At 69.3% G+C, this 54,628-nt stretch carries 53 protein-coding genes; 31 read left to right on the top strand and 22 right to left on the bottom strand.

Going from position 1 to position 54,628, the window contains the following annotated elements; genetic code table 11:
• Positions 1-92: 92 nt before the first annotated feature.
• From ABD240_RS01180 to ABD240_RS01190, 3 genes are all read right to left on the bottom strand, one after another.
• Positions 93-1,967 carry a flavin-containing monooxygenase gene (locus tag ABD240_RS01180; RefSeq protein ID WP_291792567.1) on the bottom strand — a complete coding sequence of 625 codons (1,875 nt, stop codon included), beginning with the start codon at positions 1,965-1,967 and terminating at the stop codon, positions 93-95.
• Positions 1,964-3,460 (bottom strand): carboxylesterase/lipase family protein, encoded by a 1,497-nt coding sequence (locus ABD240_RS01185; protein WP_291792570.1) that lies wholly within the window; start codon positions 3,458-3,460, stop codon positions 1,964-1,966. The genes ABD240_RS01180 and ABD240_RS01185 overlap by 4 nt, the downstream gene beginning before the upstream one ends.
• A gap of 198 nt (positions 3,461-3,658) precedes the next feature.
• A complete protein-coding gene (locus ABD240_RS01190) occupies positions 3,659-4,720 on the bottom strand; it encodes a 2,3-butanediol dehydrogenase (protein ID WP_344334500.1) in 1,062 nt (353 codons plus the stop codon).
• A 271-nt stretch (positions 4,721-4,991) separates the two neighbouring features.
• Between ABD240_RS01190 and ABD240_RS01195 the strand changes: the two genes are divergently transcribed.
• Entirely contained in the window at positions 4,992-6,080 is a 1,089-nt protein-coding gene (locus ABD240_RS01195; RefSeq protein WP_291792573.1) for an LCP family protein, read from the top strand.
• A gap of 50 nt (positions 6,081-6,130) precedes the next feature.
• Positions 6,131-7,006, top strand: a complete 876-nt coding sequence (ppk2, locus tag ABD240_RS01200) for a polyphosphate kinase 2 (protein ID WP_344334502.1) — start codon at positions 6,131-6,133, stop codon at positions 7,004-7,006.
• 96 nt (positions 7,007-7,102) lie between these two features.
• On the opposite strand, the gene ABD240_RS01205 is transcribed toward ppk2, so the two are convergent.
• The 4 genes from ABD240_RS01205 to ABD240_RS01220 all read right to left on the bottom strand — a co-directional run bounded on the left by ABD240_RS01205 (position 7,103) and on the right by ABD240_RS01220 (position 10,817).
• Entirely contained in the window at positions 7,103-8,221 is a 1,119-nt protein-coding gene (locus ABD240_RS01205; protein ID WP_291792579.1) for a fatty acid desaturase family protein, read from the bottom strand.
• A gap of 325 nt (positions 8,222-8,546) precedes the next feature.
• Positions 8,547-8,750: a transcription antiterminator/RNA stability regulator CspE gene (gene cspE, locus ABD240_RS01210; RefSeq protein ID WP_029088933.1), complete on the bottom strand. Its 204-nt coding sequence runs from the start codon at positions 8,748-8,750 to the stop codon at positions 8,547-8,549.
• 529 nt (positions 8,751-9,279) lie between these two features.
• Positions 9,280-10,584, bottom strand: coding sequence for a YeiH family protein (locus tag ABD240_RS01215; protein WP_344334506.1), 1,305 nt, complete (start codon positions 10,582-10,584; stop codon positions 9,280-9,282).
• Entirely contained in the window at positions 10,581-10,817 is a 237-nt protein-coding gene (locus ABD240_RS01220; protein ID WP_291792589.1) for a hypothetical protein, read from the bottom strand. Before ABD240_RS01220 ends, ABD240_RS01215 begins: the two co-directional genes overlap by 4 nt.
• A 344-nt stretch (positions 10,818-11,161) precedes the next feature.
• Here ABD240_RS01220 and ABD240_RS01225 point away from each other — a divergent pair, with 344 nt between their 5' ends.
• Positions 11,162-11,674: a hypothetical protein gene (locus ABD240_RS01225; protein ID WP_291792591.1), complete on the top strand. Its 513-nt coding sequence runs from the start codon at positions 11,162-11,164 to the stop codon at positions 11,672-11,674.
• Between the two features lie 253 nt (positions 11,675-11,927).
• Here the strand turns inward: ABD240_RS01225 and ABD240_RS01230 are convergent, their stop codons facing one another.
• A complete protein-coding gene (locus ABD240_RS01230) occupies positions 11,928-12,488 on the bottom strand; it encodes an NUDIX hydrolase (protein ID WP_344334508.1) in 561 nt (186 codons plus the stop codon).
• 58 nt (positions 12,489-12,546) lie between these two features.
• Here ABD240_RS01230 and ABD240_RS01235 point away from each other — a divergent pair, with 58 nt between their 5' ends.
• The 3 genes from ABD240_RS01235 (at position 12,547) to ABD240_RS01245 (ending at position 14,061) form a co-directional block, all read left to right on the top strand.
• Positions 12,547-13,062 (top strand): YchJ family protein, encoded by a 516-nt coding sequence (locus ABD240_RS01235; RefSeq protein WP_344334510.1) that lies wholly within the window; start codon positions 12,547-12,549, stop codon positions 13,060-13,062.
• Positions 13,063-13,092: 30 nt separating this feature from the next.
• Entirely contained in the window at positions 13,093-13,539 is a 447-nt protein-coding gene (locus tag ABD240_RS01240) for a VOC family protein (RefSeq protein WP_291792600.1), read from the top strand.
• A gap of 63 nt (positions 13,540-13,602) precedes the next feature.
• Positions 13,603-14,061, top strand: a complete 459-nt coding sequence (locus tag ABD240_RS01245; protein ID WP_344334511.1) for an OsmC family protein — start codon at positions 13,603-13,605, stop codon at positions 14,059-14,061.
• A gap of 85 nt (positions 14,062-14,146) precedes the next feature.
• Here ABD240_RS01245 and ABD240_RS01250 read toward each other — a convergent pair whose 3' ends face one another.
• The 3 genes from ABD240_RS01250 to ABD240_RS01260 all read right to left on the bottom strand — a co-directional run bounded on the left by ABD240_RS01250 (position 14,147) and on the right by ABD240_RS01260 (position 15,344).
• Positions 14,147-14,743: an HhH-GPD-type base excision DNA repair protein gene (locus ABD240_RS01250; RefSeq protein WP_291792606.1), complete on the bottom strand. Its 597-nt coding sequence runs from the start codon at positions 14,741-14,743 to the stop codon at positions 14,147-14,149.
• Positions 14,744-14,823: 80 nt separating this feature from the next.
• Complete coding sequence (locus ABD240_RS01255) at positions 14,824-15,114, bottom strand: type II toxin-antitoxin system RelE/ParE family toxin (RefSeq protein ID WP_291792609.1); 291 nt, start codon at positions 15,112-15,114, stop codon at positions 14,824-14,826.
• Entirely contained in the window at positions 15,111-15,344 is a 234-nt protein-coding gene (locus ABD240_RS01260; RefSeq protein WP_291792611.1) for a type II toxin-antitoxin system ParD family antitoxin, read from the bottom strand. Before ABD240_RS01260 ends, ABD240_RS01255 begins: the two co-directional genes overlap by 4 nt.
• 266 nt (positions 15,345-15,610) lie before the next feature.
• On the opposite strand from ABD240_RS01260, the gene ABD240_RS01265 reads away from it, so the two are divergent.
• On the top strand, positions 15,611-16,717 hold the full coding sequence (locus ABD240_RS01265; RefSeq protein WP_344334513.1) for a lactonase family protein: 1,107 nt from the start codon (positions 15,611-15,613) through the stop codon (positions 16,715-16,717).
• Positions 16,718-16,791: 74 nt separating this feature from the next.
• Here the strand turns inward: ABD240_RS01265 and ABD240_RS01270 are convergent, their stop codons facing one another.
• Positions 16,792-18,201, bottom strand: a complete 1,410-nt coding sequence (locus ABD240_RS01270; protein ID WP_291792616.1) for a sugar porter family MFS transporter — start codon at positions 18,199-18,201, stop codon at positions 16,792-16,794.
• A gap of 129 nt (positions 18,202-18,330) precedes the next feature.
• On the opposite strand from ABD240_RS01270, the gene ABD240_RS01275 reads away from it, so the two are divergent.
• Positions 18,331-19,362: an LLM class flavin-dependent oxidoreductase gene (locus tag ABD240_RS01275; RefSeq protein ID WP_291792619.1), complete on the top strand. Its 1,032-nt coding sequence runs from the start codon at positions 18,331-18,333 to the stop codon at positions 19,360-19,362.
• A gap of 18 nt (positions 19,363-19,380) precedes the next feature.
• Complete coding sequence (locus ABD240_RS01280) at positions 19,381-20,223, top strand: metallophosphoesterase (protein ID WP_291792622.1); 843 nt, start codon at positions 19,381-19,383, stop codon at positions 20,221-20,223.
• A gap of 11 nt (positions 20,224-20,234) precedes the next feature.
• On the opposite strand, the gene ABD240_RS01285 is transcribed toward ABD240_RS01280, so the two are convergent.
• Positions 20,235-20,864 carry a hypothetical protein gene (locus ABD240_RS01285; protein WP_344334516.1) on the bottom strand — a complete coding sequence of 210 codons (630 nt, stop codon included), beginning with the start codon at positions 20,862-20,864 and terminating at the stop codon, positions 20,235-20,237.
• Positions 20,865-20,909: 45 nt separating this feature from the next.
• On the opposite strand from ABD240_RS01285, the gene ABD240_RS01290 reads away from it, so the two are divergent.
• The 4 genes from ABD240_RS01290 (at position 20,910) to ABD240_RS01305 (ending at position 26,536) form a co-directional block, all read left to right on the top strand.
• Positions 20,910-23,015 carry a 5'-nucleotidase C-terminal domain-containing protein gene (locus ABD240_RS01290; protein WP_344334518.1) on the top strand — a complete coding sequence of 702 codons (2,106 nt, stop codon included), beginning with the start codon at positions 20,910-20,912 and terminating at the stop codon, positions 23,013-23,015.
• A 126-nt stretch (positions 23,016-23,141) separates the two neighbouring features.
• A complete protein-coding gene (locus ABD240_RS01295; protein ID WP_291795204.1) occupies positions 23,142-23,774 on the top strand; it encodes an FMN-dependent NADH-azoreductase in 633 nt (210 codons plus the stop codon).
• A 4-nt stretch (positions 23,775-23,778) separates the two neighbouring features.
• Positions 23,779-24,864 carry a diacylglycerol/lipid kinase family protein gene (locus tag ABD240_RS01300; RefSeq protein WP_344334520.1) on the top strand — a complete coding sequence of 362 codons (1,086 nt, stop codon included), beginning with the start codon at positions 23,779-23,781 and terminating at the stop codon, positions 24,862-24,864.
• 28 nt (positions 24,865-24,892) lie between these two features.
• A complete protein-coding gene (locus ABD240_RS01305) occupies positions 24,893-26,536 on the top strand; it encodes an AAA family ATPase (RefSeq protein WP_344334522.1) in 1,644 nt (547 codons plus the stop codon).
• Between the two features lie 38 nt (positions 26,537-26,574).
• Here ABD240_RS01305 and ABD240_RS01310 read toward each other — a convergent pair whose 3' ends face one another.
• Entirely contained in the window at positions 26,575-27,648 is a 1,074-nt protein-coding gene (locus ABD240_RS01310) for a GmrSD restriction endonuclease domain-containing protein (RefSeq protein ID WP_344334523.1), read from the bottom strand.
• Positions 27,649-27,868: 220 nt separating this feature from the next.
• Here ABD240_RS01310 and ABD240_RS01315 point away from each other — a divergent pair, with 220 nt between their 5' ends.
• Positions 27,869-29,068 carry an NAD(P)-binding domain-containing protein gene (locus ABD240_RS01315; RefSeq protein WP_344334524.1) on the top strand — a complete coding sequence of 400 codons (1,200 nt, stop codon included), beginning with the start codon at positions 27,869-27,871 and terminating at the stop codon, positions 29,066-29,068.
• Here ABD240_RS01315 and ABD240_RS01320 read toward each other — a convergent pair.
• Entirely contained in the window at positions 29,052-29,939 is an 888-nt protein-coding gene (locus ABD240_RS01320; protein WP_344334526.1) for a N5-glutamine methyltransferase family protein, read from the bottom strand. The two genes, ABD240_RS01315 and ABD240_RS01320, sit on opposite strands and share 17 nt — an antisense overlap.
• 224 nt (positions 29,940-30,163) lie before the next feature.
• Between ABD240_RS01320 and ABD240_RS01325 the strand changes: the two genes are divergently transcribed.
• Genes ABD240_RS01325 through solA form a run of 8 tightly spaced genes read left to right on the top strand, consistent with a single transcriptional unit; the run spans position 30,164 to position 38,280 of the window.
• Positions 30,164-30,826, top strand: coding sequence for a helix-turn-helix domain-containing protein (locus tag ABD240_RS01325; protein ID WP_344334528.1), 663 nt, complete (start codon positions 30,164-30,166; stop codon positions 30,824-30,826).
• Positions 30,823-31,935 carry an ABC transporter substrate-binding protein gene (locus tag ABD240_RS01330; RefSeq protein WP_344334530.1) on the top strand — a complete coding sequence of 371 codons (1,113 nt, stop codon included), beginning with the start codon at positions 30,823-30,825 and terminating at the stop codon, positions 31,933-31,935. The genes ABD240_RS01325 and ABD240_RS01330 overlap by 4 nt, the downstream gene beginning before the upstream one ends.
• Positions 31,936-31,972: 37 nt before the next feature.
• Complete coding sequence (locus ABD240_RS01335; protein ID WP_344334532.1) at positions 31,973-32,818, top strand: ABC transporter permease; 846 nt, start codon at positions 31,973-31,975, stop codon at positions 32,816-32,818.
• Entirely contained in the window at positions 32,815-33,660 is an 846-nt protein-coding gene (locus ABD240_RS01340; protein WP_344334534.1) for an ABC transporter permease, read from the top strand. Before ABD240_RS01335 ends, ABD240_RS01340 begins: the two co-directional genes overlap by 4 nt.
• Complete coding sequence (locus tag ABD240_RS01345; protein ID WP_344334536.1) at positions 33,657-34,793, top strand: ABC transporter ATP-binding protein; 1,137 nt, start codon at positions 33,657-33,659, stop codon at positions 34,791-34,793. Before ABD240_RS01340 ends, ABD240_RS01345 begins: the two co-directional genes overlap by 4 nt.
• The gene (locus tag ABD240_RS01350) at positions 34,790-36,169 is read left to right on the top strand and encodes an NAD(P)/FAD-dependent oxidoreductase (RefSeq protein ID WP_344334537.1); all 1,380 of its coding nucleotides are present in this window, start codon (positions 34,790-34,792) and stop codon (positions 36,167-36,169) included. The genes ABD240_RS01345 and ABD240_RS01350 overlap by 4 nt, the downstream gene beginning before the upstream one ends.
• Positions 36,166-37,131 carry an NAD(P)-dependent oxidoreductase gene (locus tag ABD240_RS01355; protein ID WP_344334539.1) on the top strand — a complete coding sequence of 322 codons (966 nt, stop codon included), beginning with the start codon at positions 36,166-36,168 and terminating at the stop codon, positions 37,129-37,131. Before ABD240_RS01350 ends, ABD240_RS01355 begins: the two co-directional genes overlap by 4 nt.
• Before the next feature lie 24 nt (positions 37,132-37,155).
• Positions 37,156-38,280, top strand: a complete 1,125-nt coding sequence (gene solA / locus ABD240_RS01360) for an N-methyl-L-tryptophan oxidase (protein WP_344334541.1) — start codon at positions 37,156-37,158, stop codon at positions 38,278-38,280.
• A gap of 45 nt (positions 38,281-38,325) precedes the next feature.
• Here the strand turns inward: solA and zupT are convergent, their stop codons facing one another.
• Positions 38,326-39,192 carry a zinc transporter ZupT gene (gene zupT / locus ABD240_RS01365; protein WP_344334543.1) on the bottom strand — a complete coding sequence of 289 codons (867 nt, stop codon included), beginning with the start codon at positions 39,190-39,192 and terminating at the stop codon, positions 38,326-38,328.
• A gap of 77 nt (positions 39,193-39,269) precedes the next feature.
• Positions 39,270-40,001 (bottom strand): GntR family transcriptional regulator, encoded by a 732-nt coding sequence (locus ABD240_RS01370; RefSeq protein WP_291792072.1) that lies wholly within the window; start codon positions 39,999-40,001, stop codon positions 39,270-39,272.
• Positions 40,002-40,142: 141 nt separating this feature from the next.
• Between ABD240_RS01370 and ABD240_RS01375 the strand changes: the two genes are divergently transcribed.
• The 4 genes from ABD240_RS01375 (at position 40,143) to ABD240_RS01390 (ending at position 44,177) form a co-directional block, all read left to right on the top strand.
• A complete protein-coding gene (locus ABD240_RS01375; protein WP_344334547.1) occupies positions 40,143-41,252 on the top strand; it encodes a s-methyl-5-thioribose-1-phosphate isomerase in 1,110 nt (369 codons plus the stop codon).
• Positions 41,252-42,595, top strand: a complete 1,344-nt coding sequence (locus tag ABD240_RS01380) for a NupC/NupG family nucleoside CNT transporter (RefSeq protein WP_344334548.1) — start codon at positions 41,252-41,254, stop codon at positions 42,593-42,595. Before ABD240_RS01375 ends, ABD240_RS01380 begins: the two co-directional genes overlap by 1 nt.
• Positions 42,596-42,672: 77 nt before the next feature.
• On the top strand, positions 42,673-43,494 hold the full coding sequence (locus tag ABD240_RS01385) for a purine-nucleoside phosphorylase (RefSeq protein ID WP_344334549.1): 822 nt from the start codon (positions 42,673-42,675) through the stop codon (positions 43,492-43,494).
• Positions 43,491-44,177 carry a class II aldolase/adducin family protein gene (locus tag ABD240_RS01390; protein ID WP_344334551.1) on the top strand — a complete coding sequence of 229 codons (687 nt, stop codon included), beginning with the start codon at positions 43,491-43,493 and terminating at the stop codon, positions 44,175-44,177. The genes ABD240_RS01385 and ABD240_RS01390 overlap by 4 nt, the downstream gene beginning before the upstream one ends.
• Before the next feature lie 81 nt (positions 44,178-44,258).
• On the opposite strand, the gene ABD240_RS01395 is transcribed toward ABD240_RS01390, so the two are convergent.
• Complete coding sequence (locus ABD240_RS01395; protein ID WP_291792064.1) at positions 44,259-44,807, bottom strand: LapA family protein; 549 nt, start codon at positions 44,805-44,807, stop codon at positions 44,259-44,261.
• 272 nt (positions 44,808-45,079) lie between these two features.
• Positions 45,080-47,296, bottom strand: coding sequence for an NADP-dependent isocitrate dehydrogenase (locus ABD240_RS01400; protein WP_344334553.1), 2,217 nt, complete (start codon positions 47,294-47,296; stop codon positions 45,080-45,082).
• Positions 47,297-47,509: 213 nt separating this feature from the next.
• Between ABD240_RS01400 and ABD240_RS01405 the strand changes: the two genes are divergently transcribed.
• The 4 genes from ABD240_RS01405 (at position 47,510) to ABD240_RS01420 (ending at position 52,056) form a co-directional block, all read left to right on the top strand.
• A complete protein-coding gene (locus ABD240_RS01405) occupies positions 47,510-48,139 on the top strand; it encodes a thymidine kinase (protein WP_291792060.1) in 630 nt (209 codons plus the stop codon).
• 125 nt (positions 48,140-48,264) lie between these two features.
• Entirely contained in the window at positions 48,265-49,050 is a 786-nt protein-coding gene (locus ABD240_RS01410) for an alpha/beta fold hydrolase (protein WP_291792059.1), read from the top strand.
• Between the two features lie 139 nt (positions 49,051-49,189).
• Positions 49,190-50,827 (top strand): SLC13 family permease, encoded by a 1,638-nt coding sequence (locus ABD240_RS01415; protein ID WP_425546978.1) that lies wholly within the window; start codon positions 49,190-49,192, stop codon positions 50,825-50,827.
• Between the two features lie 140 nt (positions 50,828-50,967).
• Entirely contained in the window at positions 50,968-52,056 is a 1,089-nt protein-coding gene (locus ABD240_RS01420) for an NADH:flavin oxidoreductase/NADH oxidase (RefSeq protein ID WP_344334556.1), read from the top strand.
• Positions 52,057-52,128: 72 nt separating this feature from the next.
• Here ABD240_RS01420 and ABD240_RS01425 read toward each other — a convergent pair whose 3' ends face one another.
• A complete protein-coding gene (locus tag ABD240_RS01425) occupies positions 52,129-52,464 on the bottom strand; it encodes a DMT family transporter (protein WP_291792114.1) in 336 nt (111 codons plus the stop codon).
• Entirely contained in the window at positions 52,464-52,859 is a 396-nt protein-coding gene (locus tag ABD240_RS01430) for a DMT family transporter (RefSeq protein ID WP_344334558.1), read from the bottom strand. The genes ABD240_RS01425 and ABD240_RS01430 overlap by 1 nt, the downstream gene beginning before the upstream one ends.
• Before the next feature lie 249 nt (positions 52,860-53,108).
• Here ABD240_RS01430 and ABD240_RS01435 point away from each other — a divergent pair, with 249 nt between their 5' ends.
• Positions 53,109-53,756, top strand: coding sequence for an MBL fold metallo-hydrolase (locus tag ABD240_RS01435; RefSeq protein WP_344334560.1), 648 nt, complete (start codon positions 53,109-53,111; stop codon positions 53,754-53,756).
• A 66-nt stretch (positions 53,757-53,822) separates the two neighbouring features.
• Here the strand turns inward: ABD240_RS01435 and ABD240_RS01440 are convergent, their stop codons facing one another.
• Positions 53,823-54,425, bottom strand: coding sequence for a hypothetical protein (locus ABD240_RS01440; protein WP_344334562.1), 603 nt, complete (start codon positions 54,423-54,425; stop codon positions 53,823-53,825).
• Between the last annotated feature and the right edge of the window lie 203 nt (positions 54,426-54,628).

A 54,628-nucleotide genomic window follows, 5' to 3' on the forward strand; every position in this document is an offset into this window, starting at 1 on the left:
GGGTGTGCGGGCCGAGTGCTCCGTCGGGTGCGCGGTGACCGGGGCCGGCCCGCGCGCCTCTCAGCCGGGGCTGGTCACCGTTCGGAGCCTGCTCAGGAGAACTCGAGGCCGGCGAAGTCCCCGCTGCTCCGCCAGGTCTCCAGGTGGCGGAAGAATGCGAAGGCTCCCGCCGGATAGCCCACCGCGTACCGGCTGCGCTCGTCCGCGCCTCTGCCCTCGTTGTTGTAATAGCCGGGCGTGCAGTCACTCCTGTCCCGGGGCCGGCTCTCCTCCAGGAGCATGCGCACCCAGGCGGCCTCCGCCTCGGCGGTGGGCTCGATGCGGCGGGCTCCGGTCTCCTGCGCGCGGCGGAGGATCGCCCCGACGGCGCGTGCCGCATGGGTGTAGTTGTGCGGCACGTTGGAGCTCAGCGCGGCTCCCTGCGTCAGCTGCTGGATGAAGAGGTTGGGGAACCCGTGGACCTGCATCCCGTGGAGCGTGCGCATGCCGCCGGCCCAGTGTTCGGCGAGGGTGCGTCCGTCCGCGCCCACGATGTCGAAGCCGTTGACGGCGGTGGGATCGTTGGCGTACTCGAAGCCCGTCGCGTAGACGATCACGTCCACCGGGTGCTCCTCGCCGTTCACCACCACACCGTCGCGGGTGATGCGCTCCACGCCCTGCCCGTCGGTGTCGACGAGGTGCACGTGGGGGAGGTTGAAGGACTGCAGGTACTCGTCGTGGAAGCCCGGCCGCTTGCACAGCTGGGAGTACCAGGCCTTGAGCCCCTCCGCGGTCCGCGGATCCTCCACGAGTGTGTCCACGCGGGCTCGGATCTCGTCCATCTTCGCCAGGTCCGCGGCAGCCACGGCTGCGCCCACGGACTCCGGTGTGGCCTGCTCCGGCGGGACGCTGCGGACCGCCGCGCGCAGCCTGCGCCCGAGGTCCGTCCATCCGTCCTGGATGAGGTCCTCGACGTCTCCCTCCTCGCCCAGCATGTGGCCGTCCCAGTTGCGCGTGAAGTTGTCGAGGAAGGCCGCCTGCCAGCCCGGCTGCGCGGAGATCCGTGCGAACCACTCCGGATCCACCGGGCCGTTGTCGCGGACGTCCACGGACGTGGGGGTGCGCTGGAAGACGAACAGCTCCGCCCCGGCGCGGGCGACCTCGGGCACGGCCTGGATCGCCGTGGCACCCGTGCCGATGATCGCCGTCCGCCTGCCGCGCAGGCCCGTGAGCTCGCCGCCCTCGGGCGTGCCGCCGGTGACGGAGTAGTCCCAGCGGCTCGTGTGGAACCAGTCGCCGGCGAACTCCTCGATGCCCGGGATGGCCGGCAGCTTCGCCACGCTCAGCGGCCCCATGCCCATGCCCAGATAGCGGGTGCGGAAGGCGTCGCCGCGGTTCGTCTCCACGAGCCACTTCGACTCGTCCTCCAGCCACGTGGCCCGGGTGACTGCGGTGTGCAGGAGGGCGTTGTCGTAGAGGCCGTAGTGGCGGCCGATCCGCCGGCAGTGGGCGGAGATCTCCGGCCCGTGGGCGTAGCGCTCCGTGGGCCGGTGCCCGGTCTCCTCCAGCAGCGGCATGTAGATGAGCGAGCTGGTGTCGCACATGAGGCCGGGGTAGCGGTTCCAGTACCAGACGCCGCCCAGATCCCCGGCGGAGTCGACGATCCGCACGTCCGCGTTGCCGGTGAAGCCGGCCTCGCGCACCCGGGCGGCGGTGAGCAGTCCTGCGAAGCCGCCGCCCACGAACGTGAACTCGACCTCGTCGTGGACGGCGTCACGGGGTGCCACGGGCATGTACGGGTCCGTGGGCTGCTCGCTGAAGGCATCGCGGATGCGGACGTAGCTGCGCTGGCCCTCTGCGGCGAGGCGCTTGTCCCGCTCCTCCGCGTAGCGCCGGTAGACCTCCTCCGCGGTGGCCGGGGCGTGCTCTGCCGGCCGAGTGTGCTGTGCTGTCCGGGTGTGCTCTGCGGTGTCCGGCTGCGTGCTCACCGGAGTCCCTCCCATGCGGCGGTGCGCTCGCTGTGCGGATCCGTGAAGGTGCGGCGCTCCAGGTCGAAGACCTCCACCGCGCGGTGATCCGGACTGTACGGCTCCCAGCCCGGGTCTCCGTCGCGGATGAAGGAGACCCAGGCCGCGTGCACCTCGTCCGCCAGGGCCTGCGGGGCCTCCGGTCCGGTGAGTGCCGCCGAATGCTCCGCGTCCAGCGTGTCGAACGCGAACGGCAGTTCGAGGGCATGACAGGCGCGCAGGCGTCCGCCCTGCGTGCCGCTGGGCCAGGCGAACTCGTACATGAAGGAGGGGGAGGTGGCGGTGGCCGCGCGGGCCTCGGCGGCGCGGACGGCGGGAATGCGGAACATCCAGTCCGTCAGCACTGCGGTGAGGGCCGCTCCCGGGCGCGGGTCAGCGGTATCGTCGAAGAGCGCGGCCGCCTCCTCCGGATCTGCGAAGCCCAGCCCGCGCAGGGTTCCGTGGAGAGCCGCAGTGTCCGCCGCCTCGTAGGCGCCGGAGGGGACGGTGAAGAGCGTGTTCTCGTCCGTGTTCGTGCCGATGAGGACCGGTACGTCCGCCGAGGTGCCGGTCGTCATGGCGGTGATGGGGGCGGTGGGCAGGACCTCGCCGTCCACGGTGGGGGAGAAGAGCATGGAGTTCGCCGCAACCTCGCGGAAGCGTGCGACGTCCCTCTCGGTCTGGACCTGGACCGTCAGCGCCTTCACCGCGGTGAGGAGGTCTGCCTGCGGTACGGCGGCGAACGCGGTGCGCGTGGGCGCGATCCCGAGCTTCTCCGCGAGTGCCAGTGTCACCTGGTGCGCGGTCTCGGGCGGGAGGGAATGGTGCCCGGCACCGCTCTGGAGGATCGCGCCGCGGAACAGGCCCGAGGCCGCGGGCGAAGCGAGCAGTGCGCCCACGCTCATGGCCCCTGCGGATTCGCCGCCGATCGTCACCCTCTCCGGGTCGCCGCCGAAGGCCGCGATGTTCTCTCGCACCCATGTGAGCGCGGCGATCTGGTCGCGCAGACCGATGTTCGCGGGGCCGTCCGGAAGCTGCAGCCAGCCGTGTGCGCCGAGCCGGTAGTTGAGGGTCACGCAGACGATCCCGTCGCGGGCGAAGGCGGTGCCGTCATACTGCGGGACGGCACCGGAGCCGTGGACGAACGCACCGCCGTGGATGAAGACGTAGACGGGGAGCGACGCGGTGGGATCCGGGGTCCAGACGTTGACGTTGAGGTACTCCTCGCCCGGGATCAGCGGATTCGCCAGCAGCTCGGCGTGCACGGGCGGGTAGGGATACTGCGGCACTGTGGGACCGTGGCTGCGTGCAGGTCGGACCCCGTCCCAGGGAGCGGCGGGCTGCGGGGGATCGAACTCGCCCGTGGGGGATCCGGTGTGCGCGGGGGCCTGGGCATAGGGCACGCCCAGGAAGGCGTGGACACCCGCCTCCCGCGTTCCCTCGACGATGCCGGATCGTGTGTGCACCTGCGTCATTGCAGTACCTCCTGGTCAGTCGGCCTCCTCAGGCTCTGATCAAGTGTTCACTCAGTTGAGAGGAGCGTCAAGTGCGTGCGTCGCGCCGGCCCACGTGACGCTTCTCTTCCCCGAGTCCGCTCAGCTGCCGGCTGCGAACGCGGGAAGCCGGGAGCCGGCATACGGCACCCGACTTCCCGCTGTCCTTGCAGTTGGGCCTCATGCCCGCGGATTCACGATGATCTTCACGTGCTGCTCGTTGTTGTTGATGAGCTGCTCGATCCCTCCGGAGACGACCTCGTCGAGGCCGATCCGGCTGGTGATGAACGGCTTGAGATCGATCTTGCCGCTGCGCACCAGCTCGATCGTCGCGGGGTGGTCGTTGGAGTAGCCGATGGTGCCGCGCAGGTCGATCTCCTTGAGCACGATGCTGGGCAGGTCCACCTCCGGCTTGTGCCCCCAGATGGACACGTTCACGATCACGCCACCGGGCCGCACGGCGGCGATGAGGGTGTCGAGCACCACGGGCACGGATGAGCACTCGAAGGCGACATCCGTTCCCGTGTCGCCCGTGAGCTCCCGGACGCGCTCGGCCACGTCGCCGTCGCGGGGATCGAGGATCTCGTCTGCGACGCCGGTGCTCCGTGCCTTCTCCTTCCGCGCCTCCGAGAGCTCTGAGACGTAGACGGTGAGGCCCTCCGCCTTGAGGATCGCGGCGGTGAGCAGGCCGATGGGCCCGGCGCCGCCCACCAGCGCGGTCTGGCCGGCAGCGGCGCCCGAACGAACGAACGCATGGTGGGCCACGGAGAGCGGTTCGATGAGGGCCGCCTCGTCGAGCGGGATGTCGCCCACCGGATGCACCCAGCGGCGCTCCACCACGATCTTCTCGGAGAGGCCCCCGCCGCGGCCGCCCAGCCCGATGAAGTTCATGTCCTTGGACAGCTGGTAGCTCTGGCCCGGCCCGGTGTCCACGTCCCCGCCGATGATGTAGGGCTCGACGACGACGGACTGGCCCACCTCGAGGTCGTCCACGCCTTCGCCGAGGGCGGTGATGGTGCCGGAGAACTCATGCCCCATGACCACGGGCGCGGACTCGCCGGAGATGGGGTGCGGATGTCCGGCCGCCGGGATGAAGAGGGGGCCTTCGAGGTACTCGTGGAGGTCGGAGCCGCAGATGCCGCACCAGGCGACGTCTATCGCCACCGTGCCCGGCTTCAGCTCCGGCTCCGGGATGTCCTCGACCCGGATGTCCTTGCGATCGTAGAAGCGCGCTGCTCTCATCACTGCCTCCTGCAGAGCCGATGTCGTCTGTGCACGTCCACGCTAGACGTCGAGAGCACTGCACGGAAGGTGTCTCGGCGTGAGTGGACCTCCCTGTCTCAGCGTGAGTCACCCTGAACTTCGGAGACGGTGGGGTTCGGCTGAACATCGGTGGACAACGCCGGTACCCGCGGCCCGTCTATACTCGGAAGGTCTGTCTGCAGCAGGCCGTGCACTGTGACGAAATATGTTCCCCTCGGTCTTGCGTCGTATCACCACAAGAGGTCTGAGCGTGTCCCACACACCCGAGTACCAGGCACCATCCGGCGGCGTTTCGGCTGCGACTGCCTACGATCCCGAGGGCAACCCGGTCGAGCCCTCGCACCGGGACCGCCGTCCCAGGAAGAAGCGGACGGGGCGCAAGATCCTCGTGACCCTCCTGGTGCTGGTGCTCCTGGCGGTCGCCGCGGTGGCCGGATACGTCTTCTATCTTGGCAAGCTCTTCGACGACAACTCGAACCAGCTGGGGCAGGACGACCTCTACAGCGGCGAGCAGCCCGTGGCCGAGGCCGGTGACCCCATCAACATCCTCCTGCTGGGTTCGGACGCCCGGGACGAGGATGTGGACTACGCGGGAGGGGCACGCGGCTTTCGCTCCGACACGATCATGGTCATGCACCTGGACGGGGACCGGAAGGGTGCGCAGATCATGTCGATTCCGCGTGACATGTGGGTGCCCGTGGAAGGCCACGGCAACGCGAAGATCAACGCCGCCATGAGCTACGGCGGCCTTCCGCTGGCCAACCAGACGATCAGCGAGTTCATCGATGCGCCCATCCACCACGTGGCGATCATCGACTTCGAGGGCTTCAAGGCGCTCACGGACAGTGTGGGCGGCGTGACGGTGGACTCCGAGCAGGCGTTCGAGATCGACGGTCACTCATTCACGCAGGGCGAGAACGAGCTGGATGGTGAGCAGGCGCTCGCCTTCGTCCGTGAGCGCAAGGGGTTTGCGGACGGCGATCTCCAGCGCGCGCGCAACCAGCAGGCCTACCTCAAGGCGCTCACGTCCAAGATCATCTCCGCGGACACGCTGAGCAACCCCAACAAGGTCACCGGCATGGTGAGGGACTTCGCTCCCTACATGACGGTGGACGACAAGCTCACCGCATCCAAGATCGCCAGCATCGGCTACGAGATGCGCGAGGTGCGGCCGGGCGAGGTGACGTTCTTCTCCGCACCCATCTCCGGCGCCGGCCGTTCGGCGGACGGGCAGGCGATCCTCAACGTGGATGAGGCTGGGCGTGATGAGATCCGGAAGGCCTTCAACGACGACACGGTGGGCGACTACGCGGAGAACGCCTCGCCCCCGCATCTCTGATCGCTCCGACAACAGACCGGCGCAGGCACAGGTACATGAAAGGCTCGCACATGGCAGAAACGCATCCCTCGTCCGCAGCCGCGGCCGGCGCCGCGGAGATCGCCGAGCTTCCCGCCTGGCGCCAGGACTATCCGTACGCGCGCAAGCTCAAGCGCGTGGAGTACGAGGCGCAGAAGCGCGAGCTGCAGATCGAACTCCTCAAGCTCCAGCGCTGGGTGAGCACCTCCGGGGCGAAGATCGCGATCGTGTTCGAGGGCCGGGACGCGGCGGGCAAGGGCGGCTCCATCAAGCGCTTCACGGAACACCTCAACCCGCGCGGTGCCCGCACCGTGGCCCTGGGCGTGCCCACCGAACGTGAGAAGTCCCAGTGGTACTTCCAGCGGTATGCGGAGCATCTGCCCGCCGGCGGCGAGATCGTTTTCTTCGACCGCTCCTGGTACAACCGCGCCGGAGTGGAGAAGGTCATGGGGTACTGCACGGACGAGCAGTACACGGAGTTCATGCGCGCGGCACCCGAGTTCGAACGGATGCTGGTGAACTCCGGCACCCGGCTCATCAAGTTCTGGTTCTCCGTGAGCCGTGCGGAGCAGCGGGAGCGCTTCCGCTCCCGTTCCGAGGATCCGCTCAAGCAGTGGAAGCTCTCGCCCACGGACCTCGCCTCGCTGGACAAGTGGCACGAGTACACGGAGGCCAAGGAGGCCATGTTCTACTACACGGACACGGAGACGGCTCCGTGGACCGTGGTGAAGTCGAACGACAAGAAGCGCGCCCGGCTGGAGGCCATGCGCTACGTCCTCAGCCTCTTCGACTATCCGGACAAGGATCCGGCGGTCGTCGGCACCGTCGACCCTCTCATCGTGGGTCGTGCCGCAGACATCCACGAGACGGACGAGCACCCGGGGGAGCGGAGCTTCCCCCAGCTCTGAGCGCCCGGCTCATCCGTGCCCGGCAGTGTGCAGGCAGCCCGCGCTCTCGCGTGAGAGGCCCGCATGGAGGTCGGGCCGGACGACAGCACCTGCTGTCTACGCCCTGCGGTACTGCGCGGTGATCGGGCAGTCGAAGGGATCCCGCGCGGCGAGCCCCACGCGGTTGAGGTAGCCGACGACGATCGCATAGGAGCGCAGCAGGGAGGTCTCCGTGTAGGGCACGTCGTGCGTGCGGCAGAACTCGCGCACGAGCACCCGTGCGCGGGCCAGGTGCGGGCGCGCCATGCTGGGGAAGAGATGGTGCTCGATCTGGTAGTTGAGGCCGCCCATCAGCCATGTGGCCCACCAGCCGCCCCGGATGTTGCGCGAGGTGCGCACCTGCTTGGAGAAGAAGTCCAGCTTGGCGTCCCGCGCGATGACCGGCATGCCCTTGTGGTTCGGTGCGAACGAGGCGCCCATGTACACACCGAACACCGCCAGCTGCACGCCCATGAACGCGCACGCCATGCCCAGGGGCAGGAAGGCGAAGACGGGCACCAGCAGCAGCGGGAAGCGCACGGCGAACAGGGCGAGTTCGATCCAGCGGCCCTTCACCTGCTTCTCCGTGACGAGGTGCTTGAGGCTGAGGAAGTGGAGATTGATCCCCTCGAGCGTGAGCAGGGGGAAGAAGAGCCAGCCCTGCTTCCGGGTGAGGAGGCGGCGCAGGCCGCGGGCCTCAGCGGCGTCCTCCTCGAGGAAGGAGATGGTGTCGACCTCGATGTCCGGGTCCTTGCGCACCCGGTTGGGATTGGCGTGGTGCCGGCTGTGCTTGGAGTCCCACCAGGAGTAGCTCATGCCCACGATGCCGCCCAGCACACGTGCGAGCGAGTCGTTGGCCGGGCCTGAGGCGAGGATCTGCCGGTGGGCGGCCTCGTGGGCGAGGAACGCCACCTGGGTGAACAGGATGCCGAGCGCCGCGGCGATGAGGAGCTGGAACCAGGAGTCGCCCAGGAGGACGAAGCCGGTGACGGCACCGCCGAGGCCCAGCGCGATCCCCGCACCGGTGAGCGCGTAGAACCAGGGGGCACGGTCGAGGAGGCCGGCCTCACGCGCGGTCCTCGACAGCTGGGAGTAGACCTTGGTGAGGGAGGGGAAGTCCTCACGGCGTGCATATGTGCGCCGGAGAGGGCCCTGTACGGGCCGGGGGAGGAGGGAGGCATGGGGCGAGTGCGTCATGGCTGCGCCTGTCTGCTGTGGGGCCTGCGCGGCGACGGGAAGGGTCGCGGCGGCCGTCGTCGGAGCAATGGGCGTCTGCCGATCGCTGGACTCACGGCGGGCCCGCGGTCCTCGGCGACGGCGGCGGGCCGTGCGCCGGGTGCGCGTGGTCAGGCGTGAGCGATGATGCGACGAAGGGCCGGCAGCGGTGGAGTCACCGATGCCGGCCCTTCGCCTCCCACGAGGGGAGGAGCGCGTCTGACGAGAGTCGTCTGCCCCTGGGATCCGTCCTGCTCAGCCGTTGCGAGGAACGGCGGGAGTCTGCGGGTCCGGATCGATCAGAAGATCAGAGGCCGCGGATGTTCGCAGCCTGCGGGCCGCGGTCGCCCTGCTCGATGTCGAATTCGACCTTCTGGTTCTCCTCGAGGTTGCGGAAACCGGAACCCTGGATGGCGGAGAAGTGGGCGAAAACGTCGCTCGAGCCGTCATCGGGAGCGATGAAGCCGAAGCCCTTGTCGGAGTTGAACCATTTGACGGTGCCTGTGGCCATGACGTCATTCCTTCTTTGTCTGGGACCACGGGAGTGATCCATGAAACCGCGACGACGGCGCCGTCGCGGAGCTTGTGGTTGCACCAGAGGTGCGCGGAAGGGCCGCAACGGGACCCGGGATGTGCAGGGAGAAGTCTTCGAGTGCGGACCGAGCCGCAGAGAGGGACACGTGCGCGCTGATTCGCTGGCCCTTGGGGCCGTAGGCGGTGAAGTCGAGGCCGTTCTCGACGACGTGGCCGGCGAACTCGCCGGTGAGGGTGGCCGCGTGAACATCGTCAGCGGCGCGTTGCCAGGAAATCAGGGGACGTGCGGGTGAAACTGGAGATGCAGAAGAGATGAGAAACCGATTCGTTCAGGTCGCTGAACGGTTCCGGGAGGATCCGTCCGCGAGTGTATTCGCTAATCGCGTCACATGAAGTTCCGGTCCTGTGTGAGCACCGGTCGTCCGCGAACGCCTGAAAACAGCCTACAGCATGAGAGCCGGATCCGCATGGGGCCCGCGAATGGGAATTCCCTGGCCGGAGGCATGTCACACCTGCACCCCGGCGAACAGGAGGGACGCCAGGGCCAGGCCCACGAGGAGGTTGAAGACCGTCGCCGTGCCGAACACGGCCACGGGACGCCAGCCCGCCTCGCGCACGGCGGAGACGCGGAACTCCAGGCCGATGGAGACGAAGGCCAGGGTCAGGGCCCAGGTCTGCAGTTCCTTCGCGGCCTCCAGCCTGGGCTCCAGCGCTTCCGGCGGGAGCATCTGCCCCAGCAGTGTCGCGACGGCGGAGGCGGCGAGGAAGCCGAGGACGAACTTGGGGAAGCGCTCCCACACCATCGCCGCGCGCCGGCGGAGGGAGGGCCGGGTCTCCGCCGAGGCGCCGGTCACCGGGGAGCCCTCGCCCGGGCGCGCGGATTCCTCCGTGCCGCCGGACGTCTCCGTGGTCCCCGGCACGTCCTCGTCGCCCGGCGCGTGCGCACGCCCGGTTCCGCGGGACGCGAAGGCGAGGGTGAGGACCACGGCCACGACGCCCAGGAGGGCGTTCTGCGTGACCTTGACGATGGAGGCGATCTGGAGGGCCTCCTCGCCGGCCACCGCTCCGGCGGCGGTCACGGCCGCGGTCGTGTCGATGTTCCCGCCGATCCAGGCGCCGGTGACCGCATCGGAGAGACCCATGAGCCCCGCCAGCCAGGGCAGGAGGAAGATCGAGGGGACGGCGAACACCACCACGAGTGTGGCCGTGAAGGCGAGCTGCTCCTTCTTCGCCTGCACCGCGCCCGCCGCCGCCACGGCGGCGGAGACTCCGCAGACGGCGAGAGAGGTCGCCAGCAGCGCCCGCAGCCGGTCGTCGATGCCCAGGAGCCCCGCCATCCACCAGGTGAAGAGGAACACGGCGGTGACCAGCAGGCACGCCTGTGCGAGCGAAGGACCGAAGGCGCGCGCGATCACCGCGAAGTCGATGGAGGCGCCCAGCAGCACCAGACCGACCTTGATGAACAGCTCTGTGCGGAAGGCCGGTTCGAGGCGTGAACGCAGGCCGGTGGCCGTCACCAGCGCGTTCGCGGCGAATCCCAGGACGATCGCGTAGACGGGGTACTCGACGGACTTCGCGACGTCGCCCCAGCCGGTCGCGGCAGCGGCCTCGGGCACCCAGTCGGTGAGGAACCGCACCGCCCATGCCAGTGCGAGGACGAAGGCGAGTCCTGTGAGCGTCCACAGCACCGAGGCTCCGGTGAGGCGAGAGCGTTCGGGGGCCTCGGCCTCGGGTGCGGTGGCCTGCGCGACGGTCGGTGCGGTGGTCCGCGGGCGCGACTTCCCCGCGGCAGAGGGCTGAGGTCCGGTCATGGGAGCATCTCCGGGGTGAGGAGGCCCGCCATGCAGGCGGCGAACAGCAGGAGGCCCGCGACCGTGGCCAGCCAGTCCTCGCTGAGGGAGAACTTCCTGTGGTCGTCCGGGGAGGCGGGAGCCGTCCTGTGCGCAGGCGGGGCCGAGGCCTGTGCCTCGTGATGCTGCGCGTCGTGGTGCTGAGCCTCGTGGGCCGGCGGATCCGGTGTGCGGCTCGTGCCGTCGGGGTGCATGCGGATGCTCCTCTGCGGGGGCGCGGCGGAAATGGTGCGGGCGGGTCGTCATTCAGCGTAGCGGCGGAGCTTCAGCGGTCCGGGGGAATCGTGTCGCAGCTGGACATGGAGGTGGGAGAGTTCGCCGGGCGGTTGCCGGTTCGTCATCTCGGCGCCCGCCGTCTCGGCACAGGTCGGTGGGCATGACAGCGAGCCGTGGCCGGTTCTGTTCTCGGCTGAGTGCGGCGAGGATGGGAGCGGGGAACGGATGTGTGCGGGTCCCCACCTCACAGGAGAGAGCGGGCACACAGAAGGGGGCTCGCGCACGAGAGGTTGGTGCACGGTGGAAGGACGGGACGGCGCAGATGGCTGAGCAGGAGCAGGGGCCGCCGGGCGGACGGCGTCCGGTTCGGCGCCCTCGTGCCGGGAGCTTCCGCGCCGACGGGCATTCGCACCCGCCGCTGGAGGTGCTGCGCGCCAAGGCCTGCCGGGAGCGTGTGGAGGGGTGGCTGCGTGAGTTGGAGAACGGCCGCGAGGTCGTCATCCACACGCGCGTGCGTGATTCGGCCGCCGCGGGGCTGCTGGTCTGGGCGGTCTGTGCGCTGCTCGTCTGGCTGCTGCTGGGCAGTGCGATGTCACCGCTGAGGTTCTGGGAGGCGCAGGAGGGCACAGCGGCGGCGAGCTGCGCGGAGGCCGCGGCGATCGTGGTGATCGGGCTGCTGACGGCGGTCTTCGTCCTCGTGCTGGCCTGGGGCGGTGTTCTCCTGGTGGTGTGGGTGCCGTGGACGCGTCCCGAGCTGGTGGTGACGCAGGAGGCGCTCAGCTCCGTGGGCGCGCGGTGGCGCATGCACGGAGCTGGGGCATGCGCGTCCTGCTGATCCGGAGGCGAGAGTGAGAGGCCAGGTCGCCGCGTTCCCCGCAGTGCCCAAAGCGGACGTCCTCACTCTGCTCCTGGAAGCGCACCGGCGCTATGGCGGCGGGGAGCATACGGAGACGGGCTGATGAGGAGCGGGCCCGAGGCCTCGGCGGGGTTCGCCGGGCATCTGCGGCACTGGTGCCCGGTGCCGGGATCCGGCGTTCGCTTCAGGGCTGGCTGCCCCGGGGACCGCCGGCCGGAGTCCTCCGCCTCGGTCAGAACTCCTCGAGGCGGAGCGGCTGCGGAGGAGGTCCCTCTGCACGGAGCCGGGTGAGCAGTCCGGGGAGCGTGCGCGGAGCGAAGACCGCGTTCTGTGCCGCGATCTCGGCGGGGGAGAGCCAGCGGACCTCCTGCACTCCTTCGTCCCGCAGCTGGGCGGGGGTGAGCGCGGGTGTGGGGTCGAAGCGCTCGGTGCGGAAGAGGTACACGTGGTCGGTCTGGCCGGTCCATCCGCTGAATGCGCGGTGGGCCGTGCGGGTCCAGAGCAGAGGTCCCAGCTCTGCCACCGGCATGCCCGTCTCCTCGTGCATCTCCCGCCGCAGCGCCTCCAGGTGCGTCTCACCGGCCTCGATCCCGCCGCCGGGAGTGGCCCAGAGCCCATTGGCGGAGGGCTGGCGGCTCCAGCGGAAGCGGACGAGGAGGATGTGGTCGTCCGGGTCCAGGATGACGGCCCGCACGGCCTGGCGCAATCGCTGCGCCGTGGGATTCCGGCCCGCGTCTTTTGAGCCTCCGACCTTCTGCACCGGAGGCTCCGTCTCTGCGCGCGTGCGATCCATCTGCGTCTGTTCTCCTCGGTAAGGCGGGCCGGCGTGCGGCGACCACTAGTCTGGACCCGTGACGGACTCTACTGCGCGCACCCCGGACAAGCTGGCCTCGGCCCAGCCTGCTCAGGACCAGACAGCTCAGGACCAGACAGCCTCGGCACCGGTGCCCCCGGCCTCGGCGTCCCAGGCCTCGGCCCCGTGCCCCTGCGGCGGCTACCCGAAGGGAGCGACCTACTCACAGTGCTGTGAGCCCGCGCTCACCCTGACGACGTGGCCTCCCACGGCGCAGCAGCTCATGCGCTCCCGCTACACCGCCCATGTCAAGGGCGACGAGGACCACCTGTTCCGCACCTGGCATCCGAAGACCCGGCCGGCTCGCATCGACGTGGGCGACGGCGCGGAGTGGATCGGCCTGCGCGTGGAGGCCGTCAGCGCCGGCGGTGTCCAGGACGAGGAGGGAGCCGTCGAGTACCGCGCCGCCTATCGCGAACCGGACGGCAGCAGCGGTGAGCTCCACGAGGTGGCGCGGTTCGTGCGCAGGGCCCGGCGCTGGATGTACCTGGGTCCGGCCGAGGTCCTAGGCTGAGAGGGTTCCAGGCTGAAGAAGGAGACCGCCATGGCACTCACCCCGTTCCTCATGTTCGAGGGCCGCGCGCAGGAAGCGCTGGACCTCTACACCTCCGTCATCCCGCGCTCGTCCGTGCAGTCCGTGGTCCACTTCCCGGCGGAGGACGCGGCGCAGGCGGAAGCCGCGGCGACGGAGGCCAACCCGGCCGTCAGCACAGAGGCGCCGCTCATCATGATGGCGGTGGCGGACCTGGACGGCCTCCGCGTGCGGATCAACGACTCGCCCATCCACCACCAGTTCACCTTCACGCCGGCGTCCTCGCTGTACTTCGAGACCCAGGACCCGGCCGAGTACGAGGCCGTCCTCGCCGGTCTCTCCGACGGGGGCATGTTCCTCATGGAGGACCGCGACGACTACGGCTTCGCGCAGCGCTACGCGTGGCTGAACGACCGGCTGGGCGTGAGCTGGCAGCTGGCGCTCGCCTCGGCGGTCTGAGTCGCGATGAGCGAGGACGGGCACGTGGCGAGTTCCCGAGCGAACGAGCCCGAGGATGAGCGAGTGGCGGAACACCTGCAGGTGTCCGTCGCCCGCACAGGGTTCGAGCGGTATCGGGTGACGACGGCCTCGGGCGCGCAGCTGGAGTTCGGCAGGGGAGAGGGACTCGTGCAGCCCGCGGAGATGCTCATGGCCGCGCTCGCCGGCTGCATGGCTGTCTGCGTGGACAAGCCGCTCACCCGCGGCGGCGAGCCGGAGCGGTTCGCGTTCACCGTCGACGCGGACAAGCTCAAGGATTCCGCCGGTCCCGTGCGTCTGGACGGGCTGGACGTCACCTTCGACCTGGCACTGACGGAATGGACGCGGCGGCAGGATCCGGAGGTCTTCGTGGAGCGGCTGATGGATGCCGCGCATGAGCGGATCTGCGCCGTCTCCCGGACCCTGGAGCACGGAGCGGCAGTGGCCGCCTCTGCTCAGGTCGAGATCACGGGCGCGACGGTCGAGGAGCCGGGCGGCTCCTGAGCCTCACCTGCTGCCGATGTCTCAATTTGCATCGAGATTTCGAGGCGAAGGCGATGCAGAGTGAGACACCGGCGAGAGTAGGCACCTACTTCTTCGCCTTGGCCGCTTTCGCCGCGGCCTTGCGGGCCTGCTTGTTGGCGCGGACCTGCTGGAGCGTGGCGTCGTCGCGCACATCGGCGATGGAGAGGTAGGCATCGTCCGGGCCGTATTCTCCGGCCGCTTCGCGCCAGCCCTCGGCCTCCAGTCCGAACTGCTTGCCCAGCAGCGCGAGGAAGATCTTCGCCTTCTGGTCGCCGAACCCCGGCAGCTTCTTCAGCCGGCGCAGGATCAGGGCTCCCGAGGGCGCGGAACCGTCCGTGTCCGGGGCGGTCCAGACGGCCTCGGCGTCACCGCCGTACTCGTCCACGAGCGTCTGCGCGAGCTTCTGCACCCGGGCGGCCATGGAGCCGGGGAAGCGGTGGACGGCGGGGGACTGGCGGAAGGCCTCGAGGAAGGCGTCCGGGTCCATGGCTGCGATGCTCGCGGGGGTGACATCACCCAGGCGCTGCACCAGCTTGTAGGGGCCGGCGAATGCGGATTCCATGCTCACCTGCTGATCGAGGAGCATGCCCACCATGAGGGCGAAGCGGTCGTGGGCGAGGAGGGCGTCTGCCTCGGCATCGGTGGAGAGGTAGAGGGTCATGCGGTTCAGTATGGCACTGAAGCTCAGGCGCAGCGCCAGAGACCTGGGCGCGGAATGCTGGTGCTCACCCGTGGGTCTTCCTACAGATGCCTGCTCGGGTCCATCCGCTGGTGCAGGATGCGGATGATATCGATGTAGTTCCCGTTCTCCACGTAGAAGAGAAGATGGCTGCCGATGCTGTAGCGCCGGTAGCCACGGCGGATCTCGTCGCACGCGCGCCCTCGGTCGGGCTGGGCGGCAATGCGCTCGATCGCAGACCTGATGTCCGTGACGTATGTCTCTGCCTGGTGGGCGTCCCAGCGCTCCTGCGTGAAGTCCCAGATGGAGGAGATGTCCCGCTTGGCTGCTGGCGTGAGTCGATACTCCTTCACGACTTCTTCGCTTCGATGAACGCATCGAAGTCGAAGGGCTCAGGCGCTCCACTCTCCTCACCCGCGGCGAGTGCTGAGCGCAGCGCCGACATCTGGGTTTCCTGATCCTCGAGAAGCCGCAGCCCCGCGCGGACGACCTCACTCGCTGAGCTGTATCGCCCGGTCGCGACCTCGCGGGCGAGGAAGTCGGAGAAGTGTGAGTCCAGGCTGATCGATGTGTTCGGGCTCATGCTCATAGCTTACCAATAATTGGTAACTTGACGGAGCCTGTCTGTCTGCGTCGGTCGCCCGGGGAGGGCGGACCGTCCGGCCGCTGGGCACACGGGCCTGAGCCTAGCTCCGAGCGCCCCGGTCCGCCGTCTGCACAGATGGTCACGTTCTCTCCCTCGTTGGGAGGCCGCTCTCTCTATAGCGTGGGGTCACTGCACCAGGACGAAGGGGCGCCATGATGCTCGATGCATGTGCGCATCCGATTCTCGAAAGGAACAGTGCACGCATGACCTCTCCGGCGAACCGCAGAGCCACCGACCGTCTGTACGTCAACGCGCAGAGCCCCGGCATGGCCGTGGTGGATCTCTACGACGATGGCAGCGCACAGCTCTTTCCCGGCTCTCCCTTCAGGACGGGATCCGGCTGCGTCGACCTGCGGGTGACTCCGAACGGGAAATACCTTCTGGCCCCTGCGGACTGGGGGCTGCCGATGGGCGGCGGCATGCGGCAGACGTTCAAGCCCGAGATCGGTGTGTACCGCGTGGAGGACGACGGTTCCGTGACCGAGGCCAGCACGTACCGATTCGACCGGCTCACCACGCCGCTCGGCACCGACACCGCGGCCAACGGCCGGGACGTGTACGTGGGAATGGGCCGCGGCCTGGCCGGCATGCTCTGGGGCTCGATCCAGCACTTCCGCCTCAGCGAGGACGGAGTGCTCTCGCCTGCAGGCCCCCGCCGCAGACGCGGCAAGTTCTCGCACGGCCTCGTGCAGCCGAAGATCTCGCCCGACGGCACGAAGATCTTCGTCATCAGCGCCTTCTCGAACACCATCTTCACCTACGCACTCGAAGCCGATGGCGGCATCGGCGGACAGATCCACGAGTTGCAGGTCTCCGGCCGGACGCCCGTGAACCCCGTGTACTCGCCGGACAAGCGGTTCCTGTTCACGGCGAATGAGGGCAGCAGCTCGATCGGTGTGCTGGAGATCGGACCCAACGGGTTGCTCACCGAGATCCCCACGTCTCCCTTACCCGCCGGCCGCGCGGTGCACAATCCCACATTCAGCCGGGACGGCAGATACGTCTGGGTGGGCAACCCGATCGACGAGACGATCAGTGGGTACTCCCTGCGTGAGAACGGTGAGCTCATCGCGCTGCCGGGCTCGCCGTATCCCAGCCCAGGCGCTGCGATGGACTTCGCGCAGTCCTCGGACGGCGCCTGGCTGTTCGTCACGGGGTCGCCCGTGAAGGCGCGGAAGTGGCCGGTGAAGCTGGTGAGTTTCAGGATCCGCGAGGATGGTTCGCTGGAGCGGTCACAGCACCCCGCTGTGCCACTGGGCCTGACGTTCCAGGACGGCCCTACGTCGATCTCCTTCCCCATCGCCGAGTAGCGGTCGCGGCCGAGGGCCGATGGAGGACGGGGCTGCGGCCCAGCTCAGCGCGCGAGCGCGGACGCCCCACGCCCTCACTCCATGTCCTCGAGCTCCCTGCCCGCCGTCTCCCTGACGAACTTGAGGACGAAGAGGAGCGAGGCCAGCGCGGCCACCGTGTAGAAGCCGTAGGCGAACCACAGACCCACGTCCGCCATGCTGGGGAACGAGGTGGAGATGACGAAGTTCGCCAGCCACTGCGCCGCCGCCGCGATGCCGAGGGCGAACGCGCGGATCTGGTTGTTGAAGATCTCGCCCAGCAGGACCCAGACCCCCGGCCCCCAGCTCATGCCGAAGAAGACGACGAAGGCGTTGGCCGCGATGAGGGCGGCGGTGTCCCAGCCGGGGAGCAGCTCCACTGCCTCCGCGGCCGGATTGATGCCCAGCGAGAACGCCAGCGTCATGACCCCCAGTGCCACCGTCATCCCCGTGGAGCCGATCATGAGGAGCAGGCGCCGGCCGATCCGGTCGATGAGTGCGATGGCCAGCAGCGTGACCACGATGTTCGTCACGGAGGTGATGACGGAGATGGTGAGCGCATCGGATTCGTCGAACCCCACGGACTTCCACAGCGTCGTGGAGTAGTAGAAGATCACGTTGATGCCCACGAACTGCTGGAAGACGCTCAGGACGATGCCGATCCACACGATGGGCAGGAGATTGGTGCGCTTGGGGTTGAGGACGTCCGACAGCCGCGGCTTGCGCTGGGTGTCCACCGTCTTCCTGATCTCCTGGATGCGCAGGGCCACGCCCTCGATGAAGATCTCCGAGAGCACTCTGTTCGCCTCGTCCTCACGTCCCTGCTGCACCAGATAGCGGGGTGACTCCGGGATGGTGAGCGCGAGGATGCCGTAGATGACGGCGGGGACCACCTCGGCCATGAACATCCATCGCCAGGTGGGCAGGCCCAGCCACAGCTGTTCGGCGGCCCCTCCCGCGGCAGCGGCGAGAGCGGCGTCGCTGAGGAGCGCGGCGAAGATGCCGGTGACGATCGCGAGCTGCTGCAGGGAGCCCAGCCGGCCGCGGACGGAGGCCGGTGAGATCTCCGCGATATAGGCCGGGGCGATGACGGAGGCCGCACCCACGCCCAGTCCGCCGACCACGCGCCAGATGATCATGTCGGCAGGGCCGAAGGCCAGACCGGAGCCCAGCGCGGAGACGGCGAAGAGGACCGAGGCCATGAGCATGACCTTCACGCGGCCCATCTTCGCGGAGATGCCGCCGGCCATCGCGGCGCCCGCCATGCAGCCCAGCAGGGCCGAGGACACCATGAAGCCCGTCAGCAGCGAGGAGGTGTCCCAGGCGCCCTGCATCGCATCCACGGCACCGTTGATGACGGAGGTGTCGAAGCCGAAGAGGAAGCCGCCCAGGGCTGCGACGACGGCGAGCTGGACGACACGGCCGAACACGTACGATTCTGCACTTCCCTGTGCCTTGGCGTTCATAGGGAAATGTCTAGCAGATCAGCGGCCGTCCGCGGCGGTTCCGGCGCGGATTTCTCCGGGCGCCCGTCTGCGGGACGGGGACGGCCGCCGCCGCGGAATACGCCGTGTGGCGCCCGGGTTGAGCCGGACGTGAGCACCCGCAAGAGCATCGGCTTCCTGTCCTTCGGACACTGGAACCCGCACCCCACCTCGTACACGCAGACCGCCGCCGACGCCCTGCTGCAGAGCATCGACCTCGCAGTCGCGGCGGAGGAACTCGGCGCCGACGGCGCCTATTTCCGCGTCCATCACTTCGCCCGGCAGCTCGGCTCGCCCTTCCCGCTGCTGGCTGCCGTGGGCGCGAGGACGAGCCGGATCGAGGTCGGCACCGGGGTCATCGACATGCGCTACTCCGAACCACACGGGTTCGCGGAGGACGCGGGCGCGGCGGACCTCATCTCCGGAGGCCGCCTGCAGCTGGGGATCTCACGGGGGTCACCGGAGCAGGTGGTCGACGGCTGGCGGCACTTCGGCTTCCGGCCCGCGGCGGGGGAGACGGATGCGGACATGGCCCGGCGGCACACGGAGACGGCCCTCGAACTGCTCTCCGGCAGGCAGTTCGCGCAGCCCCATCCGCGGCCGATGTTCCCCAATCCGCCCGGACTCCTGCGCCTCGAGCCGTACTCGGAAGGTCTGCGCCGGCGGATCTGGTGGGGCGCCGGCTCCGATGCCACCGCACGCTGGGCCGCACGGACGGGCATGAATCTCATGTCCTCCACGCTCAAGGACGACGAGTCCGGTGAGCCCTTCCACATCCAGCAGCGGAAGCAGATCGAGGCGTTCCGCGAGGAGTGGGCGCGGCACGACCACGGGTTCGAACCGCGGGTCTCCGTGTCCCGGTCGATCTTCGCGCTCACGAACGACCTGGACCGCCGGTACTTCCTGGGCAGCGGTGAGCGCAGCGATCAGTTCGGAATGCTCGATGCGCACACCCGGGCGGTGTTCGGGAGGTCCTACGCGGACGAACCCGAGGCGCTGGTGGAGCAGCTGCGCGAGGACGAGGCGATCGCCGCGGCGGACACGCTCCTCCTCACGGTTCCCAACATGCTCGGAGTGGGCTACAACGCCCACGTCCTCGAGGCGATCCTCACGGAGGTGGCCCCGGCACTGGGCTGGAAGTGAGAGGGCACTGGGCTGGAAGTGAGAGCTGGAGACACTCCATGCGGAAGCGAAGGACCACAGCACATCACAGATGACACCGAGGACCGCACTGCGGTCGAACGCATCTACGCCGTCTCCGACATCCACGGCCGCCTGGAGCCGCTCCGCGCTGCCATCGACCTCGTGGACCTCGACGGCGATCCTGCGGCGCAGCTGATCCTGCTCGGCGACTACATCGACCGCGGGCCCGCCAGCCGGGAGGTGCTCGAGACGGTCAGGACGCTGCAGCGGCGCTTCCCGGATCGCGTGATCGCGCTGCTCGGCAACCACGACGACTGGATGCTGGACTGGCTCGACGGCGACGACGAAGATCTCACCTGGCTCATGGCCGACACGGACCTCGTCACCGTCAAGAGCTTCCTCGACCCGAGGGAGCTCGCACAGGCCCTCGGGCACGACGACCCCGGCAGCGACGCCTCCACGCTCGACGGGCCGGCGATGAATCGCGGCTTCAAGGACGCTGTTCGCACCAAGCACGCTGGGCTGATCGAATGGCTGCGAAGTCTGCCGCGCGTCCATGAGACGCCCACCCAGATCTTCGTGCACGCCGGCGTCGACGAAGAGGCAGGGAAGCTGTGGCGCGCGGCGACGCCGGACTACGTGCTGACGGAGAAGTTCCCGGCCACGACCGGCCCATTCCTCAAGACGGTCGTCGCAGGGCACGTGCGCACCCACCTGCTCCATCCGGACGGCTCCCACGGGGTCTTCCATGACGGCGAGTCGCATTGGTACATCGACGGCGCGGTCGAGTCCACCGGGCGGATCAACGTCCTGCGATATGACGTGAAGACCGGTGGTTACGAGGGCACGACGGTCGGCTGATCGGGCGGGCCTCAGCCGAGGCCGAAGTGGGCTATCAGATCGTCAGTGTCAACAGTGGCTCTGTCGGCAGGCGGTATGACCTCATGGGCCCGGACGTAGATCTGGTCATCGATCTGCGTCCGCACTCCGATGTCGACCGAGGCATTGCGCACGTTCGGCTGGTCCAGATACGTGCGGATTACCGCCTCGAGGATCGTCGTCAGAACGTCAGCCGCCTGCTGTCGGTCCGCTGCGTCCACGATGAGGGTGCCGCCCATGAAGGTGCCGGGCGAAAACCCGTCCTGGAAGAAGACCTTCCCTTTGACGTACGCGGGGGTTCCTTCCACCGCGGTCTGCAGTGCCGCAGTCACCGCGTCGATGTCACTGCGCGGTGCGCAGCCTGCGGCGAGAAGCAGCAGCCCGCTCACGCCGCCTGAGATCGCCGACCGGCGGCTGATTCCGCTCATGGCCGGTGATGCTAGCAGGGGGAGGTTGCCTGGCCGGGACTGGTGATCGGCGTCGAGCTGATGCTGACAGCGGCCTTCGGACAGCGGGCGGGCGATGTCCTGGGCGTGCACCACCACCTCTCCGAGGAAGGCCGCATAGTCCTTGGTGACTGGGAGGGTCCGCCGCAGTTCACCTCCCGTCCGCACCGGGTCCATCGGGAGGATTCCGCCGTGTCTGTGCGTTGGCTTACAGTGACCTGTATGTCACATCTGCGAATGCCCGCCGCGCTGGCGGCCGCCGTCCTCGTGGGACTGCCCGCCACCTCGGCCGCGGCCATGCCCGCCCCGGAGGCGGCTGCACCCCTCTCCCTCTCCGTCCTCGCCACCACGGACGTGCACGGACACGTCCTCAACTGGGACTACTTCACCAACGGGCCCTACCCGGCAGGTGAGGAACTGGGCCTGGCGCGGGCCAGGACCGTCATCGACGAGGTCCGCAGCGAGAAGGGCGAGGACTCCGTCCTCCTCTTCGACAACGGCGACTCCATCCAGGGAAGCCCGCTGACCTCCTACTACTCCGCAACACAGCCGGTGACGGAGACGGGGGAGCAGCACCCCATGGCCGTGGCCAACTCCGTCATGGACTACGACGCGCAGGTGGTGGGCAACCACGAGTACAACTACGGGCTGGACATGCTCGATCTGTACGCCTCGCAGGTGGACTTCCCGGTGCTGGCTGCCAACGCGGTGGACGTCGCCTCCGGCGAGCCACACAACCCTCCCACCACCATGATCGAGCGCGAGATCGACGGGGAGACGGTGCAGGTGGGCGTCGTGGGACTGACCACGCCGGGCTCGCGGGTCTGGGACAAGAAGCACCTGGACGGGAAGATCGAGTTCGCGGACATCGTGGAGACGGCCAAGACGTACGCCCCGCAGCTCAAGGAGCAGGGCGCGGACGTGGTCATCGCCCTCTCGCACAGCGGCAAGGACCCGCAGTCCCAGACCTGGGACCCGGACCAGCTCCAGGAGAACCTCTCCCGCACCCTCGCGGAGCAGGTGCCGGAGATCGACGTGGTGGTCGCCGGCCACTCGCACCTGGACGAGCCGGAGGAGGTCGTCACACAGACGGACGGCACCCGGGCCCTCATCACCCAGCCCTACTACTGGGGGCGTTCGCTCAACGAGGTGGAGCTCAGCCTGGTGCCGGAGGAGTCCGGCGAGGGCTTCGAGGTGGACTGGGAGGACACGGCGCCCAGCGTCACCCCGCACTACCTCCAGGGTGACGTGGAGGAGAGCCCGGAGATGGTCTCCGCGATCTCCTCCCATCACCAGGCCACCGTGGACTACGTCAACCAGAAGGTGGGCACGGCCACGGAGACCATGAGCGGTGCCACCTCCCGCTACGAGGACACCGCCATCCTGGACTTCGTGGGGATGGTGATGACGGAGACCGCCGAGGCCGGGCTCGCGGGCACGGAGTACGAGGACCTGCCCGTGCTCGCGCAGACTTCTCCCTTCAGCCGCGACGCCGTCTTCAACGCCGGCGATGTGAGCGTCGCGGACGTGGGCGGCCTCTACATCTATGACAACACCCTCGCCGGTGTGAAGCTGGACGGTGCGCAGCTCAAGGCATACCTCGAACGTGCGGCGAGCTTCTACGAGCAGGTCGAGGAGGGCGCGGACTTCGATCCGGCCGAGGTGTCCAACGCCTACGACGAGGGGGACGGTCGCGACCGCCCCGACTACACCTATGACGCTCTCACCGGCGTGGACTACGACATCAACATCTCCCGGCCCGTGGGCGAGCGGATCGAGAACATCCGCATGGCCGATGGCTCCGAGGTGGGGGAGGACGACGAGTTCGTCCTCGCCATCAACAACTATCGTCAGTCCGGCGGCAGCGGCTACCCGGTCGCAGACCTCGAAGAGGTCTACAACGAGCAGGTGGAGATCCGCGAGGCGCTCATCGACTGGACGGTGGAGAACCAGGTCATCGATCCGTCCGGCTTCTTCCGGGAGAACTGGGTGCTGACCTCGGAGACGCTGGATCGCGGCGACGGCGGTCCCTCCGAGGAGCCGACCGAGGAGCCCACCGGGCAGCCGACGGACGGCCCCGGCGAGGAACCGAGCGACGACCCCGGCGACCGGCCCAGCGGCGAGCCGACCGGCGATCCCGGAGACGGCCCGAGCGAGGAGCCGAACGGTCAGCCCGGTGGGGACGACAGCGACGGTTCCGGTGACGAGGAGGCAGGTCCGCGCCTCCCGCGCACCGGCACGGAGATCGCAGGTCTGGCCGGCCTCGGCGTCCTCCTGGCCGGGCTGGGTGCCGGGGCAGTGGTGCTCGCTCGCCGCCGCAGGGTCTGATCCGGACTGTGCAGGGCGGCGCCTGCGCTGCTCACGGCCTCCACGGCATCGGGGTTCCCCACCCGGATGTGCGGTGACAGCGGTCGGCCCCGTCCTGCGTACGGGGCCGACCGCTAGGGTGGGTGAATGGCCACTCTTCTGCGCATCGACAGCAGCATCTCCGGCGAGGCATCGTTCTCCCGCCGGCTCACCGCGGCGTTCGCCCACAGCTGGGCTGAGGCCGGGGGAGAGGTCGTCACCCGCGACCTGCACGCGGAGCAGATCCCGCATCTGCCCCATCCCGGACTGCACTTCCCGCACCGCGAGGGAGTGCCTGAGGACAGCCCCGGACGTGCCCTGCAGGACGAGCTCATCGAGGAGGCGCTCGCCGCGGACGCCTTCGTGATCGGCGCTCCGCTGTACAACTACTCCGTGCCCTCGACGCTGCGCGCATGGACGGACTATCTCCACGTTCCCGGACGCACCGCCGGCACCCCGGCCTCGGCCGGACCCCTGGCGGGCCGGCCCGTGGTCCTCCTCTCCACCCGGGGCGCGGCCTACGACCAGCCGGGCCAGGAAGAGCTGCTGGACCATGCGGTCCCCGCTCTGCGGGCCCTTCTGGGCAGTGCCTTGGGAATGGACGTGGAGGCGATCACGGTGGACCGGACGCTTGCCGAGGTCATCCCCGCGCTGGACCGGGAACGCGCCTCCGCGCTCTTCGCGGACGCGCTGGACCGCGCCTCCGCCCGAGGCCGTGAGCTGGCCGCGTCCCTGCTCTGACCCCGTGACCGCGCGTTCCGGTACTGCGGCCGTGCGGGTCGCCCTCGTCGTCAACCCGATCCACCGGCGCGGTCGCAGGGTCGCCCGCGCCCTCGTGGCACTGTGCAGGGATCATGCGGCGACGGTGCGCGTACACCTGACCAGCCCTGCGCGCCCCGCCGGCCGCGGTCTGCTCGCCGGTGCGGAGGAACCCCGGCCCGACCTCGTGGCCGCAGTGGGCGGCGACGGTACCGTGCGAGAGGTCGCAGGAGCGCTCTCACGCGAAGGCGTGTGCATCCCGCTGCTCCCCGTCCCCACCGGCACCGCGGATCTGTACGCGCTCAACGTGGGCATCCGCTCCGCGGCCCACGCCGGCGCACTGCTCGAGGAGTTCCTGCGCGCGGCGGGTGAGGGGCACGGCGCTGCGCGGCGAGCGAGTGCGGACAGACAGTCCGGTGCGGCAGGGCCGGGGAGCGTGACGGGGAGTGACGGTGCCCGGCGCGTCCTCGCTGCTGCGCGTGACTGCGACCTCGGGCTGATCCGGTTCGTTCGCCCGGACGGCGGGCGCACGCCGGAGATCCCCTTCCTCGTCGATGCGGGGATGGGCGGCAGCGCGCAGGCCCTCCTGCGCACCCCTGCCCTCGCGAAGCGACTGCTGGGGGCAGGAGGATACGCGGTCGGCGCCGCGCGGGTCCTGCTGCGCCCGCCTGTGCATTTCGATATCCGCATGCCCGGGAACCTGCCCGAGGCCGCGCCCCGGTCGACGCATCTCTCCGCCTGGTCGGTGGAGCTCGGCGGAATCCGTGCGGTGCCCGGGCGCATCACCGTCTTTCCCCACGGTGGTCCTGGAACGGGCGGCCTTGCCCTGCTCGCGGTGCGCGGGGAGGCGGTGCCGTGGCGGTGGCCGCAGGTGTTCGCCGCGGGATTCCGGGGCGGGTACGGAGGTTCCGGACTTCTGCATCGGGAGTCGGCCTCGGCGGCGGAGGTGAGGGCGGAGCATCCCGTGCCCGTGCACGTCGACGGTGAGGACGCAGGCTGGGCGAGCGCGGCGACCGTCCGCGTTCTTCCCGGTGCGCTCGCCGTCCTCGCTCCCGGATCGCCGTGGCGGTGAGGTCCATGCCTCCGCATAGGCTGGGCGCATGAGCGAATCTCCGTCCGGTGTTCCGGCCCATGCCGATGCCTCTGCGTCCCAGCCCGCGGACATCGATCCGCGGCGCTTCGCAGCCGCCTTCCAGCAGTTCCTCGAGACGACGGCACTCCTCGCCGGCGAGGAGGGGAGGGAGCGCTTCCCGGCGGTGCTCGGTGAGCACCTGGGGGTGAGTCCGCGGTCGCTGGATCCCGTGCGGCAGGAGTTCCCCGACTGGCGGTGGGCGGACGTGGACGCCGCACTGGACTCCCTCGCCGTGCTCCAGGACCTGCGCGGCGTTCTCCCCTCGGACGAGGCCTCGGGGCTCAGCGATCTGCTGACCAACCAGTACGGCAGCTACGAGCTGGGTGCGGTGGAGCGCACCGCGGTGCCGGTCGGCCCCGGCACGGTGAGGCACGTCGCCACGAACGCCCTGCGCCTGTTCGAGGTGGACGGCACCCCCGTGGTCGTCTTCGCCACGCGGAGCCACCCGCACATGGGCGGAGGCGACGGCGGTGCGATCGTCGTGGAGGTGCTGTGCCCGGACGAGCGCATGGCCCGGTCGGTGCTTGCCGATGTCGACGCCCATGTGCGGGAGAACTCGGTGCTCCGCGGCCAGGTGGTGAGCTTCGTGGACGGCGGGTTCGATTCCGACTCCGTGGGCATCGAGTTCCACGCTCGTCCGCGTGTCCGCGCAGAGGACCTGATCCTGCCGGAGGGCGCCCGCGAAAGGGTGGAGGCCGCCGTGCTGGGGATGAGCGCCAACGCCGCGGAGCTCCGTGCGGTGGGGCAGCATCTCTCCCGCGGAGTGCTCCTCTACGGCCCGCCGGGAACGGGGAAGACGCACACCGTCCGGTACCTCCTCTCGCAGTCTCCGGACACCACGGCGATCCTGCTCCAGGGCGAGGCACTCTCGCGGATCCGGCAGGCGGCGGCGACTGCGAAGTCCCTGGGGCGGGCGATCATCGTGCTCGAGGACGCAGATCTCATCGCCGCCGACCGTGACTTCAGCGAGGGTGAGCGGTCCGTCCTCTTCGACGTGCTAGACATCCTCGACGGGCTCGACGAGGACGCGGACATCGCGTTCCTCCTCACCACCAATCGGGTCGACGTGCTGGAGGAGGCGCTCGCACTGCGGCCCGGTCGGATCGACCTTGCGGTCGAGGTGCCGCTGCCCGCCCGTGCGCTCCGCGAACGGCTCTTCGCCCGCTACGCGCGGGAGCTTCCGGTCACGCCCGCCGGCATCGCAGCCGCAGCCGAGGCCTCTGCCGGCACCACCGGTTCGTTCGCCAAGGAAGCGGTGCGGCGGGCGGTCCTGGACGCCCTCGCCGCGAATGCGGAGGCCGATGATGCACGTCTGCTCACGGCGGTCCATGCGCTGATGTCCGAGGCTGCTGAACTCCGGCAGGCGATGGGACGGGACGCCCTGCAGGCAGAAGACGGGGAGTTCCCGGACGAGGAGGATCTCTTCGCGCCGGACGAGGAGCCGGACGACGAGGAGTTCGATGACGGACAGGATGAGCCCGGATGGGATGCGGGAGGGCCGGACGACGGCGGAGGGCGGGTCCCCGACGAAGCCCCTGCCGGTGGGGAGGATCCCTTCGAGGACGGTCTCTCCGGTGAGGACCTCCTCGCGATGGACGAGGAGGACGACTGAACCTCAGCCGTCCTCCTCGCCTCACCTGTCAGCGGAGCTCACTCGCAGCCGACACCGTCGCCGTCACGGTCCAGGTGCCTGCCGTAGCCGGGATCTCCGGCGTGGACGGGCGCGGCTCCCGCCGCGCGAGCCGCATCGCAGTTCTCGAACGGCCCGGACGCGGCGCCGGAGGCTCCGCCGCCGGAGTCAGGTGCACTGCCGGCTCCGCCGGTGTGCGAACCGCCGGAGCCGGATGAGCCTGGGCTGGAAGGGCCTGAGCTGGAAGAGCCGGAGCCTGTGGAGCCGGACCCGGACGAACTCGATCCTGATGCACCCGATCCCGTACGGGAGGTGTCGGTGTCGTCCACGTCCCCCTCGTAGCGGTCCGGCCACTCGGAGTCATCGTCGAACGCGGGCTCCTCGCAGCCGAGGAGGAGCTCCTCCATGGTCTCGAACTCCGGACGCGTGACCCAGAGGTCGTACTCGTGCTTCACCCGGATCTGGCGGGAGACGTACTCGCAGCGGTAGCCGCGTTCGGGCGGGAGCCACGTCGCTGCGTCCGCATCGCCCTTCTGCCTGTTGAGGGAGGACTCCACGGCGAGCAGATTGAGCGGATCGTTCGCCAGCTCCCGGCGTTCGGCGTCGCTGAGCTGCTGAGCTCCCGTCTGCCAGGCGTTGGACAGGGCCACGACGTGATCGATGTCGACGTTGTTGCCGTCGCCGCGGATGAAGTCGAAGGTGTCACCGCTGTAGGCGGACGTCAGCGCTCCGCCCAGCACCACGCAGCCGTCGTCGGCCAGGGTGATGTCCGTGAGGTCGCGGCGGAGCACGTCGTTGCGGGTGTCGCAGCCGTTGTGATCGACGTCGTCGCGCCAGCCGAAACCGTCGCGGTCGTACCCGGTCTTGGGCGCTCGGCCCTTGACGTCGAGTGTGTAGAGCATGCGCAGGGCGCTGTCCGGCTCCGCGTCGGAGGGATCTCTGTCCGCCGCATCCGCCTCGGCGGCAGCGGGCGAGGCGGATGCGGTGGTGCCGGCAGCGGCGACGCGGTCGGATTCCGCGGTGTCGACCGTCGAGGAGTCGCATGCGGAGAGCGCGAAGACCGCGCACAGTGCGAGGGGAAGGAATCTCTTCATGGCAGGTGACCTTACGCTTCGATTGGAGTACCGAATGTGTGACCGGCCGGATGGTGCGCAGTCCGTGAAGAGACTCACGGCGCAGGGTTCCGGGCGGTGATACTGTCGCTTCGGATTTCACGGGATGCGCGGGCAGCGCGGCGGCTGCGTGCCGGCAGTGCGTGGGCGGCACCGGAGAGCAGCGGCGAGAGGACGGACAGTGGACGATGAGGCGCGAGCCGTGACCGCCGAGCTCCCGGACCGTACGCAGGTGCTCGTGATCGGGATGGGGCAGGCGGGTCTTTCCGCAGCGCATCACCTGCGCAGGCGGGGCTTCGACACGGAGGACAGGCTGCTGCTCATCGACGAGAACCCCGGGCCGGGCGGTGCGTGGCAGCACCGCTGGCCGAGCCTGACCCTGGAGACGACGAACAGGGTGAGCGACCTGCCGGGCTGGGGGCTGCGCGAGGCTCTGGACGTGGACGCGGCTGTTCCGGCGGCGCTGACCGTTCCTCGTTACTACGGCCGCTACGAGCGCCGGTACGGGCTGCGGGTGCACAGGCCGGTGACGGTGGAGCGCGTCACGCAGCCGGGCGGGCCCGGAACGGATTTCCTCGCGACGCTCACCGCGCCGGGAGGGGCCGCACCCGCCACTGTCCGTGCGCAGGCAGTGGTGAGCGCCACCGGCACCTGGGACCGGCCTCGGCGTCCGTACGTGCCGGGGCTGGAGGGCTTCCACGGCAGGGTCCTCCACTCCCACGACTACACCCGGGCGGAGGACTTCCGCGGAGCGCGGGTGTTGGTGATCGGCGGTGGGATCTCCGCGATTCAGCACATCGAGGAGCTCGCGTCCGTCGCCGAGGTGTACTGGGCCGCCCGCAGCCGTCCTGACATCCGTGAGGAGGAGTTCACTCCCGAGTACGGGCAGGCGGTGATCGCGCGGGTGGAGGAGCGCGTGCGGAAGGGTCTGCCGCCGGGTTCCGTCGTCTCCAACACGGGCCTGCCGCGTGGAACCGCGGCTGCGGCGACGCTGTGCACGCTTCCCGCATGCATGCCCATGTTCGACCGGGTGGGGCAGAACGAAGTGGTGTGGACCGGGATCGCGGATGCTGCCCATGTGGGGAGACAGGACCCTCGCGGAGCGGAGACGGTCGCATACGACTGGGGGCGTGTGCCTGCCTCCGGGCGCCTCGGGATCGACGTCCTCCTCTGGGCCACGGGCTTCCTCCACAGGCTGGACCATCTGGCCCCGCTGGATCTGCGCACCCCGGAGGGCGGCATCGTCATGGACGGACGGCGGGCCACCCGGGTCGCGGCCAACCACGGTCTGCAGCTGCCGGGATACGGGCCCAGCGCCTCGACGATCGGGGCGAACCGGGCGGGCCGGGCGGTGGCGCGTGAGATCGAGGAGTATCTGGAGCGGATCACTCCCTCGCAGTGAGGGGACGAGGCGTGCCCGAGGCCGGACCGAGGCGCGGCACCCGCGTCAGGGACAGCACGGAGGTCTGCCCGTCGTCGCCGTCGAGCGTCGAGGCCGACCAGCCGTGCCGCTCCGCCCACCGTGCCGCCGTCGCCGCCTGCGGCGTGTGCATCTCGACCAGCAGTCGTCCGCGCGGTGCCAGCCATGACGGAGCTGCGCGGGTGAGGACGCGCATCGGACCGAGGCCGTCACGTCCGCCCAGCAGGGCGGCGGAGGGCTCGCCCTCACGGGCCTCGCGGGGGAGCAGGGGCGCCTCGGCATCCGGCACATAGGGCGGCACCGCCGCGATCACGTCCACACGGCCGTGGAGCTCGCGCGGCAGCCCTGTGAGCACGGTGCCGCGATGCACGTCCGCCCGGCGTGCCGCTTCTTCGTCTGCCGGAACCTGCCCGCCGTCCCCGAGGTTCCTGCGGGCATGGGCGAGGGGAACGGGGTCGTCGTCGATCGCGTGGACCCGGACACGGGGGAGGCGCGCGCGTACGTAGGCGGCCACAGGTGCCACGCCGCAGTACGCCTCCACGCACACGAGCCCGGCTGCACCGGAGGATGTGAGCGCAGCGACTGCGGCCTCCGCGAGCAGCCGCGTGCGCTGACGCGGGACGAAGGCGCCGGGTCCCACGGACAGCCGCAGGCCGGCGAATTCGACCTCACCCACGACGTGCTCGAGCGGCGCGCCCTCTGTCCTCTGCGCTGTCATCCGCGCGAGGTGTTCCGGGCTTCGTGCCGCCTGGAGCAGGATCGCGGCCTCCTCCTCGGCGAACACGCACCCGGCTGCCCGGAGGACGGAGGCAAGGTCCTCGGCCTCCGGAGGTGAGCCCGCACGGCGGGTCATCGGCGGGGTGCTGTCGCGGGAAGGCGCATGAGTTCCTCGTTTCTGCCCGCGGCCTCTCTGCCTCCGGTGCGGGCCGGTGCTGGGTCACGGTATCGCACACCGGGGCACTCGGACCGCCTGCCCAGGTTTCCTGTCCGGGCCTCGTGCGGAACCGGATGTGTTAACTCGCAGTAACACTTCAGTTGATTCCAGTGACGCTCTTGTGAATCACATCACGCAGTTCTATGGTGATGTACACCACAGGACTGAAGGGCAGCTGCATGGCAAGGGTAAGAGGCGTGGAAGTGACAGACGCAGCAGGTGAAGTTCCACTGTCGTCGCCTTCCAGTGTGGACACCGAGCTGGCGGAGGCGGTGAAGAAGCTGCGGAAGCGTGCGGGGCTGACCCAGGCTGAGCTCGCACGGGATGCGAACGTCAGCACCTCGTTCATCTCGCAGCTGGAGCGATCCAGCAGCGATGTCACCTTCAGCACGCTCAATCGGATCTGCCAGGCGCTGGGCACCACAGTCGGACAGCTCTTCGCGCCGCCGGCCCCGCTGGGCAGGACCGTGCGCAAGGACAGCTACCGGTTCCTCGACTACAACGGCGTGGACAAGTGGGTGGTGACCAGAGAGGAGATGGTCGACGTCGACGTCTGTCTCTTCGAGTTCCCTCCGGAGTCGAGCACCGGAGTCCGCGAGGCGCTCGCGTGGGATCGGACCGAGCTCTGGTTCTGCCAGTCGGGGTATCTGGGCGTCGAACTCGAGGGAAGCGTCCACGTCCTGCGCCCCGGAGACAGCATCGACTTCTCCTCCGAGCACGTGAACACCGTGTACAACGCTGGGCCCGACCGGTGCAGCGCACTTCTCATCATCAAGAATCATCAAGTGAAGAGGAACGGATCATGAAGATCAGGGCATGCGTCGCTGCGTGCATGGCAGCGCCCCTCGTACTCGCAGGCTGTATGCAGGGCGGCGGCAGCGTCGACTCTTCGCTCAGCGAGGAGGACTTCGCGGATCCGGTGGCGGGAGAAGTGGCCGAGGGGGTCCTGGAAGCGACCACGATGACCTTCGTCTCCTGGGGCGGGGAGTACCAGAGCGGGCAGGACGAGGCCTTCTCCGCTCCCTTCTCCGAGGTCAGCGGTGCGGAGGTTCTCTCGGACGGTCCGACGGACGTGGCGAAGGTGAAGGCTCAGGTCGAATCCGGCAACGTCTCGTGGGATGTCGTGAATGCGAGCCCGACGATGAACGGAGCCAACTGCGGCACTCTCTTCGAGGAGCTCGACCTCAGCCTCATCGACACCAGCAAGCTGCCGGAGGGATCGGTGCAGGGAGACTGTTACCTCCCCTCCCAGGCATACGTCTACGGCCTCTTCTACAACGCGGACAAGTACGGAGACAATCCGCCCGAATCCTGGGCCGACTTCTTCGACACCGAGGCGTTCCCGGGAAAGCGTGGCCTGGACGGCAGGCCGACTCCCACCGCCGGGACCTACGAGGCTGCGCTGCTCGCCGACGGCGTCGAACCGGACTCCCTCTATCCGCTGGACACGGACCGGGCGATGTCGAAATACGACGAGATCAAGGACGATGCGGTCTTCTGGCAGACCGGTGCGGAACAGACGCAGCAGGTGCAGTCCGGGGAGGTCGACATGATCTTCGGGTGGAGCGGCAGGATCTTCGAGGCCAATGAGAACGGAGCCAATTTCCAGCCCGTGTGGAAGCAGGGATTCCTCGCCAGCGACACGTTCTCCATCCCCAAGGGAGCACCGAACCGGCTGGCGGCGTATGCATACATCAACTATGCGCTGGGCGCCGAGCAGCAGGCGAAGATGGCCGAGCTCACCAGCTATTCGCCGGTGAATGTGGACGCGAAACCTCAGTTCTCCGAGAGCGCGAAGGAGTTCGACGTCTCACAGCCGGAGATCCTCGACCAGACGATCCCCCAGAACGGCGACTACTGGGGCGAGAACCTGGATGAGCTGAGCGAGGTATGGGGCGACTGGACCAGCAACTGAGCATTCCACTGCTCGTGAGACTGCAAAGGGGGTGGGCATGAAGACGGAGGAATCGAAGTCGCAGGTGCTGGCGTGGCCGGCTCTCGCCCTGATCGCCGTCGCGTTCTTCGTCCCGGTGGCCGTCATCATCGCCAGAAGCTTCACGGACGCGGACTCTCTGCTCGAGAACTACGAATGGCTCGTGCAGAGCGAATCCACGCGGGCGATCCTGCTTCGCACGATCTACACCGCATTGGCCGCGACCCTGATCACCGCGATCCTGGCCTATCCGTACGCCTACCTCATGGCCACCACCTCCAGCAGCCTCCGCGGCCTGCTGATGGTCGTCGTCCTGCTGCCGTTCTGGACCTCCATGATGGTGCGCGCATTCGCATGGATCATCATCCTGCAGCGCAACGGTCTGCTCAACAGCATTCTGGAAGGCATCGGCCTCCCGGCCGTGAGCATCCTCGGCACCAACACCGCAGTGCTCATCGGCATGTGCCAGGTCCTCATGCCGTTCATGGTGCTGCCGATGTTCTCCACGATGGTCGGGATCGACATGCGCCTTCCGCTGGCTGCTCAGGTGATGGGAGCGCCCAGGTGGAAGGCCTTCGTGAATGTCTACCTTCCGCTGTCTCTCCCCGGGGTGTTCGCGGGCTCGCTCATCGTATTCATCCTGTCCCTCGGGTTCTACGTCACGCCGGCCCTGCTGGGTTCGCCCCGTGAGCAGCTTGTTCCCAACGCGCTGTTCTCGCAGGTCATGGAACTCCTCGAATGGGGTCGCGGGGGTGCGCTGGCCGTTGCCCTGCTCGCGCTGGTGGGAGTGGTCTTCCTCCTCTTCTTCCTCATCGCGAAGGCCTGCGGCGTCAGGATCGGAAGGATCGGAGGTGCAGGACTGTGAGCAGCCCCCGGAGCACTGCAGCGTCCAGCAGGCAGGTTCGCCCGCGGAAGGCGCGGCGCAGCGGAAGCCGCATCACCCTGTGGGTGGTCTGCTTCTTCATCGGCGTGTGGCTCGTCGCGCCGACCCTCGTGGTGATCCCGCTCAGCTTCAACGACCAGAGATCGCTCTCGTTCCCGCCCAAGGGCTTCTCGCTGCAGTGGTACGCGAACTTCTTCACCGACAGCCAATGGGTGGGAGGTCTGCTCAACTCCGTGCAGATCGCGATCCTCGTGGCCGTGCTGGCGACGGTGCTGGGGACGCTGGCGGCATACGGGCTCGCGAAGGTTCCCGGAATCAGGGAGAACCTGGGCAAGAACCTGCTGATCGCTCCCATGGTGATCCCCGCCGTGATCTTCGGCGTGGGGCTCTACGGGCTGTTCCTGCGCCTGGGGCTCGTCGGCACACTGCCCGGCTTCCTCATCGCGCACACCGTCCTCGCGCTTCCCTACGTCGTCGTCACGGTGGGGTCCGTGCTCGCCTCCTTCGACCGGCAGCTGGAGCAGGCGGCCTGGATCTGCGGCGCGAACAAGACGCGGGCGTTCCTGACCGTCACCATCCCCGCACTGCTCCCCGGCATCCTCTCGGGCGCATTCTTCGCCTTCATCACCTCCTTCGACGAAGTGATCGTCTCGATGTTCATCTCGAGCCCCTACCTGCAGACGCTCCCGGTCCGCATGTACTCGGGCATGCAGCGCGAGGTGGACCCCACCCTCGCCGCCGCGGCGACTCTCATCATGCTCACCACCACCGCTGCCGCAGTCGGCGGAATCATCTCGCAGCGGCTCAGGAGGAATCAGAAATGACGTCATCAAGCAAGGGCGCGTCCCTCAGCCTCGACTCGATCAGCAAGCACTACGGTCCCGTGACCGCGGCGCAGGACGTCTCGCTCGAGGTGCGGGCCGGCGAGTTCGTCTCCCTCCTGGGCCCCAGCGGTTCCGGGAAGACGACGACGCTCAACATGATCGCCGGGTTCGACGATCCGTCGAGCGGGACGATCAGCATCGACGGGGTCGACGTCACCTCCATACCGATCCATCGCAGGAACATCGGCATGGTGTTCCAGGGATACGCGCTGTTCCCGCACATGTCCGTGGAGAAGAACGTCGAGTACCCGTTGAAGCAGCACGGCTTCAGCAAGCCGGAGAGGGCGGAGGCCGTCAGCCGCGCACTGGAGACGGTCTCGCTCTCAGGGTTTCGGGAGCGCATGCCGGCGCAGCTCTCCGGGGGGCAGCGGCAGAGAGTGGCTCTCGCGAGGGCCATCGCCTACGATCCGCCGCTGCTCCTCATGGACGAGCCGCTGAGCGCGCTCGACAGAGCGCTGCGCGAAAGCCTGCAGGGTGAGATCCGGAAGATCCACCGCGAACTGGGGACGACGGTGATCTACGTGACGCACGACCAGGACGAGGCGCTCGCCCTCTCGGATCGGATCGTCGTCTTCAGCGAGGGGAGGGTCCAGCAGATCGGCACGCCGTCGGAGCTCTACCGCAGCCCTGCCAACGACTTCGTCTCGCGGTTCCTGGGCGAATCCATCCACGTGAGCGGCGCGGTGCAGATGGTCGAGGGCAGGGCGGAGTTCGAAGCGGGAGAGACGTCGTGGCCGGTGCAGGCGCGCGTGAGCGGACCGGCGGAGGCCATGATCCGACCGGAGAACGTGGCGCTCGGTCCCCCCGAGGCGGTGTCCGGAGACGGCGTCCCTTCGGTGAGCGCAGTGGTGAAGGACATCGTGTACATGGGCCATTCCGTGAAGTTCAGCGTCGATCTGGCCGATGGCGCCCGGGGCGGCGGTGTGGTGCGCATGAGTTCGGGGGATGCGCCACCCGTGGAAGTGGGTGACTGCGTCCGTCTCAGCTGGTCACCGCAGAACGCGACGATCCTGCCCGGTCACGAGGCGGCGGCAGGCGATGCCGATGAGGAGATTGCAGAGGTGCGAAGGTGAAGACCGGGAACGGGTCCTTCTGGCTCGATTCGACCCGGGGGCTGGCGAAGCAGCGGCCACGGCTCGAAGGCGACCTCCACTGCGACATCGCCGTCGTCGGTGCAGGGTACACCGGCCTCTGGACGGCCTACTGGCTCACACAGATGGATCCGTCCCTGCGAGTGGCCGTGCTCGAACAGGAGTATGTGGGCTTCGGGGCGTCGGGTCGCAACGGCGGGTGGATCAGCGGGAAGACGGTAGGGGTGAGGAGGAACCTCCTCTCGAGCTCGGTGGATCACGGCGATCTGCTTGCGATGGAGCGCGAGTGCCACCGGGCGGTGGGCGAGATCGTCGACCTCATGGCGGCGGAGGGCAAGGAGATCGACGCTCACCGCGGCGGGTGGATGCAGGTCGCGCGGAGCGAGAGTGAGCGTGAGCGCCTGCGGCGCCATGTGGAGGCGGACAGGGAATGGGGGCTGACACCGGACGAGGTGGTCCTCCTCGGGGCGGAGGAGGCCGCTGAGCGGTTCCGCTCGCCCGGGGTCACCGGCGCGATGTTCAGCCCGTTCGCAGCCAGCTGCAATCCGGCGAAGCTCGTCTACGCACTCGCCGAACTCTGCGAGGACGCGGGGGTGGAGATCCTCGAGAACACGCGCGTGGAGTCCATCCGCGACGGTGACTGCAGGACCTCCCGCGGACATGTCCACGCCCGGAACGTGGTGGTGGCCGTCGAGGGGTACACACCCGCGCTGCCGGGGCTCAAGCGTTCGATCCTGCCCATGATCTCCTCGATGGTCGTGACGCAGCCCCTCACCCCTGCACAGTGGGAGGAGATCGGCTGGAACGGCTACGAATGCGTCTCCGGCGCGCAGCACGTCTACTTCTACTCCCAGCGCACCTCCGACGGCCGGATCGCCCTGGGAGGGCGCGGCCGGCCGTACTTCTGGAACTCCAGGACGGACGACAACGGCGAGCTGGACAGCGCCACTGCCGAACAGCTCATGCAGACCCTGAGAGGGCTCTTCCCCTCCGTCCCGATGGCTTTCGAACACGCCTGGCGCGGTGTGCTGGGTGTGCCGCGGGACTGGTCGCCGTTCATCGATGTCGACCACAACCGCCGCACGGTGCGAGCAGGGGGATATGCGGGACAGGGAGTCACCGCCGCATTCGTCGCCGGCCGCGCGACAGCAGGCCTCCTGGCGGGTGGACCAGCTGAGCAGCCGAACCCCGCCTGGATCCGGAAGGCTCCGCGGAACTGGGAGCCGGAGCCTCTGCGCTGGATCGGCACCCGGGCCGTCCAGACGCTCTATTCGCTCGCGGACGACGCGGAGAGGCGGCGCGGCGGGCCGGCGACCTCCCTCTTCGGCGCGGTCGCGGACAAGGTGGCGGGCCGATGACGCAGTCGTCCCCGAGGATCTGTGTGATCGACCGGACCGATGGGGTGCGTTCTCCGGAACTGGACCGGTACGCCGCCGTCCACCACGTCCAGACGCTGAGGCCGGACACTGCCCGGAGCATCGATCCGGGCACCGAGGTCGTATTCGTCAGGGCCGGGTACTGGAACGCGATCGATGCACTGCTGGAGGATGCGCCGGCGCTCCGATGGGTGCACATCAACATGGCAGGCGTCGATCACATCGTCACTCCCGCGCTGCGCGCCTCCGACGTCGTCCTCACCAATGCACGCGGGGTGCTGGACGAGGCGATCGCGGAGTTCGTCCAGGGGGCTGTCCTCCTCTGGTCCAAGGGTCTGCTCACCTCCGTCCTCGACACGCGTGAGCGGAGGACGAACTACCGCACGCTGAAGGGCAATGACGAACTGGCCGCCGTGGTGATCGGCGCGGGAAGCATCGGAACGGCGATCGCGCAGAAGCTCAGGGCGATGGGTGTGCCGCGGGTCGACGGAGTGCGACGCACCGTGGGCGCGGCCTCGGGCGAGTTCGACAGGGTCCTCACCGTCGACGAGCTCCGGGGCACGCTGGGTGAGTACTCCGTCGTGGTCGCGGTCCTGCCGGCGACGGAGACGACACGCGGGCTCCTCGGCGAGGAGCTGCTCTCCGCTCTCGCCGAGGAGACGGCGTTCGTCAACGTGGGGCGGGGAGACACCGTGGACAACGTGGCGCTGGCGGCGGCGATGGAGGCCCGTCCGGGGTCTGCCGCGATCCTGGACGTGACATCGCCCGAGCCGCTGCCGCCGGAACACCCTCTGTTCGAGAGGCGGAACGTGGTCATCAGTCCGCACATGTCCGGTGACACGCACTCGCGCCACGCCCGGTTCACTGAGCTGTTCCTCGGCAACCTCGAGCGCTTCCGGCGCGGAGAGAGGCTGCGGAACGTCGTGGACACGGCGGAGCACTGACGAGATCGCGGGAGAGGACCACAGATGAGCAGCAGGTTCGCGGTGATCGGCGCGGGGACGATGGGTGCGCAGGCCGCCTGGAGGCTGGCGAGCCGCGGGCATCGCGTCGTGGCCTTCGAGAAGTACGCGCCCGGGCACCCGTACGGAGCGGCAGGAGGTGAGACCCGGCTCTACCGGAACATCGAACTCGAGGATCTCCGGTACACGCCTCTCGTACGGCGTGCGAGTGAGCTCTGGCTCAGCCTGGAGACGCAGTCGGGCTGGAAGCTCCGTGACATCACCGGCGCCGTCATCGCGGGCCACGCGGAAGCCGAGGAGACGCGCCGAGCGCTCGCCGCCGCCGAGGCGGAGCCCGGCGCCGAGGTCCTCGATGTCCACGACGCCCGTAGGAGGTTTCCCGCACATGCCTTCGACGCCGAGGATGCCGTCATATTCGACAGGGGCGGAGGAGTGATCCGTCCGGAGCTCACCGTCAAGGCGGCTGCGACACAGGCCGTGCAGGCCGGCTGCGAACTGCGCACCCACACCCCGGTCACCTCGGTCGAGGATCGGGGGAGCCATGTGGAAGTCACCTCTGCGCGGGGTGCGGAGGCCTTCGACCGGGTCGTCGTCACTGCCGGCGCTTGGACACAGCACGTGGTTCCCCAGCTCAGCGGACAGCTGCGCAGCCATCAGCTGATGTCCGCGTGGTTCGCGGGGAAGACGGCGAACGCACTCGAAGGCGTCCACCCGCTCATCCGGACCAACCCCACCTACTGCTATGCGCTCCCCACATCGGACGGATACGGCGTCAAGCTGGGTCTGGGGTTCGGCTTCCACCCCCGGGTCGAACGGCCGGAGGACGGCCCCCGTGTCGTCGAGGAGGAAGCGATGGCGGCCTTCCGGGAGAGAGTCCGCCGCTATCTTCCGGTGGTGGACCCGGAGCCGTACCGCACGGACTTCTACTACGAGTCGTACACCGCGAGCCGCCACGAATGGCTCGCTCCGGCACCCGGGCAGCCGAACATCATCGTGGCGTCCGGCTTCTCCGGTCACGGCTTCAAGATGAGTCCGGCTATCGGCGAGCTCGCTGCGGAGCTTGCGCTCGGAGACCGGCCCTCCGTGGACATCTCGTTCCTGGAGACGGCGAACGACGGCGTGTCGTGGTGACCGTCTCCCGCGGCGGCAGGGCGCGCGCGGGAGACGGGGTGTCGCTCAGTTCAACAGCATGAGGCTGATCTGCATGACCGCGGCTCCGGCGAGCATGCCCACCACCGCGACGGCAGGGTGCCTCTGTGCGAATGCCGCGGGGATCAGCTCCTTCACACAGATCATGATCATCACGCCGGCGACCCCGGCGAGGACCCCGCTCATGACGGCGGGGGTGAGGAGAGGGGCGAGCAGCAGCCATCCGACCAGTGCGCCGGCCGGTTCGGCCAGGCCCGAGGCCGCGCTGAGCAGGAACGCCCGTGCCCGGGAGCCGGTGGCGTGGTAGAGGGGTACCGCCACGGCGATGCCCTCCGGAATGTTGTGGAGAGCGATCGCCGCCACGACGGGGAGGGCGGCGCGGGGGTCGCCCAGTGCGGCGAGGAACGTGGCGAAGCCCTCCGGGAAGTTGTGCACCGTGATGGCAACGGCCGTGAGCATCCCCGTGCGGAGGAGCAGCGCGCGCTGCTCCTGGTCTGCGGGTGCCGGACCCTCTGGAGGCCGGCCGGCCGAGGCCTCCGCCGCAGTCGCGCCAGCCGCAGTCGCGCCAGCCGCAGTCGCGCTCGCCGCAGTGGTGGCGGAGGCCGCGGGTCGCTTCCTGAGCCGACTCACCTGGCCGACGAGCAGAACCGTCGCCGCGCCCACGATCAGGGCGAACACGGCCCAACCAGGGCTGTGGCCGGAGTGCGAGAGGTCCGCCGCCGCCTCGGGGACTAGTTCCACGACGGAGACGCAGAGCATGACTCCCGCGGAGAACCCCAGCGCGCCGGCGAGGAACCGGCGGGACGTGCCGCCGCCCAGCACGGACACGAGGCCGCCCACAGCGGTGGCCAGACCGGCCGCCAGGCTGAGCAGCAGGGCGAGGAGCGGAGTCATCTGTCATGGATATGCCGGTGGCCCGTGCCGGCACAAGTCAACGCTTGCGCAGATGAGAGAACGTCCGCGGCGAGGGCTCAGGCGGAGCGGATGAGCGTGAAGTCGAAGTGGTCCTGGACGAAGTGCGTGGTCGACCAGCTGACGGCCGTGCCGTCGGGCAGGAACTGCACCTGCTCCAGCGTGAGGTACAGCGGGACCTCGGGCGCGCCTCGGCCCCACGCGAGGCCGGGGTCGTAGGTGGAGCGCACGTGCGTGACGGACTGGTCGGGCAGCGCCCCCAGCGGTTCCAGGAACTCGAAGATCGAGCCGGTGAGCGCTCCCGGATCCGTGCCCGCCGGCAGCAGATCAGCGGCGAGCACCCCGGACTCATAGGCGAGTGCGGAGGTGCCGCCCACGAATGCGCGCTCGTACTCCAGCACGGCGGGCAGGGACGAGCGGCGGAGGTGCGAGGCCTCGGCCTCGGTCGCGGCACGCAGCCTCCTCGTCCCGTAGACGATCTCGAACTCGTGGCCCTGTGCACGGATGAGTCCGCTCGTGGAGCGCAGGGACTGCAGGCTCGCACGGATCGCCCCGCCGTGCTCGGACACGAACGTGCCGTTGCCGTGCCTGGTGCGCACGACCCCGGCCGCCGCGAGGCTGCGCAGCGCCGAGCGCACGGTGGCTCGGCTCACGTCGAACTCCTCCGCGAGCGCGGGCTCCGAGGGGAGGCGCGAACCGGGAGGCCACTGGCCGGAGGAGATCCGCGTCTCGACCTCCTCTGCGATCCTGGCCGGCAGCGAACGGGACGCCCGGCGGGAGCTCTCACCCATGTGTCCCCTCCTCTTCTCCGTGCGGTGGCACCGTGCCGTCCTCGCAGGTCAGCGTCCTCGGTGACGCCGCACTGTTGACATTCACCCGCATGCTGAAGGACTATACCCAGGTCTGATGTGCAGATGTCAGACAACTGAGTCATGAAGTCTGACCTCCTGCCGATTGGGACCCCTGCGATGCCCACAGATGTGCCGACCCCCAGCCTCATCCGCGACAGCGTGCTCGTCGATCCCGATGCGGTGCGGATCCTGGACCGCCGCCGCTTCCCGTTCTCACGCACCTGGGTGACGTGCCGCACCGTCGAGGAGGTCGCGGTCGCCATCGAGGAGATGGTGACGCAGAGCAGCGGACCGCTGTTCGCCGCGGCGGGCGGGATGGTGCTCGCGGCCCGCGTCGCTGACGGCGGCGCGGCCGGCGGATCGCGCGAAGCCGTGCTCGCCGAGGCCGCGCGCCGGCTGCGAGCGACCCGCCCGACGAACAACGGCATCCGCGAGGCGGTGTCGGCCATCCTGGAGGCCGCCGCCGCGCCGCTGGAGAGTGGAGACGCCCTGGTCCCGGTCGTCGAGGAAGCGGCCCGCGCCGTGGGCGACCGGTACCTGCAGCGGAGCCGCCGTCTGGGGGAGCACGCGGCGGCGCTGCTCAGCGACGGCGACACGGTGCTCACCCACTGCTGGGGAGAGTCCTACGTGACGGAGACGGTCGCCGCCTGTCTGCGTGCGGGCAAGCGGATCTCCATGATCTGCACCGAGACCCGCCCCTACCTGCAGGGAGCGCGGCTCACGGCCGAATCGCTCGCGGAGATGGGCGTCGAGGTCTCCGTGGTGACCGACGGCATGCCGGCGCACCTCATGAGCCGCGGCGACATCTCCGCCCTCATCACGGCCGCGGACCGCGTGACCATGGACGGCCACGTCGTCAACAAGATCGGCACGCTCCAGCTCGCGCTCGCCGCCCACGCCTTCGACGTCCCTTACACGGCCCTCGTGCAGGCCCCGGACGAGCACGCTCCGGACGCGGCGAGCGTACCGCTGGAGGACCGCGACGGCGACGAGGTCCTGTTCCTGAGCGGGCAGCGCACGGCCTCGGAGAGGGCCGTGGGCATCTACCCGGCCTTCGACGTCACCCCGCCTCGGTTCATCAGTGCGATCGCCACGGACAGGGGACGGTTCGCCCCGCGGGACCTCCGCTCCTACGCCTCCGCGCCGGCCGCCGATCTGACCCTGAAGGCGGGTGAGCGCTCATGGATGTGATGAGCGTCCTCCGAGGGCTCCTCGGCATCGTCGTGGTGCTCGGCATCGCGTTCCTGTTCTCGAAAGACAAGCGGCGCATCCGGCTGCGGCCGATCCTCACCGGGCTCGGGCTCATGTTCGTGTTCGCCTTCCTCGTCATGGGCACGGGCTGGGGCGCCGCCGTGCTGGAGGCCGTCTCGAACGGCGTGAGCGCCCTCATGGGCTTCGCCCGCGAGGGGATCGACTTCGTGTTCGGCGGTCTCTACACGGAGGAGTCCGGCATCACCTTCGTCGTCGCCTTCGACGTCCTGCCGCAGATCATCTTCTTCGCCTCCCTCATCGCCGTCCTCTACCACCTGGGGATCATGCAGGTGGTGACCCGCTACATCGGCGGCGGCATCCGGCGGATCATGGGCACGAGCCGTGCGGAGTCCATCTCCGCCGCGAGCAACATCTTCGTCGGCCACACCGAGGCGCCGCTCACGGTCAAGCCCTACCTCGCACGGATGAGCAGGTCGGAGCTCTTCACCGTCATGGTGGGCGGCCTCGCCTCCGTCGCGGGCACCATGCTGGCGGCGTACATCGCCCTGGGCATCCCGGCCGAGTACGTCCTCGCGGCGATGTTCATGGCGGCGCCCGCAGGCATCGTGATCGCCAAGACCTTCTACCCGGAGGTGGAGGAGACCTCTGACGCGGCCGTCCTGGTGAGTGCCGCACGGAGCGACGGGACCACCGGGGCTGCAGATGCCGCAGAGAGCGCCTCGGGGGAGGATGCGGCCGAGGCCGCTGCGGGGGAGGAAACCGCCTCCTCCGGCGACGGGGATGCACAGGCGGTGGAGCCGGAGGAGGAGCGCGAGGCGAACCTCATCGACGCCGCCGCGACCGGCGCCCGCACCGGCCTCACCCTCGCACTCACGGTGGGCGCGATCCTGCTGGCCTTCGTGGCGCTGATCGCCGTCGTCAACGGTGCGATCGCAGCGGTGGGCGGCCTGTTCGGCGTCGAGACCTCGCTCCAGGAGATCCTCGGGTTCGTGCTGAGCCCGCTCGCCTTCGCCCTCGGCGTCCCCTGGGCGGAGGCCGTGCAGGCGGGGTCCTTCATCGGCGAGAAGTTCATCCTCACGGAGTTCATCGCCTTCACGAGCCTCTCCGAGGCCGCGGGTGCGCTCTCCGCGAAGACGGTCGCCGTCGTGAGCTTCGCGCTGTGCGGCTTCGCCAACCTCGGCTCGATGGGATCGCTCATCGGGGTCCTGGGAAGCCTGGCGCCGGGCCGCAAGAAGGAAGTGGCGAGGCTGGCGCTCAAGAGCGTGTTCGCGGGCATGCTCGCCTCCATGCTCAGCGCCGCCATCGTGGGGATGTTCTTCTGAGCCTCTCCGCCGGACCGCCCGCACGTCCTCCGCGCACATCGACACCCGCAGCACACCACGATCAGGAAGAAGCAGCCATGGACATCTCCGCACGCGTCGCCGAGGCGCGCGACCACATCCTCACCGTCACCGCCGCCCGCCCGGAGATCGGCATCGTCCTGGGCAGCGGCCTCGGGCACCTCGCGGGCATGGTCGAGGACCAGGTGCGGATCCCCTACACGGAGATCCCGCACCTGGCCGCCACCACCGTGGAGCTCCACTCCGGGGAGCTCGTGATCGGCCGGCTGGAGGGGCGGGAGGTCGTCCTCATGTCCGGCCGCCTGCACTACTACGAGGGCCACGACCTGGACGCCGTGACGTTCCCCGTGCGCGTCCTCGGTGCGCTGGGCGTGAGCGAGCTGTTCGTGACGAACGCCAGCGGTGCGATCAACGAGAGCTACTCGCCGGGTGAGGTGATGATCATCAGCGATCACATCAACTACCCCGTGCTCAACCCGCTCCGCGGGCCCAACGATCCCACGGTGGGTCCGCGCTTCCCGGAGATGGTCGACGTGTACTCGCCCCACCTGCGCGAGCTCGCCCGTACGGTGGCGGCCGAGGCCGGACTGCCGGTCCAGGAGGGCGTCTACGCCTGGGTGTGCGGACCCTCCCTCGAGACGCCGGCGGAGATCCGCATGATGCGTGCCGGCGGGGCGGATGCAGTCGGCATGTCGACGGTGCCGGAGGTCATCGTGGCCCGCTACCTGGGCATGAACGTGCTCGGCATGGCGTGCATCGGCAACATGGCCTCGGGCGTCAGCAGCGAGCCGATCACCGCGCAGGAGGTCGCCGACAACGTGGCGCGCACCGGCGCGCAGCTGGTGGAGACGCTCCGTGGCGTGCTGCGGAGGCTCCCGTGACGGATCCGGTGCCTGTTCTCGGCCTCGCCTCCCCGCCCGCAGAGGTCTTCTCTGCTCTGGCCGAGGTGGGCCGCTCCGCCGTGGCGCGAGGACTCGCGCTGGCCAGCGGCGGGAACCTCTCCGCCCGGCTGCCGGGGGATGCAGGGACGTTCGTGATCACGGCTGCCGGGTCGCACCTCGATGAGCTGGGGCCGGAGCAGTTCTGCACGATGACGCTCGCGGGTGAGACAGCGGCGGCGCCATGTTCGCCGGATGCGTCCGGGAACCAGGTGCGGCCCTCGAGCGAGTGGAAGCTCCACCAGCGCATCTACAGCGTGCGGCCGGATGTGAACGCGGTGGTCCACGTGCATCCGCAGTATGCGGTGCTGCTCGATGCCCTGGGGCACGAGGTGCGGATGATGACCCTCGACCATGCGGCGTACGTGCGCTCCGTCGGGACGGTGGCCTATCACCCCAACGGCTCTGACGCGCTGGCGGAGGAGGCGGCGGCCGTCGCCGCTCAGCACAACTGCCTCATCCTCAGCCATCACGGCTGCGCCGCGCTGGGGGAGAGCATCGAGATGGCCCACCGGCGTGCGCTGAACCTCGAGGAGGCCGCTGCGGCGAGCTACCGGGCACTGCTGCTGGGCGACACGGAGACGGCCTTCCCCGCCGAGGCGCTGGCGGACCTCCACCACGCCTGAGGCGGCTGGCGCCTGCCCGCGGCTGCACACAGTCCGGAAGGTGCACGTGAATGTGCACGGGCCGCGCAGAGCGGCCTGGTCTCAGCGTTCGACGGCGCGTTCGATGCGCTTGAGCTTGCGCTGCAGGACGAAGATGCGGACGGTGCCGATGATCCCTGCGACCAGCACGCCGGCGATCGCTGCGAGCAGCATGGCGACGCCCAGCGGGAGTTCGAAGTGCCAGCCGAAGTACTGGAAGCCGGTCGTGGTGTTGTTCTGGATGATGAAGATCAGCAGCAGGACGAGGACGACCGTGCCTGCGATGAGCGAGGCCCAGGCGCCGCCGGACAGGCCGCTCTTCGCAGCGGGGACGCCGCGATCAGGGGTGCGGGACTTCTTCTCGCCGGCGGCGGGACGAGCAGGCGAGTGTGTGCCCTTCTGCGGACTGGGCTCGCTGGAGCCGCCCTTCTGCGGGCCGGGCGTTCTCGGCTGCGCGGCCTCGCGCTCACGCGAGTGCGGGGAGAGGCGCGCGGGCGCCTCTGCCTCCGCTCCGGGCTGTCCGGCCTCGGGCTCGAAGAGCTCAGCGGGAAGCTCATCGCTGAGGTTTCCCGTGGGCTGTGCGGGGTCCCTGGGGTCTCCTGAGGTGCTCATGCGGACAGTCTAGTGCCGGGCCGGGTCTGTGAGCAGGGATCTTCTGCCTCGTTCTGTCCCGCAACGCGAAGCTCTGTCCCGTAACGCAGAGCTCCACTGGTTTCCGCCGAAAAGAAAATGATCAGTCTCCCCAGCCACATCCGCAGATATGGCAGGGGAGACTGATCACACGAGCTTTCGCCGGGCGGCTCGGCTCGGCCGGGTGACTGCGCAACCCGGTTGGGAGCGGCAGCACCGGGCTCAGCCGGGCGCCGCAGCGCCGCGGTGACGGCTCAGCTCAGAGACGCGATGATCTCGTTGAGCGTGGCGGACGGCCGCATGACGGCATCCGCCTTGTCGTCGGCCGGGTTGTAGTAGCCGCCCAGGTCCACGGGGGAGCCCTGCACCTCGAGCAGCTCTGCGGCGATCTTCTCCTCGTTGGCGCGCAGAGCCTCCGCGACCGGCTTGATCGAGGCCGCGAGGTCCGCGTCCTCGGTCTGCTTCGCCAGCTCCTCCGCCCAGTACAGGGCGAGGTAGAAGTGGCTGCCGCGGTTGTCGATCTCGTTCACCTTGCGCGAGGGCGACTTGTTCTCCCGCAGGAAGGTGCCGGTCGCATCGTCCAGGGTGGAGGCGAGCACGCCGGCGCGGTCGTTGCCCTCCTTGTTCTGGAAGTGGCGGAACGACTCCGCGATGGCGAAGAACTCTCCCAGGGAGTCCCAGCGGAGGTGGTTCTCCTCCACCAGCTGCTGGACGTGCTTGGGGGCGGAGCCGCCCGCTCCCGTCTCGAACAGGCCGCCGCCGGCGATGAGCGGGACGACGGACAGCATCTTCGCGCTGGTGCCCAGCTCGAGGATGGGGAAGAGATCCGTGTTGTAGTCGCGGAGCACGTTGCCGGTGACGGAGATGGTGTCCTCACCGCGCCGGATCCGCTCGACGGAGAACTTCGTGGCCTCGACGGGGGACATGATCCGGATGTCCAGGCCCTCCGTGTCGTGGTCGCCCAGGTACTGCTCCACCTTGGTGATGAGGTTCGCGTCGTGCGCACGGGCGGGATCGAGCCAGAACACGGCGGGGGTGTCCGAGAGGCGCGCACGCTCCACGGCCAGGCGGACCCAGTCGCGGATCGGGACGTCCTTGGCCTGGCACGCGCGCCAGATGTCACCGGCGGACACGGTGTGGCTCATGACGGCCTCGCCGGCGCCGTTGAGCACCTCGACGGTGCCGTCCGCATCGAGCACGAACGTCTTGTCGTGGCTGCCGTACTCCTCCGCCTTCTGCGCCATGAGGCCCACGTTGGGCACGGAGCCCATGACGGAGGGATCGAACTTGCCGTTGGCCTTGCAGTCGTCGATGACGGCCTGGAAGACGCCGGCGTAGGAGGAGTCCGGGATCACCGCGAGGGTGTCCTGCTCCTTGTCATCGGCGTTCCACATCTTGCCGCCGCCGCGGATCATCGCGGGCATGGAGGCGTCGACGATCACGTCGGAGGGCACATGGAGGTTGGTGATGCCCTTGTGGGAGTTCACCATCGCCAGTGCGGGGCCGTTCTCCAGGCCGGCGTCGATCTCCGCCTTCACCGCGGCGGCGGTGTCCGCGTCGAGCGAGTCCAGGCCGGCGAGGATGGCACCGAGGCCGTCGTTGGGGGAGAGCCCGGCCGCGGCGAGCTGCTCGCCGTACTTCTCGAAGACGGCCGGGAAGAACGCACGGACCACGTGGCCGAACAGCACCGGGTCGGAGACCTTCATCATGGTCGCCTTGAGGTGGACGGAGAAGAGCACACCGTCTTCCTTGGCGGCGGCGATCTGGTCCGCGAGGAAGGCGTCCAGCGCGGCGGCGTTCATGAAGGTGGCGTCGACGACCTCGCCGGCGAGCACCGGGAAGGTCTTGAGCACGCGGGCCTCGCCGCTCGCCGGGGTGAAGCGCACCGTGAAGGTGTCGTCGGCAGGGGAGATGACGGACTGCTCGTTGGAGGCGAAGTCGTTCTCGCCCATCGTCGCCACCCGGGTCTTGGAGTCCGGTGCCCATTCGCCCATCGAGTGCGGGAACGCCTTGGCGAACTCCTTGACGGCCTTGGGCGCACGGCGGTCCGAGTTGCCCTCACGCAGCACCGGGTTCACGGCGGAGCCCTTGACGGTGTCGTAGCGGGCGCGGACGTCCTTCTCCTCCTCCGTCTGCGGGTCCTCCGGGTAGTCCGGCACGTCGTAGCCCTGCGCCTGCAGCTCTGCGACGGCGGCCTTGAGCTGCGGGACCGATGCGGAGATGTTGGGGAGCTTGATGATGTTGGCGTCCGGGGTCTTGGCCAGCGCACCGAGCTCGGAGAGCGCGTCCTCGATCCTCTGCTCCTCGGTCAGACGCTCCGGGAACAGAGCGATGATGCGACCGGCGAGGGAGATGTCGCGGGTCTCGACCTCGACGCCTGCCTTGCGGGCGAACGCTTCGACGATGGGCTTGAGGGAGTACGTCGCGAGCAGCGGAGCCTCGTCCGTGCGCGTGTACATGATCTTTGCCATTGAGCGGGATTCTCCGTATCGATCAAGGGGTTTGCCATTTGATTCTATCTGCGTACTCAGAAGTGCTCCATATGAGGTTCGTCCCGCACACCGGCTACCATGCAACGGGCCCGGCGGGATCGACGCGCGGGATCGACGCGCAGGGGGCGCGGAGCACCAACGGCCCGGAGCACCAACGGCGCGGAGTGCGAACGGGGAGAGACGGGGAGAGACATGGCGAAGCTGTACTTCCGTTACGGCGCGATGAATTCCGGCAAGTCGACGGCTCTGCTCCAGGCGGCCTTCAACTACGAGGAGCGCGCACAGCGCGTCCTGCTGGCCAAGCCCCGCGTGGACACGAAGGGCGACGACCGGATCCTCTCCCGGCTGGGCGTGGCGCGGACGGTCGACTTCCTCATCGACCACGATGCCCGGGTGGAGACCCTCTTCGACGACGCCGCCAGCCGCACGGATCACACGGCGCTCATCGAGACGCTCGAGGATCCAGGCCAGCCGGTCAGCTGCCTCCTCATCGACGAGGCCCAGTTCCTCACGCCGGAGCAGGTGGACGGCCTCATGCGCATCGCCGTGGATCGGGACGTGCCGGTCATGGCCTACGGCATCCGCACGGACTTCCGCACGCACGCCTTCCCCGGCTCCGGCCGCCTGCTGGAGATCGCGCACACGCTGGAGGAGCTCAAGACCATCTGCCGCTGCGGGCGCAAGGCCATGTTCAACGGCAGGCGGCTGGGCGGGCAGTTCGTGTTCGACGGCGACCAGGTGGCCATCGACGGCATGGACGTCACCTACGAATCGCTCTGCCCCACGTGCTACCTCCGGGAGTCCGGCGGCCGTCTGCTCTGACCTCGGGCAGCCGGTCCGCGCCTCCGCGCCCGAGGCCGCGGCCTCGGGCGCACGGACCTGCCCGGACGCTAGTCTGGTGCGGCAACCGTCTCCCCACCCGCAGCTTCGCCGAAAGGGGCACACCCATGTCCGCACTCGCCTACTCCGTGGTCAACGATGCAGATCCCACCGCACCCCTTCTCATCCTCGGGCCCTCCCTGGGGACGCATGCCTCCCAGTGGGCCGGGGCCGCCTACTTCCTCGCCGACGACTACCGCGTGGTGCTGGCGGACCTGCCCGGCCACGGCCGCGGGAAGCGCCTCGACGACGTGAGCGTGGAGCGCATCGCCCAGGGCATCCTCGAGATCGCGGACGAACTGGGCGCGGAGACGTTCAGCTTCGCGGGGATCTCGATCTCCGGCGCCGTCGCCCTGACCCTGGCGCTGCGCGCCCCCGAACGCCTGGTGGGTGTGGGCGCGCTGTGCACCGGGGCGAGCTTCGGCGGACCGGAGCGGTGGAACGAGCGGATCGAGAACGTGCGCGCCCTGGGCTCCCTGCGACCCACGGTGCCGGAGACCGCGGACCGCTGGTTCGCCGCAGGCTTCCTCGACGAGGACCAGGCGGCGGGCGCGATCGTGCTGGAGCAGCTCGCGGAGACGGACCCCGAGGCCTACATCGACTGCTGCCGCGCGCTCGCGGACTACGACCTCACCGGGGAGGTCGCGGACATCTCCGTCCCGGTGCTCTTCCTCGCCGGCTCGCAGGACATGGGCAACACCCCGGAGAGCATGCGCGAGCTGTCCGCGCAGGTCGAGGGCAGCGAGTTCACGGTGGTGCCGGACTCCGCGCACCTGCCCATCGTCGAGCATCCGGAGATCGTCGCCGAGGCGCTGGCCGCCTTCCTCTCCCGCGCCGCGCAGAAGCGGCGCTGACCACAGGGGCCGTTGCCCGGCTGTCCCTGTTCTGTGGGAGGATCCTGAGGACACGATGAGAGTCTCGGACCGCGGCGGGCGTGCGGACGATCTCCGCCCCGCCGGGTTCCGGGACATGAGTCTGCAGGGAGGCAGAGTCATGGACCAGAACGGTACGGCGCAGAGCGATCCGGCGATGCGCACGGCGGCGAGTTCCGGTCAGGTGCTGGAGTCCAGGGACGGCTCGACGGAGATCGACCACCGGTCACCGGGCGAGAGGGAGCCCGCGCTGCCCAGGCACACCGTGCGCGTCCGCCGGGGCGGCTTCGTCCTGGGGCTGGTGCTGGCGGGCATCGTCTACCTCCTCATGCCCGGGGAGGTGGCGAACGAGGCGAGGGTCACCGCCGCCACTGCCGTTCTCATGGCGGCGTGGTGGATGACGGAGGCCATCCCGATCCCCGCCACCGCCCTCGTGCCGCTCGTGGTCTTCCCGGTCTTCAACGGCGTGGACCTCTCCGAGGTGGGCGGCAGCTACGGCTCGGACACCATCTTCCTCTTCATGGGCGGCTTCCTCATCGCGCTGGCGATGCAGAAGTGGAACCTGCACCGGCGGATCGCGCTCGCCACCCTCCGCGTGATGGGCGACCGGACGAGCTTCATGATCGCCGGCTTCATGATCGCCACGGGCTTCCTCTCCATGTGGGTCTCGAACACCGCCACGGCGGTGCTCATGCTGCCCATCGGGCTCTCCGTGCTCCTGCTGGTCAACGAGACCCTGGCGGAGAGCGGTGCGGTCACGGAGCCGCGGTCCTGCGACCCGGAGGCTCCCGAGGGAGAGGCGAAGCCCGCCGTCATGCAGACGCGCTTCGCCACGGCCCTCATGCTGGCGATCGCCTACTCGGCCTCCATCGGCTCGCTCGGCACCATCATCGGCACCCCGCCCAACACCTTCCTGGTGGGCTATCTGCGCGACAACCACGACATCAGCATCGGGTTCGGCGAGTGGATGCTCGTGGGCGTGCCTGTGGCCGTGGTGATGATGGCCGTCGCCTGGTTCCTGCTCGTCAAGGTCCTGTTCCCGCCGGAGGTCAAGCGGATTCCCGGCGGGCGGGAGCTGATCTCGAAGGAGATGGCGAAGCTGGGCCCCATGTCCACCGGCGAATGGCTGGTGCTGGGCGTCTTCGTCCTCGCGGCCCTGTCGTGGATCGTCATCCCCACGGTCTTCGAGGAGCCGCCCATTTCCGACGCCGGCATCGCGATGGCGGTGGGCCTCGTCCTCTTCGTGCTGCCCGGCGGCGCGAAGCGCGGCGTCCGGCTCCTCGACTGGGACACCGCCGTCCAGATGCCGTGGGGCGTGCTGCTGCTCTTCGGCGGTGGTCTGGCGCTGTCGGCCCAGTTCACCGCCTCGGGCCTCTCGGAGTGGATCGGCACCGTGGCCGAGGGGCTGGCGGCCGTGCCGGTCGTCGTCCTCGTGGCGGTGCTGGCGGCGGGCATTCTGTTCCTCACGGAGATCACGTCCAACACCGCCACGGCGGCGACCTTCATCCCGGTGGTCGGCGGGGTCGCGATGGGGATCGGCGCGGACGTCATGCTGCTGACGGTCCCCGTGGCGCTCGCCGCCACGTGCGCGTTCATGCTCCCCGTCGCCACGCCGCCCAATGCAGTGGCATTCGGCACCGGGTACGTGACGATCGCGCAGATGGTGAAGGGCGGACTGTGGCTCAACCTCATCGGCATCGTCGTCATCACTCTCGCGACGATGACCCTGGCCGTCTCCGTGTTCGGGATCGTGTTCTGAGCGTCTCCGGCTGAGGCGGAGGGCGGAGTCGCTCCCGCACCGGGTCCGTGTGCGAAGGCACATGGACCCGGTGCGGGGAATACGGCGCCGGGGCGCGAGGTTGCCCGGACGGTCCCTCAGTCTCTGCGAAAGGCTCCACCATGCCCCGTCTGTTCGAACCTCTCACCCTGCGCGGCCTCACCGTGAAGAACCGCATCTGGCTGCCGCCCATGTGCCAGTACTCGTGCGAGGGCAGGGACGGCGTGCCCACCGACTGGCACCTCGCGCATCTGGGCGCACGGGCGCAGGGCGGGTTCGGCCTGCTCATCGCGGAGGCCTCCGCCGTCGTCCCGGAGGGGCGGATCTCCCCGTTGGACGCCGGCATCTGGAACGACGCGCAGGCTGCCGCCTGGTCGCGAATCGTCGACTTCGTCCACACGCAGGACGCCGCCATCGCGATCCAGCTGGCCCACGCGGGCCGCAAGGGCAGCACCCACCCGGCGTTCCACGGCGGTCCCAAGGGCTCCCTCGGCGCGGAGGACGGCGCCTGGGAGACCGTCGCCCCCAGCGCCGTCCCGTTCCCGGATCTGGCCGTGCCGCGGGAGATGAGCCGGGAGGACATCGCCGAGGCCGTGGTCGCCTTCGCGGCAGGAGCGCGCCGAGCGCAGGGGGCGGGCTTCGACGCGGTCGAGATCCACGCCGCACACGGCTATCTGCTCCACGAGTTCCTCTCCCCGTTCTCGAACGAGCGCACGGACGAGTACGGCGGCGACTTCGCCGGGCGCACGCGCATGCTCATGGAGACCTACCGCGCGGTCCGGGCGGAGGTGGGGGAGGAGTACCCGGTCATGGTCCGGATCTCCGCCACGGAGTGGACGGACGGCGGATTCGACCTCGACGAGGCCGCGGAGCTCGCTGCGCTGCTGGACGCGGAGGGCTGCGACCTCATCGACGTCTCCAGTGCGGCGAACGTGCCCGCGGAGATCCCCGTGGGACCGGGGTATCAGGTGCCGCTGGCGGCCGAGGTCGCCGGCACCGGTGCGACGACCGCCGCGGTCGGTCTGCTGACGGAGCCCGTGCAGGCCGAACAGGTGCTGGTGAACGGCGACGCGGACGTGGTGCTGATCGGCCGTGCTGCACTGCGCGAGCCCGCGTGGCCGCAGCGGGCCGCGCATGAGCTCGGGCTGGACTGGCGGGAGGCGCCGTACCCCAAGCAGTACACGCGCGGCCGCTGGGGCGCGGGCCTCTGACACCTCTCGCGGATGTCTCATTCCACGTCGTCATTCAGCCGAAAAGTCGACGTGGAATGAGACATCCGCGGGCTACGGGGCGGCTTCGGCGTCCTTCCCGCCCTTCCCGCTGGTGAGCTCGAGGCCCACCACCCCGACCACGATGAGTGCGAGCGAGACGATCTTGCCGGGGCCGAAGGGCTCTCCGTCGATCGCGGACCAGAGCGCGGTGACGGAGGCTCCCACGCCCACCCAGATCGCGTAGGCGGTTCCCATCGGCACGGTGCGCATGGCGCGCTGCAGACCCCAGACGGAGCCGGTGAGGGCGAGGAGGAAGACCCCGGCGTTCACCGGGTCGAGGATGTCCGCGAGCGCGTGCGCCCAGACGGCTTCGAGGCTGCCGGAGACGAGGAGCAGGATCCAGTGCATCAGCTCGCCACCTTCATCCCGATCACGCCGCAGATGAGCAGCGCGGCGAACCCGGCGCGGAGCCAGTTGAGCGACTCCTCCCTGCGAAGGACGGAGAAGGCCAGCGTGGTGACTGCGCCGATCCCCACCCAGACGGCGTACCCGGTCCCCACGGGGATGGAGTCGAGCGCGAGTGCGAGGCCGCCCATGGACAGGACGGTGCCCACCAGGAAGAGGGCGATGCGGCGGGGCATGCGCATGCCGTCGGCGGCGAGTGCATAGGCCCACATGGTCTCGAATGCGCCGGAGACGATCAGCACGGTCCAGGCGATGCCGGTGGGTAGATGCGGTGGGCCGAGCGCGAGCGCGGACGTCGCCGCAGCTGCCGCCGGAACGGAGAAGGGGGCGGTGAACATGAGGGTTCCTCTTCTGGCCGTCGGCATCTGTGCGGGTACGGCTCCCTCGTCCGCGGGCGCTGTCGGCGCCCGCGGACCAGTGTAGCGAGGCCGGGGGAGGACCCTGCTCAGCCGGTGCACAGCGGTCGGGGGCACGGCCGGCGAGGGATGCTCCGCGGGCGGGTCCCGGCCGCGCGCAGTGCAGCGCGCATGCAGGAGGCAGTGCAGGAGGCCCTGCCGAACCGATGCGGACTGGCCTAGGGTGGAAGCATGGAGAACATTCTCACCCGCGAGTTCGCGGGCTTCACGATCCGCTCCGTGCCCGTCTCAGAGATGGCCAATAACGTCTATCTGCTCACGGCCTCCGGCCGGAGCGAGCACATCCTCGTGGACGCCGCGGACGATCTTCCCGCGATCCGCGCGCTTCTCGAGTCCGCGGGCGGAGGAGAGGTCGCGGCGATCCTCACGACGCATCGTCACTGGGACCACGTCCGCGCCCTGCGCGCCGCACAGGAGGAGCTGTGCCGCCGCACCGTCGCGGGGGTGGACGACGCGGAGGCGATCGAGGAGGAGTCCGGAGCGAGCGTCGAGCAGACCGTCTCCCACGGCGAGGTCCTGGAGATCGGCGGGCTCACACTCGAGTGCATCGCCCTGCGCGGCCACACCCCCGGTTCGATCGCCTACGTGCTGCGCGACGGGGACGGCGGCACCGTGATCCTCTCCGGCGACTCGCTGTTCCCCGGCGGCCCGGGGAAGACCTGGTCGCCCGAGGACTTCACGCAGCTCATGGACGACCTCGAAGAGCGCGTCTTCGCGAGGTTCCCGGACGACACGCTCGTGCTGCCGGGGCACGGGGCGGCGACGGCGCTGGGTGTGGAGCGCCCGGCGCTGGCCGAATGGCGGGAGCGCGGCTGGTGAGGGCGGGCAGGGTCCTGCCGGTTCCGAGGGAGTGACGGGGAGCGGGAGCGCGGCTGGTGAGGCCGCTCAGAGAGTCGCGACGACTCTGAGGCCCCAGACCGCCCACGCGAGGCAGAGCACAAGGAGCACAGGCGGGAGCGGGGTCAGGGTGCTGGTCACCGCGGCTGGCCCGGAGACGGGTGTGTCCTGCTGCCGCCAGCGGGCGTGCGCGTCCAGAATCTGCTGGATCTCTGCGGGGACGTGTGCCTCAACGCTCACCTTCCCCAGCCGCTCGCGCTGTGTCCGGCGGCCGGAGCTGGGCAGCGCCCAGGCGCCGTAGGTCTTCCCGTCCGTGGAGCGGACGGTGAGGCCCAGCCGCAGATCGAACTCGTCGATCCGTGAGAAGGGGATGACGACCGTGCGCGCGATGTTCACGAGCGTGAGTCCGTCCGCCCTCAGCTCCACGTGCGGACGGAGATAGCAGGCCCAGCTGAGCACGCCCAGCAGCGCGGGGAGCCCGAGGACGGCCACCGCTGCGGGCTGCGGAACCTGGAGGAGGGTGAGGGCCGCGGCGAGGACGGCCACCGCCAGGGTGAACCATGCGAGGGCGCGTGATCTCCCGTTGCGCAGCAGCACGGCTGCGGACTGCTCGTCGTCAGGGCGGCGGGGATCGAACGGTGAGGAGGTCACCCCGCCGATTCTAGGGGGAGAGAGCCACGCAGGTCCTCTGCGCGTGGACCCGACGCTCAGGGTGTCCTGAGCCTTAAACATACGAAGCCGGGAAGTCCCCAAGTTCTCGGTTACAACTGGGTAACAATGCGTGAGGGAATCTCATTATGTGCAATGGCACACATCCGGGTTCCCTAGAGTTTCCTCAATGTCGTCCGAGTCAC

Origin of the sequence: Brevibacterium salitolerans (genome assembly GCF_039531405.1) — a bacterium.
In the GTDB taxonomy this organism is placed as follows: Bacteria; Actinomycetota; Actinomycetes; order Actinomycetales; family Brevibacteriaceae; genus Brevibacterium; species Brevibacterium salitolerans.

Coding starts and splice junctions, on each gene's coding strand:
- ABD240_RS01225 (WP_291792591.1), top strand. CDS start 11,162: ATGGCTGAGCAGGAGCAGGGGCCGCCGGGCGGACGGCGTCCGGTTCGG.
- ABD240_RS01435 (WP_344334560.1), top strand. CDS start 53,109: ATGGAGAACATTCTCACCCGCGAGTTCGCGGGCTTCACGATCCGCTCC.
- ABD240_RS01265 (WP_344334513.1), top strand. CDS start 15,611: ATGACCTCTCCGGCGAACCGCAGAGCCACCGACCGTCTGTACGTCAAC.
- ABD240_RS01290 (WP_344334518.1), top strand. CDS start 20,910: ATGTCACATCTGCGAATGCCCGCCGCGCTGGCGGCCGCCGTCCTCGTG.
- ABD240_RS01240 (WP_291792600.1), top strand. CDS start 13,093: ATGGCACTCACCCCGTTCCTCATGTTCGAGGGCCGCGCGCAGGAAGCG.
- ABD240_RS01385 (WP_344334549.1), top strand. CDS start 42,673: ATGGACATCTCCGCACGCGTCGCCGAGGCGCGCGACCACATCCTCACC.
- ABD240_RS01380 (WP_344334548.1), top strand. CDS start 41,252: ATGAGCGTCCTCCGAGGGCTCCTCGGCATCGTCGTGGTGCTCGGCATC.
- ABD240_RS01220 (WP_291792589.1), bottom strand. CDS start 10,817: ATGCACCCCGACGGCACGAGCCGCACACCGGATCCGCCGGCCCACGAG.
- ABD240_RS01260 (WP_291792611.1), bottom strand. CDS start 15,344: ATGAGCCCGAACACATCGATCAGCCTGGACTCACACTTCTCCGACTTC.
- ABD240_RS01330 (WP_344334530.1), top strand. CDS start 30,823: ATGAAGATCAGGGCATGCGTCGCTGCGTGCATGGCAGCGCCCCTCGTA.
- solA (WP_344334541.1), top strand. CDS start 37,156: ATGAGCAGCAGGTTCGCGGTGATCGGCGCGGGGACGATGGGTGCGCAG.
- ABD240_RS01285 (WP_344334516.1), bottom strand. CDS start 20,864: ATGGACCCGGTGCGGACGGGAGGTGAACTGCGGCGGACCCTCCCAGTC.
- ABD240_RS01405 (WP_291792060.1), top strand. CDS start 47,510: ATGGCGAAGCTGTACTTCCGTTACGGCGCGATGAATTCCGGCAAGTCG.
- ABD240_RS01410 (WP_291792059.1), top strand. CDS start 48,265: ATGTCCGCACTCGCCTACTCCGTGGTCAACGATGCAGATCCCACCGCA.
- ABD240_RS01400 (WP_344334553.1), bottom strand. CDS start 47,296: ATGGCAAAGATCATGTACACGCGCACGGACGAGGCTCCGCTGCTCGCG.
- ABD240_RS01190 (WP_344334500.1), bottom strand. CDS start 4,720: ATGAGAGCAGCGCGCTTCTACGATCGCAAGGACATCCGGGTCGAGGAC.
- zupT (WP_344334543.1), bottom strand. CDS start 39,192: ATGACTCCGCTCCTCGCCCTGCTGCTCAGCCTGGCGGCCGGTCTGGCC.
- cspE (WP_029088933.1), bottom strand. CDS start 8,750: ATGGCCACAGGCACCGTCAAATGGTTCAACTCCGACAAGGGCTTCGGC.
- ABD240_RS01375 (WP_344334547.1), top strand. CDS start 40,143: ATGAAGTCTGACCTCCTGCCGATTGGGACCCCTGCGATGCCCACAGAT.
- ABD240_RS01250 (WP_291792606.1), bottom strand. CDS start 14,743: ATGACCCTCTACCTCTCCACCGATGCCGAGGCAGACGCCCTCCTCGCC.
- ABD240_RS01335 (WP_344334532.1), top strand. CDS start 31,973: ATGAAGACGGAGGAATCGAAGTCGCAGGTGCTGGCGTGGCCGGCTCTC.
- ppk2 (WP_344334502.1), top strand. CDS start 6,131: ATGGCAGAAACGCATCCCTCGTCCGCAGCCGCGGCCGGCGCCGCGGAG.
- ABD240_RS01325 (WP_344334528.1), top strand. CDS start 30,164: ATGGTGATGTACACCACAGGACTGAAGGGCAGCTGCATGGCAAGGGTA.
- ABD240_RS01185 (WP_291792570.1), bottom strand. CDS start 3,460: ATGACGCAGGTGCACACACGATCCGGCATCGTCGAGGGAACGCGGGAG.
- ABD240_RS01270 (WP_291792616.1), bottom strand. CDS start 18,201: ATGAACGCCAAGGCACAGGGAAGTGCAGAATCGTACGTGTTCGGCCGT.
- ABD240_RS01230 (WP_344334508.1), bottom strand. CDS start 12,488: ATGGATCGCACGCGCGCAGAGACGGAGCCTCCGGTGCAGAAGGTCGGA.
- ABD240_RS01425 (WP_291792114.1), bottom strand. CDS start 52,464: ATGCACTGGATCCTGCTCCTCGTCTCCGGCAGCCTCGAAGCCGTCTGG.
- ABD240_RS01430 (WP_344334558.1), bottom strand. CDS start 52,859: ATGTTCACCGCCCCCTTCTCCGTTCCGGCGGCAGCTGCGGCGACGTCC.
- ABD240_RS01345 (WP_344334536.1), top strand. CDS start 33,657: ATGACGTCATCAAGCAAGGGCGCGTCCCTCAGCCTCGACTCGATCAGC.
- ABD240_RS01205 (WP_291792579.1), bottom strand. CDS start 8,221: ATGACGCACTCGCCCCATGCCTCCCTCCTCCCCCGGCCCGTACAGGGC.
- ABD240_RS01310 (WP_344334523.1), bottom strand. CDS start 27,648: ATGAAGAGATTCCTTCCCCTCGCACTGTGCGCGGTCTTCGCGCTCTCC.
- ABD240_RS01395 (WP_291792064.1), bottom strand. CDS start 44,807: ATGAGCACCTCAGGAGACCCCAGGGACCCCGCACAGCCCACGGGAAAC.
- ABD240_RS01355 (WP_344334539.1), top strand. CDS start 36,166: ATGACGCAGTCGTCCCCGAGGATCTGTGTGATCGACCGGACCGATGGG.
- ABD240_RS01370 (WP_291792072.1), bottom strand. CDS start 40,001: ATGGGTGAGAGCTCCCGCCGGGCGTCCCGTTCGCTGCCGGCCAGGATC.
- ABD240_RS01215 (WP_344334506.1), bottom strand. CDS start 10,584: ATGACCGGACCTCAGCCCTCTGCCGCGGGGAAGTCGCGCCCGCGGACC.
- ABD240_RS01420 (WP_344334556.1), top strand. CDS start 50,968: ATGCCCCGTCTGTTCGAACCTCTCACCCTGCGCGGCCTCACCGTGAAG.
- ABD240_RS01295 (WP_291795204.1), top strand. CDS start 23,142: ATGGCCACTCTTCTGCGCATCGACAGCAGCATCTCCGGCGAGGCATCG.
- ABD240_RS01415 (WP_425546978.1), top strand. CDS start 49,190: ATGGACCAGAACGGTACGGCGCAGAGCGATCCGGCGATGCGCACGGCG.
- ABD240_RS01305 (WP_344334522.1), top strand. CDS start 24,893: ATGAGCGAATCTCCGTCCGGTGTTCCGGCCCATGCCGATGCCTCTGCG.
- ABD240_RS01320 (WP_344334526.1), bottom strand. CDS start 29,939: ATGACCCGCCGTGCGGGCTCACCTCCGGAGGCCGAGGACCTTGCCTCC.